Annotated in this window: 55 protein-coding genes, 1 tRNA gene and 3 pseudogenes (2 of these 59 cut by a window edge); 34 read left to right on the top strand and 25 right to left on the bottom strand. The window is 69.3% G+C overall.

Annotation, left to right across the window (positions count from 1 at the left end):
* The 5 genes from TthTMY_RS06140 to fbp all read right to left on the bottom strand — a co-directional run.
* A protein-coding gene (locus TthTMY_RS06140) for a TetR/AcrR family transcriptional regulator (protein ID WP_096412929.1) crosses the window boundary here: on the bottom strand, positions 1 to 23 show its 5' end (the start). 589 nt of this gene lie to the left of the window's left edge; only the first 23 of its 612 coding nucleotides appear in the window; its start codon is at positions 21 to 23; the stop codon falls past the left edge of the window.
* A gap of 87 nt (positions 24 to 110) precedes the next feature.
* Entirely contained in the window at positions 111 to 1052 is a 942-nt protein-coding gene (locus TthTMY_RS06135) for a tyrosine-type recombinase/integrase (RefSeq protein ID WP_096410643.1), read from the bottom strand.
* 103 nt (positions 1053 to 1155) lie between these two features.
* A complete protein-coding gene (locus tag TthTMY_RS06130) occupies positions 1156 to 1278 on the bottom strand; it encodes an ABC transporter permease subunit (protein ID WP_223903084.1) in 123 nt (40 codons plus the stop codon).
* A gap of 192 nt (positions 1279 to 1470) precedes the next feature.
* Positions 1471 to 2718 (bottom strand): MGH1-like glycoside hydrolase domain-containing protein, encoded by a 1248-nt coding sequence (locus TthTMY_RS06125; protein ID WP_223903083.1) that lies wholly within the window; start codon positions 2716 to 2718, stop codon positions 1471 to 1473.
* Between the two features lie 169 nt (positions 2719 to 2887).
* A complete protein-coding gene (gene fbp / locus TthTMY_RS06120) occupies positions 2888 to 3979 on the bottom strand; it encodes a fructose-1,6-bisphosphate aldolase/phosphatase (protein WP_096410642.1) in 1092 nt (363 codons plus the stop codon).
* Between the two features lie 110 nt (positions 3980 to 4089).
* On the opposite strand from fbp, the gene TthTMY_RS06115 reads away from it, so the two are divergent.
* On the top strand, positions 4090 to 4407 hold the full coding sequence (locus TthTMY_RS06115) for a winged helix-turn-helix transcriptional regulator (protein ID WP_096410641.1): 318 nt from the start codon (positions 4090 to 4092) through the stop codon (positions 4405 to 4407).
* Positions 4408 to 4425: 18 nt separating this feature from the next.
* Here the strand turns inward: TthTMY_RS06115 and bfr are convergent, their stop codons facing one another.
* From bfr to nadC, 6 genes and pseudogenes are all read right to left on the bottom strand, one after another.
* Positions 4426 to 4902 carry a bacterioferritin gene (bfr, locus tag TthTMY_RS06110; protein ID WP_093006827.1) on the bottom strand — a complete coding sequence of 159 codons (477 nt, stop codon included), beginning with the start codon at positions 4900 to 4902 and terminating at the stop codon, positions 4426 to 4428.
* A 14-nt stretch (positions 4903 to 4916) separates the two neighbouring features.
* A pseudogene (locus tag TthTMY_RS06105) lies at positions 4917 to 6397 on the bottom strand (L-aspartate oxidase).
* Positions 6397 to 7320 (bottom strand): quinolinate synthase NadA, encoded by a 924-nt coding sequence (gene nadA / locus TthTMY_RS06100; protein WP_418952555.1) that lies wholly within the window; start codon positions 7318 to 7320, stop codon positions 6397 to 6399. The pseudogene TthTMY_RS06105 and the gene nadA overlap by 1 nt, the downstream one beginning before the upstream one ends.
* A 1-nt stretch (position 7321) precedes the next feature.
* Entirely contained in the window at positions 7322 to 7738 is a 417-nt protein-coding gene (locus tag TthTMY_RS06095; RefSeq protein WP_096410639.1) for a type II toxin-antitoxin system VapC family toxin, read from the bottom strand.
* Complete coding sequence (locus TthTMY_RS06090) at positions 7722 to 7970, bottom strand: CopG family transcriptional regulator (protein WP_096410638.1); 249 nt, start codon at positions 7968 to 7970, stop codon at positions 7722 to 7724. Before TthTMY_RS06090 ends, TthTMY_RS06095 begins: the two co-directional genes overlap by 17 nt.
* Before the next feature lie 25 nt (positions 7971 to 7995).
* Positions 7996 to 8844 carry a carboxylating nicotinate-nucleotide diphosphorylase gene (gene nadC / locus TthTMY_RS06085; protein ID WP_096410637.1) on the bottom strand — a complete coding sequence of 283 codons (849 nt, stop codon included), beginning with the start codon at positions 8842 to 8844 and terminating at the stop codon, positions 7996 to 7998.
* Between the two features lie 61 nt (positions 8845 to 8905).
* On the opposite strand from nadC, the gene TthTMY_RS06080 reads away from it, so the two are divergent.
* The gene (locus TthTMY_RS06080) at positions 8906 to 10831 is read left to right on the top strand and encodes a thioredoxin domain-containing protein (protein ID WP_096410636.1); all 1926 of its coding nucleotides are present in this window, start codon (positions 8906 to 8908) and stop codon (positions 10829 to 10831) included.
* A gap of 111 nt (positions 10832 to 10942) precedes the next feature.
* Complete coding sequence (locus TthTMY_RS06075; RefSeq protein WP_096410635.1) at positions 10943 to 12148, top strand: thiolase family protein; 1206 nt, start codon at positions 10943 to 10945, stop codon at positions 12146 to 12148.
* A gap of 58 nt (positions 12149 to 12206) precedes the next feature.
* Here TthTMY_RS06075 and pxpB read toward each other — a convergent pair whose 3' ends face one another.
* Genes pxpB through TthTMY_RS06060 form a run of 3 tightly spaced genes read right to left on the bottom strand, consistent with a single transcriptional unit; the run spans position 12207 to position 15977 of the window.
* Positions 12207 to 13703 (bottom strand): 5-oxoprolinase subunit PxpB, encoded by a 1497-nt coding sequence (gene pxpB / locus TthTMY_RS06070; protein ID WP_223903082.1) that lies wholly within the window; start codon positions 13701 to 13703, stop codon positions 12207 to 12209.
* Positions 13704 to 13707: 4 nt separating this feature from the next.
* The gene (locus TthTMY_RS06065) at positions 13708 to 15573 is read right to left on the bottom strand and encodes a DHA2 family efflux MFS transporter permease subunit (protein ID WP_096410634.1); all 1866 of its coding nucleotides are present in this window, start codon (positions 15571 to 15573) and stop codon (positions 13708 to 13710) included.
* Positions 15570 to 15977 carry a MarR family winged helix-turn-helix transcriptional regulator gene (locus TthTMY_RS06060; RefSeq protein ID WP_096410633.1) on the bottom strand — a complete coding sequence of 136 codons (408 nt, stop codon included), beginning with the start codon at positions 15975 to 15977 and terminating at the stop codon, positions 15570 to 15572. Before TthTMY_RS06060 ends, TthTMY_RS06065 begins: the two co-directional genes overlap by 4 nt.
* An 87-nt stretch (positions 15978 to 16064) precedes the next feature.
* On the opposite strand from TthTMY_RS06060, the gene TthTMY_RS06055 reads away from it, so the two are divergent.
* From TthTMY_RS06055 to TthTMY_RS06025, 7 genes are all read left to right on the top strand, one after another.
* Complete coding sequence (locus TthTMY_RS06055) at positions 16065 to 18203, top strand: diguanylate cyclase domain-containing protein (protein ID WP_223903537.1); 2139 nt, start codon at positions 16065 to 16067, stop codon at positions 18201 to 18203.
* Between the two features lie 34 nt (positions 18204 to 18237).
* The gene (locus TthTMY_RS06050) at positions 18238 to 18690 is read left to right on the top strand and encodes a hypothetical protein (protein ID WP_096410632.1); all 453 of its coding nucleotides are present in this window, start codon (positions 18238 to 18240) and stop codon (positions 18688 to 18690) included.
* The gene (locus tag TthTMY_RS06045) at positions 18600 to 19079 is read left to right on the top strand and encodes a hypothetical protein (RefSeq protein WP_096410631.1); all 480 of its coding nucleotides are present in this window, start codon (positions 18600 to 18602) and stop codon (positions 19077 to 19079) included. The genes TthTMY_RS06050 and TthTMY_RS06045 overlap by 91 nt, the downstream gene beginning before the upstream one ends.
* A 96-nt stretch (positions 19080 to 19175) precedes the next feature.
* The gene (locus TthTMY_RS06040; RefSeq protein ID WP_157745769.1) at positions 19176 to 19667 is read left to right on the top strand and encodes a winged helix-turn-helix domain-containing protein; all 492 of its coding nucleotides are present in this window, start codon (positions 19176 to 19178) and stop codon (positions 19665 to 19667) included.
* Positions 19668 to 19735: 68 nt separating this feature from the next.
* Positions 19736 to 20212 (top strand): IS630 family transposase, encoded by a 477-nt coding sequence (locus TthTMY_RS06035; protein WP_229365135.1) that lies wholly within the window; start codon positions 19736 to 19738, stop codon positions 20210 to 20212.
* Positions 20213 to 20375: 163 nt separating this feature from the next.
* Positions 20376 to 21353 carry a PAS domain-containing protein gene (locus tag TthTMY_RS06030; protein ID WP_096410630.1) on the top strand — a complete coding sequence of 326 codons (978 nt, stop codon included), beginning with the start codon at positions 20376 to 20378 and terminating at the stop codon, positions 21351 to 21353.
* Positions 21317 to 21712 carry an HD-GYP domain-containing protein gene (locus TthTMY_RS06025; protein WP_229365134.1) on the top strand — a complete coding sequence of 132 codons (396 nt, stop codon included), beginning with the start codon at positions 21317 to 21319 and terminating at the stop codon, positions 21710 to 21712. The genes TthTMY_RS06030 and TthTMY_RS06025 overlap by 37 nt, the downstream gene beginning before the upstream one ends.
* Here the strand turns inward: TthTMY_RS06025 and TthTMY_RS06020 are convergent.
* Complete coding sequence (locus tag TthTMY_RS06020; protein ID WP_096410629.1) at positions 21709 to 22632, bottom strand: carbohydrate kinase family protein; 924 nt, start codon at positions 22630 to 22632, stop codon at positions 21709 to 21711. The two genes, TthTMY_RS06025 and TthTMY_RS06020, sit on opposite strands and share 4 nt — an antisense overlap.
* 19 nt (positions 22633 to 22651) lie before the next feature.
* Between TthTMY_RS06020 and TthTMY_RS06015 the strand changes: the two genes are divergently transcribed.
* Positions 22652 to 23638 carry a lipocalin family protein gene (locus tag TthTMY_RS06015; RefSeq protein ID WP_223903081.1) on the top strand — a complete coding sequence of 329 codons (987 nt, stop codon included), beginning with the start codon at positions 22652 to 22654 and terminating at the stop codon, positions 23636 to 23638.
* A gap of 332 nt (positions 23639 to 23970) precedes the next feature.
* Here TthTMY_RS06015 and TthTMY_RS06010 read toward each other — a convergent pair.
* Positions 23971 to 24477 (bottom strand): annotated as a pseudogene (locus tag TthTMY_RS06010) (aldehyde dehydrogenase family protein); the annotation flags it as partial.
* A gap of 168 nt (positions 24478 to 24645) precedes the next feature.
* Here TthTMY_RS06010 and TthTMY_RS06005 point away from each other — a divergent pair.
* Both TthTMY_RS06005 and TthTMY_RS06000 read left to right on the top strand, forming a co-directional pair.
* The gene (locus TthTMY_RS06005; protein ID WP_096410628.1) at positions 24646 to 24867 is read left to right on the top strand and encodes a DUF1902 domain-containing protein; all 222 of its coding nucleotides are present in this window, start codon (positions 24646 to 24648) and stop codon (positions 24865 to 24867) included.
* Entirely contained in the window at positions 24867 to 25061 is a 195-nt protein-coding gene (locus TthTMY_RS06000; protein WP_011174237.1) for a type II toxin-antitoxin system HicA family toxin, read from the top strand. The genes TthTMY_RS06005 and TthTMY_RS06000 overlap by 1 nt, the downstream gene beginning before the upstream one ends.
* Positions 25062 to 25401: 340 nt before the next feature.
* Here TthTMY_RS06000 and TthTMY_RS05995 read toward each other — a convergent pair whose 3' ends face one another.
* Genes TthTMY_RS05995 through TthTMY_RS05975 form a run of 5 tightly spaced genes read right to left on the bottom strand, consistent with a single transcriptional unit; the run spans position 25402 to position 32130 of the window.
* Entirely contained in the window at positions 25402 to 27975 is a 2574-nt protein-coding gene (locus TthTMY_RS05995) for a UvrD-helicase domain-containing protein (protein WP_223903079.1), read from the bottom strand.
* Positions 27972 to 30182: a hypothetical protein gene (locus TthTMY_RS05990; RefSeq protein ID WP_096410627.1), complete on the bottom strand. Its 2211-nt coding sequence runs from the start codon at positions 30180 to 30182 to the stop codon at positions 27972 to 27974. The genes TthTMY_RS05995 and TthTMY_RS05990 overlap by 4 nt, the downstream gene beginning before the upstream one ends.
* Before the next feature lie 47 nt (positions 30183 to 30229).
* The gene (locus tag TthTMY_RS05985) at positions 30230 to 30844 is read right to left on the bottom strand and encodes a PepSY-associated TM helix domain-containing protein (protein ID WP_096410626.1); all 615 of its coding nucleotides are present in this window, start codon (positions 30842 to 30844) and stop codon (positions 30230 to 30232) included.
* Positions 30822 to 31364: a DUF2271 domain-containing protein gene (locus tag TthTMY_RS05980; RefSeq protein WP_096410625.1), complete on the bottom strand. Its 543-nt coding sequence runs from the start codon at positions 31362 to 31364 to the stop codon at positions 30822 to 30824. Before TthTMY_RS05980 ends, TthTMY_RS05985 begins: the two co-directional genes overlap by 23 nt.
* Before the next feature lie 10 nt (positions 31365 to 31374).
* Entirely contained in the window at positions 31375 to 32130 is a 756-nt protein-coding gene (locus TthTMY_RS05975) for an FAD:protein FMN transferase (protein WP_096410624.1), read from the bottom strand.
* A 100-nt stretch (positions 32131 to 32230) separates the two neighbouring features.
* On the opposite strand from TthTMY_RS05975, the gene TthTMY_RS05970 reads away from it, so the two are divergent.
* The 14 genes and pseudogenes from TthTMY_RS05970 to TthTMY_RS05905 all read left to right on the top strand — a co-directional run bounded on the left by TthTMY_RS05970 (position 32231) and on the right by TthTMY_RS05905 (position 47762).
* Positions 32231 to 32890, top strand: coding sequence for a response regulator transcription factor (locus tag TthTMY_RS05970; protein ID WP_093007073.1), 660 nt, complete (start codon positions 32231 to 32233; stop codon positions 32888 to 32890).
* On the top strand, positions 32880 to 34073 hold the full coding sequence (locus TthTMY_RS05965; protein WP_096410623.1) for a sensor histidine kinase: 1194 nt from the start codon (positions 32880 to 32882) through the stop codon (positions 34071 to 34073). The genes TthTMY_RS05970 and TthTMY_RS05965 overlap by 11 nt, the downstream gene beginning before the upstream one ends.
* A gap of 35 nt (positions 34074 to 34108) precedes the next feature.
* Complete coding sequence (locus TthTMY_RS05960; protein WP_096410622.1) at positions 34109 to 35368, top strand: TolC family protein; 1260 nt, start codon at positions 34109 to 34111, stop codon at positions 35366 to 35368.
* Positions 35365 to 36396, top strand: coding sequence for a TolC family protein (locus TthTMY_RS05955; protein ID WP_096410621.1), 1032 nt, complete (start codon positions 35365 to 35367; stop codon positions 36394 to 36396). Before TthTMY_RS05960 ends, TthTMY_RS05955 begins: the two co-directional genes overlap by 4 nt.
* Complete coding sequence (locus tag TthTMY_RS05950; RefSeq protein WP_096410620.1) at positions 36393 to 37682, top strand: efflux RND transporter periplasmic adaptor subunit; 1290 nt, start codon at positions 36393 to 36395, stop codon at positions 37680 to 37682. The genes TthTMY_RS05955 and TthTMY_RS05950 overlap by 4 nt, the downstream gene beginning before the upstream one ends.
* A 3-nt stretch (positions 37683 to 37685) precedes the next feature.
* On the top strand, positions 37686 to 38366 hold the full coding sequence (locus TthTMY_RS05945) for an ABC transporter ATP-binding protein (RefSeq protein ID WP_096410619.1): 681 nt from the start codon (positions 37686 to 37688) through the stop codon (positions 38364 to 38366).
* 1 nt (position 38367) lies between these two features.
* A complete protein-coding gene (locus tag TthTMY_RS05940; RefSeq protein WP_223903078.1) occupies positions 38368 to 39645 on the top strand; it encodes an ABC transporter permease in 1278 nt (425 codons plus the stop codon).
* A gap of 100 nt (positions 39646 to 39745) precedes the next feature.
* On the top strand, positions 39746 to 40204 hold the full coding sequence (locus tag TthTMY_RS05935; protein WP_223903077.1) for a hypothetical protein: 459 nt from the start codon (positions 39746 to 39748) through the stop codon (positions 40202 to 40204).
* A gap of 282 nt (positions 40205 to 40486) precedes the next feature.
* Positions 40487 to 40594: pseudogene (locus tag TthTMY_RS11955) on the top strand (heme ABC transporter); the annotation flags it as partial.
* 47 nt (positions 40595 to 40641) lie between these two features.
* On the top strand, positions 40642 to 41436 hold the full coding sequence (locus TthTMY_RS05925) for a hypothetical protein (RefSeq protein WP_223903076.1): 795 nt from the start codon (positions 40642 to 40644) through the stop codon (positions 41434 to 41436).
* The gene (locus tag TthTMY_RS05920; protein WP_096410617.1) at positions 41433 to 42077 is read left to right on the top strand and encodes an outer membrane lipoprotein carrier protein LolA; all 645 of its coding nucleotides are present in this window, start codon (positions 41433 to 41435) and stop codon (positions 42075 to 42077) included. Before TthTMY_RS05925 ends, TthTMY_RS05920 begins: the two co-directional genes overlap by 4 nt.
* A 1273-nt stretch (positions 42078 to 43350) precedes the next feature.
* Positions 43351 to 43563, top strand: a complete 213-nt coding sequence (locus TthTMY_RS05915; RefSeq protein ID WP_096410616.1) for a hypothetical protein — start codon at positions 43351 to 43353, stop codon at positions 43561 to 43563.
* 166 nt (positions 43564 to 43729) lie between these two features.
* Positions 43730 to 45946 carry a DUF3987 domain-containing protein gene (locus tag TthTMY_RS05910; protein WP_096410615.1) on the top strand — a complete coding sequence of 739 codons (2217 nt, stop codon included), beginning with the start codon at positions 43730 to 43732 and terminating at the stop codon, positions 45944 to 45946.
* A 322-nt stretch (positions 45947 to 46268) separates the two neighbouring features.
* Complete coding sequence (locus TthTMY_RS05905) at positions 46269 to 47762, top strand: DNA polymerase (RefSeq protein WP_223903075.1); 1494 nt, start codon at positions 46269 to 46271, stop codon at positions 47760 to 47762.
* Positions 47763 to 47769: 7 nt separating this feature from the next.
* Here the strand turns inward: TthTMY_RS05905 and TthTMY_RS05900 are convergent, their stop codons facing one another.
* Entirely contained in the window at positions 47770 to 48867 is a 1098-nt protein-coding gene (locus TthTMY_RS05900; protein ID WP_096410480.1) for an IS4 family transposase, read from the bottom strand.
* A gap of 96 nt (positions 48868 to 48963) precedes the next feature.
* Between TthTMY_RS05900 and TthTMY_RS05895 the strand changes: the two genes are divergently transcribed.
* From TthTMY_RS05895 to TthTMY_RS05880, 5 genes are all read left to right on the top strand, one after another.
* The gene (locus tag TthTMY_RS05895) at positions 48964 to 49173 is read left to right on the top strand and encodes a hypothetical protein (protein WP_096410614.1); all 210 of its coding nucleotides are present in this window, start codon (positions 48964 to 48966) and stop codon (positions 49171 to 49173) included.
* The gene (locus tag TthTMY_RS05890) at positions 49170 to 49448 is read left to right on the top strand and encodes a hypothetical protein (protein WP_096410613.1); all 279 of its coding nucleotides are present in this window, start codon (positions 49170 to 49172) and stop codon (positions 49446 to 49448) included. Before TthTMY_RS05895 ends, TthTMY_RS05890 begins: the two co-directional genes overlap by 4 nt.
* A gap of 412 nt (positions 49449 to 49860) precedes the next feature.
* Entirely contained in the window at positions 49861 to 50040 is a 180-nt protein-coding gene (locus TthTMY_RS05885) for a helix-turn-helix domain-containing protein (protein WP_028494617.1), read from the top strand.
* Complete coding sequence (locus TthTMY_RS11865; RefSeq protein WP_015716574.1) at positions 50030 to 50161, top strand: hypothetical protein; 132 nt, start codon at positions 50030 to 50032, stop codon at positions 50159 to 50161. Before TthTMY_RS05885 ends, TthTMY_RS11865 begins: the two co-directional genes overlap by 11 nt.
* Positions 50161 to 51336, top strand: a complete 1176-nt coding sequence (locus tag TthTMY_RS05880; RefSeq protein ID WP_096410612.1) for a site-specific integrase — start codon at positions 50161 to 50163, stop codon at positions 51334 to 51336. Before TthTMY_RS11865 ends, TthTMY_RS05880 begins: the two co-directional genes overlap by 1 nt.
* A 77-nt stretch (positions 51337 to 51413) precedes the next feature.
* Here the strand turns inward: TthTMY_RS05880 and TthTMY_RS05875 are convergent.
* A tRNA-Val gene (locus tag TthTMY_RS05875) sits at positions 51414 to 51488 on the bottom strand.
* 141 nt (positions 51489 to 51629) lie between these two features.
* Here TthTMY_RS05875 and TthTMY_RS05870 point away from each other — a divergent pair.
* Positions 51630 to 52487, top strand: coding sequence for a sulfurtransferase (locus tag TthTMY_RS05870; RefSeq protein ID WP_096410611.1), 858 nt, complete (start codon positions 51630 to 51632; stop codon positions 52485 to 52487).
* 2 nt (positions 52488 to 52489) lie between these two features.
* Here TthTMY_RS05870 and sdaAA read toward each other — a convergent pair whose 3' ends face one another.
* A complete protein-coding gene (gene sdaAA / locus TthTMY_RS05865) occupies positions 52490 to 53344 on the bottom strand; it encodes an L-serine ammonia-lyase, iron-sulfur-dependent, subunit alpha (protein ID WP_096410610.1) in 855 nt (284 codons plus the stop codon).
* A gap of 34 nt (positions 53345 to 53378) precedes the next feature.
* Here sdaAA and TthTMY_RS05860 point away from each other — a divergent pair, with 34 nt between their 5' ends.
* The gene (locus tag TthTMY_RS05860) at positions 53379 to 53957 is read left to right on the top strand and encodes a response regulator transcription factor (protein ID WP_096410609.1); all 579 of its coding nucleotides are present in this window, start codon (positions 53379 to 53381) and stop codon (positions 53955 to 53957) included.
* A gap of 43 nt (positions 53958 to 54000) precedes the next feature.
* Here TthTMY_RS05860 and rplS read toward each other — a convergent pair whose 3' ends face one another.
* Positions 54001 to 54124: the end of a 50S ribosomal protein L19 gene (rplS, locus tag TthTMY_RS05855; RefSeq protein ID WP_096410608.1), read on the bottom strand. The gene runs 308 nt beyond the window's last position; the window shows 124 of its 432 coding nt (coding positions 309–432); its start codon lies beyond the right edge, outside the window; the stop codon is at positions 54001 to 54003.

The following is a 54124-nucleotide window of genomic DNA, read 5'->3' as shown; positions in this document are numbered from 1 at the left end:
AGGATCTGGCTCCGGCGGTCCATGGCTAACGATCGTTTGTTAGTTTCGCACAACCTGGGCGAAGGGTCAAGTGTCCCCGCCGCCCTGCCCGGGCCCGCTTGGGGCGGGGTTCAGAGCTCGGGGAGCCTCGAGGCCGCCTCCTTAAGGCGCTCCCGAGAGGCGTGGAGGTAGATCTGGGTGGTGGCGATGGACTCGTGCCCCAGGAGGTCCTTCACCGCGTCCAGCTCCACGCCCCGCTCCACGAGGAGGGTGGCGTAGGCGTGGCGGAGCTTGTGGGGGGTGAAGCGCCTGGGGTCCAGGCCCGCCCTAAGGGCGGCCTCCCGGAACTTGGCCTCCACCCAGCGGGCCGAGGGGACGTGGCCTTTGCGCCGCCCCTGCGAAAAAGTGAATATGTTCACATTTCCCTGCGGCCGCCCCAGGGCCTCCAGGACCTCCCGGGCCGTCTTGGAGAGCGGCACAAGCCTTTCCTTGTTCCCCTTGCCCACCACCCGCACCGCCACGGGGTGGCCCCCTTCCAGGACCACGTTCCGCCCCTTCAGGGAGAGGGCCTCGGAGATCCTTAGCCCCGTGCCGTAGAGGAAGCGGGCCAGGGCCTCGAGGAGGGCCGCCTCCTTCTCCTCGCGGAAGGCCTGAAGGAAGCGTTTAAGCTCCTCGGGGTTCGGGTGCAGGGGAAGCCTCCGGCCCGCCTTGGGCCGGCCGATCCCCTCCGTGGGGTCCGAGGCCGCCTCGCCCCTCACCTCCCGCAGGTAGCGGTAGTAGCTCCTCAGGGCGGCCAAGAACCCCTGGACGCGCCTTGGGGCCCAGCGCTCCCTAAGGAGAAGGGCCCGCACCGCCTCGGGGCTTGGGGGGAGGCCCTCCGCCTCGAGGAAGCGGAACCAGAAGGCGAGGTCCTGGAGGTAGCGGCGCACCCCCCTAGGGGAGTACCCCCGCTCCAGGAGGAGGTACTCGGCGTAGGGGGCGAGGGGCCAAAGGGCCTTCTCGGGCCGTTTAAGGCCGATGGTTTTCCAGATCACGTGGGCCGCGGGGGCTTCCGGCATGGGGGCATTATACATGCGCGAAATGTACCTTTCGCGAAGATAGGGAGCGGAGGGAAATCCGCCCTCAGGCGAGGGCCTTCCCCGTCTCCGGGTGGAACAGCGATGTGGTCGGCCAGGCTCACGGCCTCCACTGGAACCGGACCCAGGGCGTGGCCCCGAAGACCTCGGCCGCCTCGTGCAGCTCCCTGGGGATGAGCTGGAGGCCCGCCGCCAGGATGACGAGGACCAAGGGGGACCACAAGGGCGGTGAGGAGGGTGTTCCGCAGGGCGTCCCCGAAGTAGAGGTCCTGGGCCATTCTGCGGAAGTTGGCCAAGCCCACCCCCTCCCCTTCCCGGAAGGCGAGGACCAGGGCGCTGAGGAGGGGCCAGGCGAAGAAGGCCAGGAGGAAGAGGATGGAGGGAAGGATCAGAAGGTAGGGAAGGTACCGGTCCCTCATCGCGTCCAGAAGAGGGCCAAGGCGGCGCTCCAGGAGAAGCCCTCTCCCCCCCTCCCCTGCCCCGTCAGGGGGTCGTAGTACTCCCGGAAGCCCGCCCCCTCCATGAGGGCGAGGGCGTCCGCCTTGAGCCTTTCCGCCAGGGCGGCGAAACCGTAGTCCCTAAACCCTTCGGCCACCATCCAGTTGACGTTGATCCACACCGGGCCCCGCCAGTACCGCCCGGGTTCAAAGAAAGGGCTCGTGGGGTCCACGCTGGGGAGGAGGTAGCGCACCCTTTCCCCCCAGCGCTCCGCCTCTTGGGCGAGGAGGCCCGCCCGCCCCTGGTGGGGCGTTCCGGCGAAGAGGGGCAGGAAGCCCGCGGAGGTCTTCACCGCGATGGGCTCCCCGGCCACGAGGTCCCAGGAGAAGTAAAACCCCGCCTCCCGGTCCCAGAGGGCCTCGAGGCCCACCTCCCCCCGCACGATCCACTCCTCAATCTCGTAAGGGTCCTCCTGAAGGAGGACGGCGAGGGCGTAGAGGTCCCGGTTGGCCCGCTGGAGGATGGCGTTGAACCCCACGTCCACCACCTTGAAGGGGGACTGGCGGTAGATCTCCCGGGGGTCGTACTCCAGGCGGCGGAAGAAGTAGAGGAGGGAGAGGTAGCGGTCGTAATCCTCCTTCCTGGGCCGCTCCTCAGGGTTCACGTGCTTCACGTCCCGCCGCTCGTAGGGGGGAAGGTTCTCCACGGGCACCCGGCTTAGGGGCTTGTCCCAGGCGGGGCTGTTGTCCATGCCCGACTCCCAGGGGTGGACGATGACCACGAGGCCGGTGCGGTAGGGGTCGCGGGCGTGGTAGAGCCAGCGGTGGAAGGCGAGGAGCTTGGGAAAGAGGTACTGGGCCCGGGAGCGGGCCCGGTCCCGGTCCGGGTCCTTCTCGTAGAGATAGCGGACCACCGTGGCCACCACCGGGGGCTGGGTGATGCCGGAGGTGGCGGGCTGGGCCCGGGCCTCCCGGCCCCAGACCTCAGGGCCGGGGAAGTAGTCCCGGCTTTGCTCGTGGAAGACGATGTGGGGAAGCATCCCGTCCGGGCCCTGGCCGTAGTCAAAGAGGCAGAGGAGCTCCTGCCAAGCCCGCTCCCAGTCCACCTGGGTCCATCCCAGGGCGATGAAGGCCGAGTCCCAAAGCCACTGGTAAGGGTAGAGCCCGTGCGCGGGGACGGTGAAGGCCCCCCGGCTGTTGCGCTGGAGGACCTCCACCGCCTTCATCCTCAAAGGCGCCACGGGCTCAATCTATCACTCCACGGGGCAGGCGCCCGTGCTCGGGGCGTCGGGCGGCCAGCAGGGGGCGCCCGTCTCCCGGAGGATGCGGGCGAGGTTCTGGGCCTCGAGGTCCAGGGCGGGCCCGGGAACCTCCCGGGGGCCCCCCTTTTGGCCTTTAACTGAACTCCCGTTCCAAAGCCTTCAGCCGCTCGGCGATCCCCGTGTACTCCAGCTCCTCCATGGGAAGCATGGCGGGGCCGTAGAAGCCCTGGCGGCGCATCTCCTGGGCCTTCTCCACCACCTTGGCCCGCACCGCTTCCCACACGGGGTCGGCGAAGAGGTCCACGGGCTCGGAAAGCCGCCCCTCCCGCAAGGAGAAGGCCAGGCCGCACACCATGGGCACGCAGAAGAAGGTGGAGGCCGGGGTGTTGGCCCGCACGGGCATCAGGGGCATGTGGTGGCTTCCCCGGGTGTCCCCCGCCACGTAGGGGGCGAGGGCGAAGACGGGGCCGAACTCCTCCGTGGCGGGGAAGATCTTCTGGGTGCGGACGATGGCCACGGGGTCGTCCTTGCCCACGTAGCGCCCGGCGATGTTCCTCAGGCGCGTGGTGCTCACCACGGCGGCCTGCTCCCCGTGCTTCCGGGACCAGATGGACTCTATGGCGAAGCGGTGGGAGTCGCGAAGGAGGGTGGCGATGTCGTAGAGGCGCTCGGGGGCGTCCAGCTCAATGTAGCTGTCCCGCTCCGTCTGGGCCAGGTCCATGATGCGGAAGCGGAAGCCGGGCCTAAGCTCCGGGGAAAGGAGGAGGCCCGAGGAGTACATGGGGTCGGCGAAGGCCAGGTAGAGGGGGAGGTTGAAGGCCCCGGGCTCGGTCTTGTCGGCGGCGAGGACCATGAAGGGCTCCGAGGGGCGCTCGGTGAACTCCATCTCCGCCACCTGGGGCCCGAGGCCGTGGAGGTTCCCCGTGAAGGCGTCCTTGAGGAGGTCCTGGCCCGCCCCGTAGAGGCCTTCGGCCTTGGCCACCTCGGTGCCCTCACGGAAGGCCTTCCAGGCCAGGGCGTGCACCTCCTGGTTCCGCACCCCTCGGGTGTGGGATAGGAGGAGGACGATGTCGTCGCCGATGTGGAAGACGTAGGCGTCCAGGAGGAGGCGGCCCACCTCCTCCCGGACCACCTCCTCCACCCTGGCAAGGACCTTGCGGCTGGGCAGGGTGTGCCCGCCCACCGAGCCGATGTCCGCCTTGAGCACGCTCAAGGTGACCTTCATAGCCTCACCTCCTTCGTTTCCATGTTTCCACGCCCCGGGGTCCCGGCGCAAGGGTGCCCCCCTTTCGCTTTACCGGGCAAAGCGCTTACCCCCTGTGGTACCATGGGGGTATGGCCGAGGCCTTCTGCCCCGTCTACGCGGCCCTGAACCTCCTCCAGGAGAAGTGGACCCTGCACATCATCCGGGCCCTCCTGGAGGGGCCCAAGGGGTTCAACGAGCTTTCCCGGGCCGTGGGGGGCGTCAACCCCGCCACCCTCTCCCAGCGCTTAGACCAACTGGTCCGCCTGGGGGTGGTGGAGAAGCGGGTGGAGTCCTACATGCCGCCCCGTACCCGCTATAGCCTCACGGAGGCGGGGCGGGAGCTGGAGGCGGTCATCGCCGCCATTGACCGCTGGGCCCGCAAGCACCTAAAGGCCCCGGTGGCCTAAGGCCTCCACGGGGGGGCTCTACTCCGCTTCCCCGGCCAGGTACTGCAGGTAGTTGGCCAAGCCCATCTGCTGGAGAAGCTCCCGCTGGCTTTCCAGCCAGTCCACGTGGGCCTCCTCGTCCTTAAGGATCTCCGCGATCATCTCCCGGGTGCCGTTGTCCCCGAGGCGTTGGGCCAGGTTCATGGTCTCGTTGTAGCCCTTCACCGCCTGGACCTCCCCCTCGTAGTCCTTGAAGAGGATCTCCTCCACGCTTTGGCCGATCTTGATCTCCCCGATGCGGCTCACCTCGGGGAAGCCCTCGAGGAAGAGGATGCGCTCAATGTGCTTCTCGGCGTGGCGCATCTCGGTGATGGCGTGGGCCTTGAGGTGGCGGGCCAGGGCCTTGAAGCCCCAGTTCTCCGCCAGCTCCGCGTGGACCATGTACTGGAGGATGGCGGCGAGCTCCTCGGAAAGCCGTTCCTGCAGGCTCTGGATCACCTCGGGGTGCCCCTTCATAATCGCCTCCTCCCCTATCCTACACCCACGGGGAGGAAAGCGAGGCGCCACCCCTGGAAGAGGCTGTGCCTGGGGCGATCTTCCAGGGGGAAGTCCTCCCGGAAGTGGGCGCCCCGGCTCTCCTCCCGGGCCAAGGCCGCCCGGGCGAGGAGGCGCATGAGGAGGAGGAGGCTTCCCGCCTCGAGCCGGTCCCTGCCGGCTCTTTCCACCTCCTCCAGGGGCACGGCCTCCGCCCGGCGGAGGAAGGCGAGGAGGGCCTCTTTGCGCCGCACCACCCCAAGGGCCTCCCCCGCTTCCTCTCTTAGGGCCGCCACCGCCTCGGGCGGGGCGGCGAGGGCGGGGAGGGGGGCGGCTTTTGGGGGAAAGGCCAGGTCCTCCAGGGCCCTTAGGGCGGCCCGCCACCCCACCACCAGGCCCTCGAGGAGGCTGTTGGAGGCCAGGCGGTTCGCCCCGTGGAAGCCGGTGGAGGCCACCTCCCCCGCGGCGAAGAGCCCGGGGATCCCCGTGTGGCCGAAGGCGTCCGTCCTCACCCCGCCCATGGCGTAGTGGGCCGCCGGGGCCACGGGAAGGGGCGCCTTCAGGGGGTCCAGGCCCAGGGTGCGGGCCTGGGCCACCACCGTGGGGAAGCGCTCCTCCAGGCGGGGGATGGGCCTCAGGTCCAGGTAGACCCCGCCCGTGCGCTCCCTCTCCCGGAAGACGGCCCGGGCCACCACGTCCCGGGGGGCGAGCTCCGCCAGGGGGTCGTAGCGGGGCATGAACCGCTCCCCATGGGCGTTCAGGAGAATGGCCCCCTCCCCCCGGCAGGCCTCGGAGACCAGGGCCCCGTTGGGAAGGGCCGTGGGGTGGAACTGGACGAACTCTAGGTCCCTAAGCCCCGCCCCCGCCCGCCAGGCGAGGGCCATCCCGTCCCCCGTGGCCCCTTGGGGGTTGGTGGTCACGGGGAAGAGGCGGCCAAACCCTCCTGTGGCGAGGAGGACGGCCCCGGCCCGGACCTCCCAAAGCCCTTCCGGCCCCCAAAGGAGGGCCCCGGCCACCCGGTTCCCGGAGGCGAGGAGGCTTAGGGCCTGGGCGGGGACCACGGGGGTAGAAAGCCGCTTAAGGAGCCCCTCCAGGAGGAGAAGCCCGCTCCGGTCCCCGCCCAAGTGGAAGACCCTCGCGCGGGAGTGCCCCCCTTCCCGGGTGGGCTCGGGGTGGAAGGGGAGGCCGAAGGCGCGAAGCCTCTCCAGGTGGCGGGGGACCTCCTCCAGGATGGAGCGGGCCACCCCTTCCTCCACCAGGCCCCGGCCGGCCACGAGGGTGTCCCGGAGGTGGGCCTCGAGGTCCTCCTCCCCCACGGGGAAGGCCACCCCCCCTTGGGCCCAGGGGGTGGAGCCTGCAGGGAAAGGATCCTTGCTCACGAGGAGGACCCGGGCCCCCCTCTCCTCCGCGGCCAAGGCGGCGAGACCCCCGCCACCCCGGCGCCCAGGACGAGGAGGTCGGCGCTGCGGCGCTCCATCACCCCACGGCCACCATGGCCTCGAGGGCCCGGCGCGCCCTCCTCGCCACCTCCTCGGGCACCCGGACCACGTGGCGCATCTCCTTCAAGGAGAGGTAGACCTTCTCCAGGGTGATCCGCTTCATGTACTCGCACACGGCGTCGGGCTTCACCGGGAAGAAGGCTTTTTCCGGGGCCTCTTTCTTAAGGCGGTGGAGGATCCCCACCTCCGTGGCCACCACGAACTCCCGGGCCTCCGCCCCCTTGGCGTAGCGCACCATCCCCTCCGTGGAGAGCATCTTGGCGTCGGGCTTGAGGTAGAGGCATCCGCTGCCGCAGCCGCACTCCGGGTGGATGAGGAACTCCGCCCCCGGGTGGGCTTCCAGGAGGGCCTTCAGGTGCTCCTCCCGGATCCCCGCGTGCACATGGCACTCCCCGGGGAAGAGGTCCAGCCTCCTCCCCGTGACCCGGGCCACGTGGGCCCCCAGGAACATGTCGGGGACGAAGTAGATGGGCCGGTCCTGGGGAAGCCGGGAGACCACCTCCACGGCGTTCGCGCTCGTCACGCAGACGTCCGCCAGGGCCTTGACCTCAGCCTTGGTGTTCACGTAGGCCACCACGATCCCGTCGGGGTGCTTTGCCTTCCAGGCCAGGACGTCCTCGGGCCGGATGCTGTCGGCGAGGGAGCAGCCCGCCTCCAGGTCGGGCAGAAGCACCGTCTTCTCGGGGTTCAGGATGGCGGCGGTCTCCGCCATGAAATGGACGCCGCAGAAGACGATGACCTCGGCCCGCGTTCTTTGGGCCTCTCGGGCGAGGCCCAGGGAGTCCCCCACGAAGTCCGCCACCTCCTGCACCTCGGGGAGCTGGTAGGAGTGGGCCAGGATGACGGCGTTCCGCTCCCGCTTGAGCCTGAGGACCTCCTGCGCCAGGGCTTCCCCACGCATCCTATCCATTATGCAGGGCCTCCCCTACGGAGACGAAGCCCTGTTCCCAGAAGTGCTCGTCGTAGGCGAAGGCCTTTTCCAACCGCCTTTCCCGCATGAAGAGGAAGCTCGTCCAGTCCACCAGGCTCACCTCCCGCCTGCCCGAGGCGAGGAGGGCCGTGAGGGCGGCGCGGTGCAGGGCCTCGTCCACGGGCGCTACCTCCACCACCCCCATGAGGTCGTGGACCAGGGCCCGGACCGCCTCCACGCCGAGCCGCCTTTGGACCAGGGCCACGCTCTCCACCACCACGTAGGCGTGGGTTGTCAGCGGCCATCGGGCCTCGAGGAGCTCCCGGAAGGTCCGGGCGGCCTCCTGGTGGTGGGCGTCGTCCCGGTCCAGAAGGGCGTAGAGGGCCGAGGTGTCAAGGAAGACGGCCAAAAGCCTCCTCCAGATACCGGTCGTGGGCCTCGCTCACGTCCCCTTGGCCGGAGGCGAAGCGGCCCAGGGCGAGGAGGGCCCGCCTGGCCTTGTCCTCGTAGCCCTCCTCCTCCTCCAAAAACCGCTCCACTGCCCGGCGCACCAGCTCCGCCAGGGAAACCCCTTCCGCGCGGGCCTTGGCCTTGAGCCGTGACCACTGGGCCTCGGTGAGCTGCACCTGGGTGCGCACCATGCCATCATGATAGCACATATTGCCATCATGGACGCACTACCAGGAGGGAGAGGTCCAAGGCCTTGGCCGAGTGGGTGAGGGCCCCCACGGAGATGTAGTCCACCCCGGCCTCTGCCGCGGCCCTTGCCCGCTCCAGGGTCATGTTCCCGCTCGCCTCCAGCGCCACCCGCCCCCCCACGCGGCGCACCGCCTCCCTTAGGGCCTCGAGGGGGAAGTTGTCCAGGAGGATGAGGTCGGCCCCGGCTTCTAGGGCCTCCTCCAGCTCCTCCAGGCTTCGCACCTCCACCTCCACCTTGAGGTAGTGGGGGGCGCGGGCCTTGGCCCGCCGCACCGCCTCGCCCACGCCCCCCGCCGCCCGGACGTGGTTCTCCTTGAGGAGGATCCCGTCAAAGAGGCCATAGCGGTGGTTCCTCCCCCCGCCGACCCGCACGGCGTACTTCTCCAGGGCGCGAAGCCCCGGGGTGGTCTTGCGGGTGTCCAGGATCTGGGCTTTGGTGCCCGCGAGGGCCTCCACGTAGGCCCGGGTCAGGGTGGCGATCCCGGAGAGGCGTTGCAGGAGGTTGAGGGCGAGCCTCTCCCCGGCGAGGATGCCCCGCAAAGGCCCCCGGATCCGGGCCACCTCCGTCCCCTCCGCCACCCTCGCCCCCTCCGCCACCAGGGGGGTGAAGGCGGTGCGTGGGTCCGCGAGGGCGAAAACCCGCTCCGCCACCCCAAGCCCCGCGAGGATGCCCCCCTCCTTGGCGAGGATCACGGCCTCGCCCTCGAGGTCCTCCGGAACCACCAGGAGGCTCGTGAGGTCCCCCTGCCCCAGGTCCTCCTGGAGCCAGGCCTTTAGGGCTTCCTCCAAGCCGGTTTCCCAAAAGGCTTCGCCCATCACGCCCCCATTGTAAGAAAGGGGTCCTTCCCCTTCGCCCCCCCGCCTTAGCCTGAAGGGGATGGGAAACCGCCTAAAGGCCGCCCGCAGCCCCTACCTCCTCGCCCACGCGGAAGACCCCGTGGACTGGTACCCCTTCGGCGAGGAGGCCTTCCGCAAGGCCCAGGCCGAGGACAAACCCATCTTCCTCTCCGTGGGCTACGCCAGCTGCCACTGGTGCCACGTGATGCACCGGGAAAGCTTCCAGGACGAGGAGGTGGCCCGCCTCCTCAACGCCCACTTCGTCCCGGTGAAGGTGGACCGGGAGGAGCGCCCCGACGTGGACGCCGCCTACATGCGGGCCCTCGTGAGCCTCACCGGCCAGGGGGGCTGGCCCATGAGCCTCTTCCTCACCCCCGAGGGCAAGCCCTTCTTCGGGGGCACCTACTTCCCCAAGGAGGACCGGATGGGCCTTCCCGGCTTCAGGCGGGTCCTTTTGGCCGTGGCCGAGGCCTGGGCGGGGAAGCGGGAGGCCGTCCTGGAAGAGGCGGAGCGGCTGACCCGGGCCCTCTGGAAAAGCCTCACCCCGCCCCCCGGGCCCCTTCCCGAAGGCGCGGAGGAGGAGGCCTTGGACCACTTGGAGCAGGCCTTTGACCCCGAGTGGGGAGGGTTCCTCCCCGCCCCCAAGTTCCCCCAGGGGCCCCTCCTCCTCTACCTCCTCGCCCGGGCCTGGGAGGGGGAAGGGCGCGCCGCGCGCCTCCTCCGCCCCACCCTCAGGGCCATGGCCCTCGGAGGGGTGTACGACCAGGTGGGCGGGGGGTTCCACCGCTACAGCGTGGACCGCTTCTTCAGGGTCCCCCACTTTGAGAAGATGCTCTACGACAACGCCCTCCTCGTCCGGGTCTACCTTGGAGCCTACAAGCTCTTTGGCGAGGACCTCTTCCTGCGGGTGGCCCGGGAGACCCTGGACTGGCTCCTTTCCATGCAGCGCCGGGAGGGCGGCTTCCACACCGCCTTGGACGCGGAAAGCGAGGGGGAGGAGGGGCGCTACTACACCTGGACCGAAGCGGAGCTTAGGGAGGCCCTGGGGGAGGACTTCCCCCTGGCCCAGCGCTACTTCGCCCTGGGGGAGGACCTAGGGGAGAGGTCCGTCCTCACCGCCTGGGGCGAGGCCGAGGTGAGGAAGGCCCTGGGGGAGGGGTTTTTCGCCTGGCGGGAAGGGGTGCGGGCGAAGCTGCAAGGGGCCCGTAGGCGGCGCATGCCCCCCGCCTTGGACGACAAGGTCCTGGCGGACTGGTCCGCCTTGGCGATTAGGGCGCTGGCGGAGGCGGGGAGGCTTTTTGGGGAGGAACGCTACCTCGAGGCGGCCAAGAGGGGCGCCCGCTTCCTCCTCGCCCACATGTACCGGGGAGGCCTCCTGCGGCACACCTGGCGGGGGAGCCTGGGGGAGGAGGCCTACCTTTCGGACCAGGCCTTCGCCGCCCTGGCCTTTTTGGAGCTCTACGCCGCCACGGGGGAGTGGCCCTACCTGGACTGGGCGCAGAGGTTCGCGGAGGCGGGCTGGAGGCTCTTTAGGGAAGGCCCTTCCCTCCCCCTCCCCGCCAAGGAGGTGGAGGAGGGGGCCCTCCCCTCGGGGGAAAGCGCCCTGGCCGAGGCCTTGGTCCGGCTTGGGGCCGTTTTCGGCGGGGAGTACCGGGAGCGGGCGGAGGAGGTCTTGGCGGAGAAGGCCCTTTGGCTGGCCCGCTATCCCCACGCCCTCCCGGGGGCGCTCCTGGCCAAGGCGCTTTGGGAGAGGGGCACGGAACTCGCCCTGCCCCTGCCCTCCCCTCTCCTCGAGGCCGCAAGAGGGGCCTTCCTGCCCCTCACCCAGCTGGTCCTGGGGCCTGCCGGGGCGCTTCCCGCCCTCGAGGGCCGCGAGCCGGGGAAGGCCTACGTGTGCCGGAAGGGGGTTTGCTTTCTTCCGGTGGAGCGGTGGGAGGACGTGGAGGCTCTGGTACGGGGTGGTTAGTGAGGTTTTTCACGATTAAACCCGCTTGTGCTTTCTTTCTCCGTCTAGCCGCTTGACCCCGCCCCCGCCCCCCGGCTAAGCTACTACCGACCGTTCGGTAAGGAGGATCCCATGCCCGAAGCCTGGATCGTGGAAGCCGTCAGGACCCCCATCGGCAAGCACGGGGGGGCCCTGGCCTCCGTGCGCCCAGACGACCTCCTGGCCCATGCCCTCTCCGCCCTCATGGAGCGCGCCGGCGTCCCCAAGGAGGAGGTGGAGGACGTCTACGCGGGCTGCGCCAACCAGGCGGGCGAGGACAACCGCAACGTCGCCCGCATGGCCCTCCTCCTCGCCGGCTTCCCCGTGGAGGTGGCGGGTTGCACCGTAAACCGCCTCTGCGGCTCCGGCCTGGAGGCCGTGGCCCAGGCGGCAAGGGCCATCTGGGCCGGGGAGGGCAAGGTGTATATCGGAAGCGGGGTGGAGTCCATGTCCCGCGCCCCCTACGCCGTCCCCAAGCCCGAGCGGGGCTTTCCCACCGGCAACCTCGTCATGTACGACACCACCCTGGGCTGGCGCTTCGTCAACCCCAGGATGCAGGCCCTCTACGGCACGGAGAGCATGGGCGAGACCGCCGAGAACCTGGCGGAGATGTACAAGATCCCCCGGGAGGAGCAGGACCGCTTCGCCCTCCTCTCCCACCAAAAGGCGGTGCGGGCCTGGGACGAGGGGCGCTTCCGGGAGGAGGTGGTCCCGGTGCCGGTGAAGCGCGGCAAGGAAGAGGCCCTGGTGGAGGTGGACGAGGGCCCCAGGCGGGACACCTCCCTGGAGAAGCTCGCCGCTCTCCGGCCCGTCTTCCGCGAGGGGGGCACGGTGACCGCGGGGAACTCTAGCCCCCTAAACGACGGGGCGGCGGCCGTGCTTCTCGTCTCCGACGACTACGCCAAGGCCCACGGCCTGAGACCCCTCGCCCGCGTCCGCGCCATCGCCGTGGCCGGGGTCCCCCCAAGGATCATGGGCATCGGCCCCGTGCCCGCCACCAGAAAGGCCCTGGAGCGGGCAGGCCTTAGCCTCTCCGACCTCGGCCTCATTGAGCTCAACGAGGCCTTCGCCGCCCAAAGCCTCGCCGTCCTTCGGGAGTGGGGCCTAGACATGGAGGACCCCCGCCTCAACCCCAACGGCGGAGCCATCGCCCTGGGCCACCCCCTGGGGGCCTCCGGGGCCCGCATCCTCACCACCCTGGTCCACGAGATGAGGCGGCGAAAGGTCCAGTTCGGCCTCGCCACCATGTGCATCGGCGTGGGCCAGGGCATCGCCGTGGTGGTGGAGGGGGTGGGCTGAGTCCTGGGCCCCTCCCCTTCCCGGGGGCTGGAAGGGGGTCTTCGGCCATCTTGTGCTTTTATTCACGATTATATTCGCTTGTGAAGTATATCTCCACCCCAGGCCGGACCTGCCCCAGGAGCCAGAGGTCCCGGGGGTCCACCAGGGCGGGCTTGGCGTACCCCCCCAAGCTCCCCTTGTCGGCGAGGAGCACCAGGGGCCTCCCCGAGGGGGGCACCTGGACCCCGCCGAGGGGAGTGGGCTCGGAAAGCCCCTCTCCGCCAGGGACCTCCGGCCCCGAAAGCTCCACCCCCACCCGGTCCGCCCGCACCACCCGGAAGGGGCCGGAGCCAAGGGCCCTAAAGGCCTCCCCCGAAAACTGGGGCCCGGGGAGGAGGCGGAGGCGGAAGGCCTCGGGGAGCGGGCGCTGGGGGAAGGCCCTCCCGGGGCGGACCGGGCGAGGCGCCTCCAGGCCCAGGAGATCCCCTGCCCTCAAGGGCCTCCCGATCCTCCCCCGAAGGTCCGGGGAGGCAGAGCCGAGGAAGGGCCGGACCTCGAGGCCCCCCGCCACCGCCAGGTAGCCCCGCACCCCCGGGCCCCGGGGGCGGAAGCGGAGGGTCTTGCCCCGGGGCCAGAGGAAGCTTCGCCCCGGGGGGATCTCCTCCCCTTCCAGAAGGGCGACGAAGCCGTAGCCCGCGAAGGCCGCCACCAGGTCGCGGAGGGCGGTGAGGACGGGGCCTTTGTAGGCGAACTCCAAGAGGGGCGCCCCCTCCCCGTTTCCCACGAGCCGGTTGGCCAACCGGGCGGAAGGGGCGTCCAGGGGACCGGAGCGGGCAAGGCCGAGGTGCCCCCCGAGGAAGCGGCCCCCGTCCACCACCAGGTCCAGAAGCCCGGGCTCCTCCACGAGGAGGGCGGGAAGCCTGGGCTCCTCGGGGAGGAGCTCCAGGGGACGGGGCTCGGGCGGCGTGGGCCCCTCGGCCTCCAGGAAGCGCACCCGGTCCCCGGGGCGGAGGAGGAAGGGCGTCTCGCGGTGGGGGTCGTAGACGGCCACCAGGCTGGTCCCGAGCAGGTTCCAGCCCCCGGGAGAGGGAAGGGGGTAGATCCCCGTCTGCACCCCCGCCACGGCCACGGCGTGGGCGGGCACCCGGGGCCTCGGGTGGGGCTTCCGGGGAAGGCGCAGGGCGGGCTCCACCTCCGCCAGGAAGGGGAAACCCGGGGTAAACCCCAAGGCGTAGACGCGGTAGAGGGGCTTTTGGTGGAGGGCCTTCACCGCCTCGAGGGAGAGGCCAAGGCGGGAGGCCACCTCGGGGAGGTCCTCCCCGTCGTAGCGCACGGGGATCTCCACCACCCGCCCCTCCTCGGTCCGCTCCTGGGGAAGCCCCTTAAGAAGGCGCAAAAGCCACCCTCGGGAAAGCCGCCTGGGGTCGTACTCCAGGTAGAGGACGCCGTAGGCGGGCACGGCGTCCAGAAGCCCGGGAGGCGGGGCGCGGAGGAGGGCCTCGGCCAGAGCGAGGGCCCTGCGGTTCGCTTCCTCAACGACCCCCTCGCCGAAGCGCAGGTAAAAACCCCGGACCACCCCCTCACTCTACCGGAGCGGGCCTCCCCTTGAGCTCCCGGTCGGGAAGGAGGAGGACGAAGACCAAGGCCCCGAGGATGAAGAGGGCGCTATAGAGGAAAATCCGCCGCAGGGCCTCGGTGATGCCGAGGCTCAGGGCCTCCTTGAGCCGGGCCTTCGCCGCCTCGAGGCCCGCCACCGCTTGCCGCGTGGCCTCCTCCAGAGCCCGCGCCTCAGCCTGGGCCAAGGCGGCCTCCACCGCCCCGGGCCCCAAGGCGCCCTGGGGGGCGCGGAGGAAAGCCTTCAGGTCCTCGGGGAGGGCGGGGTCCTGAAGGAGGGCCCTCCGCGCGGCCTCGTCCCCGGAAAGGGCAGCCCGCACCTCTTCCTCCAGGGCGGCGAAGCGGGCGGGGATCCCCCCGGGGGGCAGGCCCTGGAGGTAGGCCTTGGGGACCATGGGGTCCTGAAGGAGGGCCCGGTAGGCCGCCTCGTCCCCACGGAGGGCGCGGGCGAGGAGGTCCTCGAGGCGGGCGAACTCCCGGTCCAGGTCCAGGGCCATCCCCTCCCCCACCCGGGCCATGGAAGGCGCGGAGGCCCCGGCGGGGAAGGCCTGGGCGAGGTGGGCGCTCAGGTTTCCCGAAAGCACCGTGCCGAGAAGGGCGATGCCCATGGTGGAGCCGATCTGGCGCATGAACTGCACGGCGCTGGTGGCGCTCCCGATGCGGCTCATTGGAACGTCGTTCTGGGCGGCGATGTTGAGGAGGCTTTGCGCAGGCCCTAAGCCCAGGCCCACCAGGAAGAAGAGGAGGACCGCCAGCCAAAGGGGGGTGTCCACCCGGAGGACGAAGTGGAAGGTGAGGAAGAGGAGGAGGAGGAAGAGGGCACTCCCGAGGAGGAGGGCCTTGTACCGCCCCAGGCGGGCGGAAAGCTGCCCGCCTCCCACGCTCCCCAGGACCACGCCCAAGGTCAGGGGCAGGACCGTGACGCCGCTTTGGCTGGCGGAAACCCCCTTCACCACCTGCAGGTAGAGGGGCAGGAAGGCCACGGCCCCCAAAAAGGCCGGGCCGTAGAAGAAGGAGGCCAAGGCGGCGAAGGTGAAGGTGGGGATGCGGAACACGGAGAGGTCAAAGAGGGGGTGCCTCACCCGAAGCTCCGCCCCCACCCAGAGGGAGAGGCCCAAGGCCGCCAGAGCGAAAAGGCCCAGGATCTCGGGGCTTCCCCAAGGGTAGGTGCTCCCGCCCCAGGAGAAGGCGAGCATCAAAGGCACCGCCCAGCCCGCAAGGAGCAAAGCCCCCAGGAAGTCAAAAGACTCCCGGTGGCTTGGGGAAAGCCTCGGCATGTAGCGGAGGATGAACCAAAGGGCCACGGCCCCCACGGGCATGTTGATGTAGAAGACCCACCGCCAGGAGAGGTGGTCCGTGAGAAGCCCCCCAAGCCAGGGCCCCACCGCGGAGGAGAGGCCGAACAGGGCCCCGAAGACCCCGGCGAGCCTGCCCCGCTCCCTGGGGGGAAAGAGCACGGCGATGGTGGTGAGGGCGAGGGCGAAGAGGGCCCCGCCCCCCAGCCCCTGGAGGCCGCGGAAGAGGATGAGCTCGGCCATGTTCTGGGAGAGGCCCGAAAGGGCCGAGCCCAGGAGGAAAAGGAGCACGGCCACAAGGAGGATGCTCTTGCGGGAGAAAAGCTCCGTGAGGCGGCCGAAGATGGGGGCGGACACGGTGGAGGCCAGGAGGTAGCTGGTGGTGACCCAGGCGTAGTACTCCGCCCCCTTAAGCTCGCCCACGATGCGGGGCATGGCCGTGGAGACGATGGTCTGGTCCAGGGCCGCCAGAAAAAGCCCCAGCAGGATGCCCACCATGGTGTAGCGCACCTCTTTGGCGTTCAGGGTAGGGTTCATTCCGCGTCCTCCTCCAGTTTGGCGAAAAGGCGCAAAAGCTCCGCCCGCTCCTCCTCTCGGAGGCGGGAGGCCCGCCGGGCGAAAGCCTCGGCCATGAGGGCCTCCGCCCGCCTCAAAGCCTTCGCGCCCTTGGGCGTGAGCCGGAGGCGGTGGCGGCGGAGGTCCTCCGGGTCCACCTCTCGGGCGAGAAAGCCCGCCTGCTCCAGCCGGCGCACCATATGGCTCACCGTGGGCGGGGGGAGGCCCATGGCCCGGGCCGCCTCCGAGGGGTAGGGGCGCTGGGAGAGCACCTTGAGGAGCCAGGCCTCGAGGCCCGAAAGCCCCAAAGGCCCAAGCCGCGCCTCCACCTCCTGGCGCAGAAGCCGCTGCAGGCGGAAGAAGCGGGCGAGGAGCTCCCAATCCACGGGCGGCACTTTATTTCATACGAAACTTTTTGAATGTGAACCACCGCACCCTCCCCCGCTCCCCAAGCCGAGGCCGTGGTAGCATGGGTGGCCGTGGGCCTCGTAGCGAGCGTCTTCGGGCTCGGAGCGGGGCTTGTCGCCGTGGGCCTCGCAGGCCTCCTCCTCGCGTTCCAAGGGGCCTTGGACCTCCCCTCCCTCGCCGCCCTCCTCCTCGCCGCCCTCCTCGCCGAGGAGGTGGGGAGAAGCCTGCGCCAGGCCCACCGCCGGGCCAAGCACCTGGCCCAGACCCACAGGCTCCTCGCCGAAGCCCTGGAGGCCCTCCCCAAGGCCCAGAACCGGGAAGAACTCCTGAAGAGCCTCCCCGAACGCCTCGCCCGCCTCGGGGAGCGGGGGCACGTAGGGGTGTGGGTGCCCGAGCGGCAAGCCCTCCGCCTCCTCGCCGCCCACCCCCCCCTTTCCGTACAGACCATCCCTTACGGGGGCGTGGTGGGCCGGGCCTTTCGGGAGGGGAGGCCCGCGTACGTGCCCGACGTGCGCCGGGACCCGGACTACATCGCCCCCCCGGACCACAAGGCCCTCGCCGAGCTCGCCCTGCCCCTTCGGGAAAGGGGGGAGGTGGTGGCCGTCCTCAACCTGGAGCGGGACCGGCCCTTTCCCGAGGAGCTCCGGGAGGGCCTGGAGCGCTTCGCCCAGGCGGTGAGCCTCCACCTGGACCGCCTGGCCGACCTGCGGGAAAGGAGGCTGCAGGCCGAGCTGGCGGAGAGGCTGCAAAGCGCCCCCACCCTGGCCCAAGCGGCGGAGAAGGCCCTGGCCCTCCTGGTGGAGGGGCTAGGCCTCGAGGCCGGCGCCTTCTTTGAGGTCCGGGGCGCCCGCATGGTGAGCCTCGCGGCCTACGGCGTGGAGGAACCCGCCCTCCGCAAGGTCCTGGAGGAGGGCCTCCCGTACGGGGTAGGCCTCGCCTGGAAGGTCTACGAGACGAGAAGCCCCCTTTTCACCGCCCGCTACGCCGAGGAGGCCCGGGTGGTGCCCGCCCTCAAGGCCCTGGACTGGCGCACCTTCGCCGCCCTCCCCGTCCCCACCCCGGGGGCGCCCCGGGCGAGGCAGGTCTTTGTGGTGGGCCAGAGGGCGGAGAGGCTTTGGCGGAGAAGCGAGGTGGACCTCCTCCTCCTCGCTTCCCGCACCCTGGGCCTTGGGCTGGAACGCCTCACGGAAAAGGCCCGGCACGAGGCGGTCAACCGGATCTTCCTGGAGCTTTTGGAAAAACCTCCGGAGGAGCTCTACCAGGCGGTCCTGGAAGAGGCCATCCGCCAGGTCCCGGGGGCGGAGGCGGGAAGCCTCTTGGTCTGGGAAGGCGGGGCCTACCGCTACAAGGCGGCCCACGGCTACGACCTGGAGGGCCTAAAGGCCCTGGCCTTCACCCGGGAGGCCCAGCTCAAATGGTACGGCCTGGGGGAGGAAAAGGCCCGCCAAGGGGAGCCCCGCCTCCTCAGCGTGGAGGAAAGGCCCATCGCCGAGATCAGCCACGAGACCGCCCCGCCCGAGGTCATAGACACCGCCGGGAAGGCCCAGGAGATCCAGGCCAACCTCTGCCTCCCCATCCCCTACAAGGGGGAGGTCCTGGCCTACCTCAACCTGGACAACCTCCACGACCCCAAAGCCTTCGGCGAGGACTCCCTGGAGGCCGCCCGCTTCTTCGCCGCACCCCTCGCCACCCTCTTCCACGAAAGCCGCACCCGGAAGCTCCTGGAGGAGGCCGCCCTCACCGACCCCCTCACGGGCCTGCCCAACCGGAGGGCCTTTGAGCGGGCCTTCCTGGAAGAGCTCAAGCGGGCGGAGCGCTACGGCTACCCCCTCGCCCTCGCGGTCATGGACCTGAGGGGCTTCAAGCAGGTGAACGACCGCCTGGGCCACGCGGTGGGCGACCTCGCCCTCATGAAGGTGGCGGAGGCCCTGGAGGGGCAAAGGCGGAACGGGGACCGGATCTTCCGCTGGGGCGGGGACGAGTTCGCGGCCCTCTTCCCCCACACCGGGAAGGAAGGGGCCCTAAGGGCCGCCCTCCGCTACGCCCGGGCCATAGAGGCCCTCTGCTTTAACGGGCTTTGCCTCGGGGTCAACATCGGCCTCGCCGCCTTCCCCGAGGACGGCAGGACCCCCGACGAGCTCCTCTCCGCCGCCGACACCCGCATGTACCAGGCCAAGGCCCAGGGGCTTTCCGTCCTCGCCTGACCCAGGCCCGGTGTGGACTATAGGCGGTCCGGTTATGGACGGGTTACAAGCCCACCGCTTAGCGGAAGCCCTCCTTCCCCTTCTCCGGGAGGGGCTTTCCGGGCTTCCCGAGGCGCTAAGGGCCCTTGGGGAAGGGCTTCGGGCCCACCGGGCCTACCTCTTCCGCCTGGAGGAGCGGGAGGGCCGATGGTACGCCTCCCAGCTCGCCGAGTGGGCGGGGGTAGTGGCCACACCGCAGATCCAAAACCCCGCCCTGCAGAGCCTGCCCATGGAAGAGGCGGGGTATGGCCGCTGGCTTCGGCTTTTCCGAGAGGACCGGGCGGTGGCCGGCCCCGTACGCGCCTTCCCCGAGTCCGAGCGGCCCCTCCTCGAGGCCCAGGAGATCCAAAGGTGCCCGTGCGGGTGGACGGGGCCCTTTGGGGCTTTCTGGGGGTGGACGACTGCCAGCGGGAACGGAGCTTCGGCCCGGAGGAAGAGGCCTTCTTGAGGACGGTGGCCGAGGCCCTGGCCCGGGTCCTGGACCTCTTCGCCCGCCATCACTCCCTGGAAAGGCTCCTCGCCCAGACCTCCTTCCACCTGGCCCGCTTTGACCGCAGGGGCAGGCTCCTCTGGGCCAACGCCCCCTTCCGGGAGGCCTTCCTCCAACCCCCACCCCTCCCCCTGGCCCAGGCCCTGGCCCACCCCGGCCACCCCCAGTCGGCCACCCTCCAGGGGTGGGAATGGACCCTCCTGGCCATCCCCGGGCCCGGGGGAGAGGTCCTCGAGGTCTTCGCCCTCGGCGTGGACGTGCGGGAGCGCCTCGAGGCCCAGGCGAGGGAGGCCCGCTGGAACGCCTTCCGCAAAAACCTCCTGCGAGGCCATCGCGGAGGGCATTGAGGACGAGGCCACCTTGGCCTACCTGAAGAACCTGGGCTTCCTCCCGGGGCAGGGCTAATAAGAACTCCCCCTGGGTTTTTCTCTTAGTATGGGGTCATGCAGCTGACCAAACACCAACGCCGCCCCCGGCTGGAACTCAAGCTGCGGCATCACCCGGACAACCTGCACGCCCTCTACCGGGAAAGCGAAGACCCCGTGGAACGCGCCCGCTGGCACGCCATCTGGCTCCTCGCCACAGGCCACTCCATCCCCCAGGTGGCCCAGACCCTGGGCTACTCCACCCGCTGGGTCCGCAACACCCTCCACCGCTACAACGAAGGCCAGCCCCCCTTGCTCTCCCCGGAGCTTCAGGAAGCCTTCCGCCAGGCCCTCCTCCAGCCCCATCCCCAGGACGGGATATGGACGATAAGGAACGCCGCCGAGTGGCTCTCGGAGAGGCTGGGCCGTCCCGTGGACCCCAGGCGGGCCTGGACCTGGATGAAGCGCCTGGGCTTCGCCCCCCTCCGCCCCCGTCCCCGGCACCGGGAGAGGGACGTGGAAGAGGGGGAGGCCTTCAAAAAAAACTCTTCTTCACCGTCGTCCTCCTGAAGTGCCTCTTCCCCTGGCTTGTCCTGGAGCTTTGGGCTTTTGACGAACACAGGTTGGGCCTGAAGCCCGTGTACCGGCGGGTGTGGGCGCCCCGGGGGAAGACGCCCCTGGCCTGGGTGCGGCCGCGGTACCGGTGGCTTTACGTGTACGGCTTCGTGCGCCCGGGTACGGGGGAGAGCGAGTTTTGGCTTTTGCCCACGGTGAACGCTGTGGTCTTCTCGGAGGTGCTAAGGCGCTTTGCCCGGTTGCGTGGGGCTGGGGAGGGGAAGCTTTTGCTTTTGGTCTTGGACCGGGCGGGGTGGCACGTGTCGGGGCGGGTGGAGGTGCCGGAGGGGGTGGGTTTGGTCTTCCTGCCGCCCTACTCTCCCGAGCTCCAACCCGTGGAGCGGGTGTGGCCTCTGGTGGACGCGGTGGTGGCCAACGGGCGGGTGGAGACGGAGGAGGAGCTTTGGGCGAGGGTAGAGGCCCGGTGCGCCTACCTGCAGACCCAGCCGGGCCTAATTCGGAGCCATACCCTCTTTCACTGGTGGCCGGGAGGATGCTGAGGGAATGGATCAGGGGGATTTCTTATAAGTGGCTGCACGTTGATTTCGCAACATGGGTCGCCCGAAATAAGGCTTGGGAAGGTCCTTTTGGGGCCCCCACCGCGGCGAAAGCCGCGGTGGGGTACTTACCTCTGGGGGCGCCTCGAGCCCCTAAAATAGGGGCGTGAGCCCAGGAAGCCCCCGGAAGATCGCGCTTTTCTACGCCCTCTTCTCTCTCGCCTGGATCCTGGGAAGCGACCGGCTCTTCCTCCTCCTCTTCCCCGAACCCCAGGAGCTCACCCGCTGGCAGACGGGGAAGGGGCTTACCTTCGTCTTCCTCTCCAGCCTCCTGATCTACCTCCTCAGCCGGAGGGAAGCGCTGGCCGAAAGCGCGCGAAGAAAGGCCTTGGAGGCCTCGCAAAGGCGCCTCCACGCCCTGGTGGAAAACGGCCGCGAACTCATCTACCTCATCGGCCCCCAGGGCCAGGTGCTCTACGCCTCCCCCAACGTGCGCCATGTCCTGGGCTACGACCCGGAAGGGCACACCCGCGAAACCTTGTTCATCCTGGACTTCGTCCACCCCGAGGACCGCCCCTACGCCGAGGCCGCCCTGGAGGACCTCCTCCGCCACCCCGGGGAAACCCGGGAGTACCGCTTGCGCCTCCTGGACGCCTGGGGACGGGTGCGGGCGGTGCGGGTCTGGGGGAAGAACCTCCTGGAAGACCCTGCGGTCAGAGGGATCGTCATCAATGTCCACGACGAAAGCGAGCTGGAAGAAGAGCGCGCCCGGCTAAAAGGTGTGCTGGAAGCCCTTCCGGGGGCAGTCTACCAGGTCCGGGTGGAGGAAGGCCAGGACCCCGCTTACGCCCCCTTGGTCTACGCCACCCCCAGGCAGGCATGGGAGGTTTTGGGCCACCCGGCGGAAGCCCTCCTAGAAGACCCCGCCTTTCTCTTCGCCAAGGTCCACCCGGAGGACCGGGCCAAGGTGGAGGAGGCTGTGCGCCGGGCCGTGGCCCACCCGGGAGAGGTCCAGATCGCCACCTACCGCTTCCTCCACGGGCAGAAGGGAACCTACGTCTGGCTCCGGGACACCCTGATTTACGGCGCGGGGCCATTCTCCACGACGTGGGCAAGATCGCCATCCCCGACAGCATCCTCTTAAAGCCCGGCCCTCTCACGGAGGAGGAGGAGGAGTGGCGGGTGATGAAGCTCCATCCCGTCTACGCCTACGAGTGGCTCTCCGGGATCCCCTTCCTCAAGAAGGCCCTGGAGATCCCCTACGCCCACCACGAGCGCTGGGACGGCTCCGGCTACCCGAGGGGGCTAAGGGGCCTGGAGATCCCCCTCTCCGCCCGCATCTTCGCCGTGGTGGACGTGTACGACGCCCTCACCTCGGACCGGCCCTACCGCAAGGCCTGGCCCAAGGCGAAGGCCCTGGCCTACCTCCGGGAGCAGGCGGGCAGGCAGTTTGACCCCGAGGTGGTGGAGGCCTTTCTGAGGCTCATGGCCGAGGAGGCCTAGCCCGCAAGCCACCGGGCCCGCCAGGCGGCAAGGCCCTCCTCGGGGAGGCCCGCCCCCCGGACGGTGCAGGCCAAGGCGGCGAGGGCTACGGCCCCTTCCAAAGCCTTCCGCAGGCCCTCGAGGTCCAGGCCCTCCAGAACCCCCCTCCCCCTGCCCCGCCTGAGGAGGAGGGCAAGGAGGCCTGCCGTGAAGGTGTCCCCCGCGCCCACGGTGTCCACCACCCGCACCCGCACCCCGGGAACCCGCACCTCCCCCTCCCCGAGGAAGGCCAAGGCCCCCTCGGGCCCGAGGGTAAGGACCTTGAGCCTGGGAGGGAGGCGGCGCACGGCCTCCAAAGGCGCCTCGGGGAAGAGAAGGCGGGCGTCCTCCAAGGAGAGCTTCAGGAGGTCCACCCGCCCGAGGTAGGCTTCCACCCGGGCCCTTTCCTCGGGCGAGGGGAGGCCCCTGAGGTTGGGGTCGTAGGAAAGGAGGGCCCCCGCCCTCCCGGCCTCCTCCAAAAGGGCGGCCACCCCTTCCGCGGTGCGGGCCTCGAGGGCGAAGAGGGAGCCGAAGTGGAAGGCCCCCACCCCACGAAAGGCGCCGGCCTCCGGCCGGAAGGGGGCCTGGAAGGGGCGGTGGAAGCTGTAGCGGGCGTTCCCCTCCGGGTCCAAACGGACGAGAGCCAAGGGCATGGGACCGGGGTGGCGCTGAAGCTTCGGGTTCAGGCCCCTACGGGCCATCTCCGCCTCGCTCCAGGCGGAAAGCCAGTCCTCCCCCACCTCGGAAAAGAAGCGAACGGGGTAGCCGAGCCGGGCGAGGACCGTGGCCGTGTTCAGGACCGAGCCGCCCAAGATCCCGGTGAAGGCAAGGGGGCTTTCCCCCTCCAAGACCAAGTCCACCAGGCTTTCCCCCACGAGGGCGATCGCGGGCTTCTCCCCCATGCGGCTATTATGGACGAAGATGCGCCCTCTCCGGACCGCCTGGCTTGCCCTCCTCCTCGCGGCCTGCGCCCCCGTCCTCCTCGCCGTGGACCCGGGCCGCCTCCCCGATCCCAAGGACTGGGACCCCAAGCCCGCCCAACTGGAGTGGTGGTACGCCTCGGGGTGGGTGGAGCCCTACGCCTTCCACTTCGCCTTCTTCAAGGCCTACGCCCCGCCCTCCTACCGCATCCTGGGCCTCCCCGGGAGCCTCTTCGGGCCCTTTCACGCCGCCCACCTCGCCCTCACCGACCTCCGCACCGGGAAGCGGCGCTTCTTGGAGGTGGCGGACCAAGACCTCTTCGCAAAGAGGGGCGAGGCCCTGCCCGGCCCGCAGCTGGACCTCATGGGGTGGCGGTTTTACCGGGAGGGGGAGGGGTTTCGCCTCGAGGCGCCGGGCGTGGACCTCCGCTTCCGTCCCCTGAAGCCTCCCGTGGTCCACCCCCCCTCGGGCACTGCGGAAACGGGGCGGATGCACTACCAGTCCTACACCCGGGTCGCCGCCTGGGGGGAGGTCCTGGGGGAGGAGGCGCGGGGGGAAGCCTGGCTGGACCACCAGTGGGGAGAACAGCTCTCCGGGCTTGCCGCCACCTGGGACTGGTTCGGCCTCCACCTCTCCGACGGCTCCGAGCTCATGGCCTACCGGGTCAAGGCGGCCTCGGGACGGGTGGTCCAGACCCTGGCGAGCCGGGTGGACCCCCTAGGCCACAGGGAGGACCTCGTCCTGGACTTCCTTCCCTTGGAGACCTGGACGAGCCCCTCGGGCCGCGCCTACACCCTGGCCTGGCGCCTGGAAGGGCCAGAACTCGCCTTGGTCCTGAGGCCCCTCTTCCCCGAGGGGGAGATCCTCTCCCGCACCACCCGGGTAGCCTACTGGGAAGGGCCCGTGGCGGGGGAGGGCCGCTTCAGGGGCTACCGCGTCCGCGCCCGCGGCATGGGCGAGTTCGTGGCCGGGACCTTCCGGCCGTGAGGTTTTTTACACGGTTTTCACACCCTCCCCCTACCTTGGAAGCAGAAAGGAGGTGGGTTGGGGGAAGCCCCTCCCCCCGGAGGCCGCCAAGGCGGTCCTTCTTACCCTGCTGGAAGCGCGGGAAGGAAGCTTTGAGTTCCTCCCCCAACTCCGTCCCCAGCACCGGGTACGCCTCAACTGGCCCACGGAAAAGGCCCTCCTTTCCCTCGGTCCCCCTTCACGACGAGCTTAACCGCTACCGAGACCAGCTTCCCGGTCCCCAGGCCCGCTTCCGTCTCCAAAGGAACCTCCCAGAAGACGCCCGGTACCGAGGCTTTCTGGAAAAGGCCGCCCCCCGCGGCCAGGGCCGGGGCCACCTTGCGGGTCACCATGGCCGCGGGGAAGTTCCAGGGGGTGATGCCGTAGACCGGCCCCACGGGCTCGTAGCGCACCAGGATCCGCTTGTGGGGAAACTGGGAGGGGACCGTCTCCCCGTAGACCCGCTTCGCCTCCTCGGCGTACCACTCCACGAACCCCGCGGCGTAGGCCACCTCGGCCCTCCCCTCCTTGAGGGGCTTCCCCATCTCCAGGGCCATGAGCCGGGCGAGGGGCTCCTTGTGTTCCAAGATGCCCTCGTACCAGCGCCTGAGGACCTGGGCCCGTTCGTAGGCCGTGGCCCGGCCCCAGGCGGGGAAGGCCAAAACCGCCTCCTCCAAGGCCTCCCGCGCCTCCGCCTCCCCGCAGTCCGCCACCTCGGCCAGCACCTCCCCCGTGGCCGGGGAGACCACGGGAAACCTCCGCTCCAAGCGCCGCCACGCCCCACCGATGAGGGCCTCCGTGGGTGCTTCCTTGACCTCCATACCCCAAGCCTACCCGAGAAGGGCGTCTCCCACCGTAAGACCGCGGCCCCTTAGATCCGGAAGACCTTAGGGGGGTAAGGGCTCTTGAGCTCCTCAATTCGGCCCTGGCAAGGCTAAGACTTAGGGCTTCAACTACAACAAGGGAAGCCTAGGTGTATCCTAAGAGCTATGCACACCCTGAGGGTGCGAGCTTTTTGGGACAGGGAGGCAGCGGTCTGGGTGGCGGAAAGTGAGGATGTACCTGGGCTCGCCACCGAAGCCGAAACCTTGGAGGACCTGATGGCCAAGCTTACGGTCATGGTACCGGAGCTTCTTGAGGAGAACGGTGTAGCCGTGGAGTTCCCGGTAGAACTTCACCTTGAAGCTACCCGGCCCCTAGTCTTCTCCTGATGGCCGACTACGCTCCAGAGGTCAAGCGCCTCCTTCGGGAGGCGGGATGCTACCCCGTGCGTCAGGGCAAAGGGGACCACGAGATCTGGTTCAGCCCCATCACGGGCCGCAAGTTCGTGGTGGACAGCAAGATAAAGTCTCGCCACACAGCCAACGCGGTCTTGAAGCAGGCTGGTTTACCGAAAAAGTTTTAGGGCTTTGCTGTCCATCGTAAGAAAGAACGGTTCTACCTCCAGCCGGTTTATCAGCCGGTCTATCCACCCGGAAATGACCGGCTATTGGAGAAAGTTCCAGGAAGACGCATCGGAGAAAGCCGCGTCTGGAAGGGACAAAACGGAAGATGACGGGGGTTCTGGGCGTGCCTGATAAGAAATCCTCCTGATCCTGTTCCCCAGCGCTCCCAGGCCACCCGTAGAAGAGGACACGGCCAGCGCGACGTTCTCGTGATAAGGGAAAAACCTACGGGGAGTTCTTATCACCCCCGAGGGAGAGGAGCGCCTCTGGGGAGGCCGCCACGACGCCCAGCGCCTGGAGCTATGAGGGGAGGGCCGCCAAGGCCTCCTCAAGCTCCGCCTCGCCGAAGGCGTGGACCCGCCCGGCGCGCAGGTAGACGAGCCGGGCCTCGGCCCTCACGCCCCAGGCCTCGAGGAGGGCCTGCCGGTAGAGGGCGAGCTGGAGGCGGTAGGCCTCGGGCCGGACCTCCCGGTCCGTCTTGTAGTCGTCCAGGTACCAGCGGTCCCCCACCCGGTAGACCCGGTCCAGCACCCCGTGCCAGACCGTGCCCTTGAGGGGGAGGACGAGGGGAAGCTCCCGGTAATCCTCCGCCCGCTCCTCCAAAGCGGGAAGCTCCCGCCCCAGCATCCCCCGGTAGCGCCGAAGCAGGGCCCGGACCTCGGCCAAAAGCCGTTCCTTCTCCCCCTCGGCGAAGGGAAAGGCCACCTCCTGGTGGAGGAGGGCCCGCATGGCCCTTTCGTCCTCCGGGTCCAGGTCCCGGGCGAGGGCGTAGTGAACCAGGGTACCGAGGGCGCGGGCGAACCCGGAAACGGCCTCCCCCTCCAAGGCCTCGGCGAGGGGCTTGGGCTCCGCCTTCAGGTGGGCGCTCGGGGAGTGGACGAGGGGGAGGGGCCTTGGGGGAAGGAGGTGCTCGGCGTAGGAGGCTGGAGGCCCCTCCCGCCTCGCGGCGGGCGCGGAGCGGGGCGGCCTCCAGCCCTGGGGCACAGGGTGGCGCGCCACCAGGGGGTCCTGGCTTTCCGGGCCCAGGCCGAGCCTTTCCAGGGCCTGGACCCAGGGGCTTTCCCGGCCCGAGCGGCTTCCGGTGACGAGGAGGACATCCCGGGCCCGGGAGAGGGCCACGTAGAGGAGGCGGACCGCCTCCTCCCTTTGGGCCTGAGCAAGCCTTTGGGCGAGGTCCCGGTAGGCCCGCGTCCCCGCCACGGCCACCTCCCCCTCAGGCCCCACGAGGACCGAGGAGGCCGGGCCTGGCTCCCCTCGGGCCACGTCGTAGACGGCCACCACCGGCCACTCCAGCCCCTTGGCGGCGTGGACCGTGAGGAGGCTTACCCCTTCCCCACCCTCGGGAAGCTCGCTCGCCTCCGGGTCCAGGGCCCGGAGCCTGAGCCATTCCAGGAGGGCCTCCAGGTCGGGGAAACGCTCCAGGCCCGCGAGGAGGAGGAGGGCGTCCAGGTTGGCCCGGGCCCGGGGGGAAAGCCGCGAAAGGAAGACCTCGTCCCGCACCAGGGCCTTGAGGGCCTCGAGGGGCCGCTTCCCGGCGAGGCCCTTCAGCCAGGCCACCCGGTCCCGCACCGCCTGGGGGAGGTGGGGAAGCGGGTCTTCCCGGAGGAGGGCCTCCTCCACCTCCCCGAGGTTGAGCCCCACAAAGGGGCTTCGCAGAAAGGCGAGGAGGGAGCGGCGCTCCTCAGGCCCCGGGGGCCCCTCGAGGAGGGCGAGCCGCAGGGCGTGGTAAAGGTCCCGGACCTCGAGGCGGTTGAAGAAGCTCTGCCCCCGGCGAAGGACGTAAGGCACCCCCCGGGCGCGGAAGGCCCACTCCAAAAGGGAAAGGCTCGCACGGCTCCGCACCAAGACGGCCATCTCCCCGAAGGCGTAACCCTCCGCCTTCAGGGCGAGGAGGCGGCGGGCGAGGAGATCGGCCTCAAACCGCCTCCGCTCCTCAAGCCCCGCCCCCCCCTCCACCCAGTGGACCTCCACCCGGCCCTCAGCTTCCCTGGTGGGGCGCACCGCCACCCGCTCCCCCTCGGGGAAGAGGGCCACGAAGCGGTTCAAAAAAGCGGCCACCCTCCGGGCGTGGCGGCGGGTCTTGTCCAGGACCAAGACCTCCTCCGCCCGCCCCAGGGCCTCGCGGAAGACCTCCAGCCGGGCGTTGCGGAAGAGGTAAATGGACTGCTTCGGGTCCCCCACGGCCACCACCCGGGCCCCCGCCTCCTCCAGGGCCTGGAAAAAGCGGCCCTGAAGGGGGCTTGTGTCCTGGTACTCGTCCACGAGGACGTAGGGGAAGCGCTCCACCACCCGGGCAAGGGCCTTGGGGTGGCGGAGGAGGCGGAGGGCGAGGGCCTCGAGGTCCCCCGGGCCCAGGACCTCTTGGGCGCGGCGGCGGTACCGGGCCAGGACCTCCATAAAGAGGCGCACAAGCCCCTCCGCCCCCTCCAGGGGCCTAAACGCCTCGGCCAGGGTCCGCCCCTGGTAGAGGCGGCGGAGGAGGGCCTCAAGCCCCGGGTCCTCCCCCAGGAGGTAGAGGAGGCTTCGCGCCTCCTCCAGGAAGAGGGCCTCGGCGAGGAGCTCGTCCACCACGGCGAAGTCCGGGTCCAGGGAGAGGAAGGGGGCCGCGTGGCGCAAGGCCTCCGCCATGAAGCCGTGGATGGTGCCGAAGACCGCCCCGTGGACCTCCCGGACCGCCCCGCTAAAGCCCGGCTCCTCCCGGGCCAGGGCCTCCACCCCCTTCCTCGCCCGGGCCCGAAGCTCCTCCGCCGCCTTGCGGGTGAAGGTGACGGCGGCGATGCGCCGCAGGGGCACGCCCTCCTTCACCAGGGCCAAAAGCTCCTCCACCAGGGTATGGGTCTTCCCCGTGCCCGCCGAGGCCACGTAGAGCTTCACTCCTCCTCCTTCCGGCAAAGGTCGGCGAGGCCGCAGGCGTGGCAGTGGGGCCCGGGCCTCGGGGGAAAGGCGCCCCAGGACTGGAGGGCCTTCTCCAGAAGGGGCTCCACCGCCTTGAGGGCGGGAAGCGCCTCTCCCTTGCGGTAAACCCCCTTCCCCACCGGTCTGGGCCTGCCCAGCCAAGGCCAGGCCCAAAGGTGAACGGCCTCCACGTCCTCCCGCTGGAGGAGGGCCTTGAGGGCGAGCCACTCCGTCCAGCGCCGCTTGGGGCTCAGGTCGGGCTCGGCCCCCTCGCCCAAGAGGCGGTAGAGGTGGACCGCCCGCCCCTCCCACCGCACCCCGTCCAGGCGGAGCCGGTAGCGCCGCCCGGGCCAGAGGACGTAAAGCCTCAGGCCCCGGAGGTGGGCCCCGTGGGCGCGAAGCCAGGACCCCACCCGTCCGTCGGCGAAAAGCTCCTCCAAGGCCCCCAGGTCCACGGGGGAAGGCAGGGCGCGCCAAGGGCTCTTCTCCCCATCCCGGAGGGGGTAGCGCTCCAGATAGGCCCTAAAGGGGCACTCCAAATAGCGGCGGAGGGCCTCCGCGTGGGGCGGGGAGGCGGGCGAGGTGGGGTGGGCGGGGCGGAAGGGGACCTGGGGCAGGGCCTCGAGGCGGCTCGCCGGGGGCAGGGCCTCGGGCCGCTCCCCCACCGCCAAGGGCTCCACAGGCCCCCCGGGCCCGGCCTCGGGGTAGAGGAGGACCACCTCCTCCCCCCGGGTGGAAAGCTCCTCCAAAAACAAAGGGTCAAGCCCGCGAAGCCGCCGGGGAAGGCCCTTCAGGAGGCCCTGCTCCCGCAGGTCCTCCAGGAGGAAGTAGTCCTCCCGCTCCCCCAGGGTGTACCGGCCCGCCACCCACTCCAGCACGTAGGCCCTCCGGGCCCTAACCCCCATGGCCCTCAAGGGGGGGAGGACGGCCACGCCCCGGCCCACCTCCGGGGGCAGAACCTCGTCCAGGAGGAGGCTCCGCCACCAGGCCAAAGGCTCGCCCCGGTCCACCCGGAGGGCCATGCGGAAGCGGGAGAGGAAGACCTCCTTGGCCTCCACCCCCAAGGCCTCCAAGGCCGCCTCGGCCCAGGCCTCGAGGTCGGGGCCCGGGGTGCGCAGGCGCAGGAAGGCCTCCCATTCCGCCTCCAAACCCTCCCGCTCCGCCAAGGCCCTTAGGGCCTCCTCCCCGGCAAGCCCGAGCCTCAGCGCCTTCCGCCCCAAAGCGGAAAAGCCCAGGGCAAGGAGGTCCCGCCCCGTGGGGAAGGGGTTGAGGAGGGCGAGGACCCGCTCCCCTTCCTCCGTCTCCGCGAGGGCGCGCTCCCGGCCGTCCTCGAGGGGAAGGCCGTACTCGTCCTTAAGGAGCATGAGCCCCCCGATGCGCTCCGGCGGGGCCACCACGAGGACGTCCTCGGGGGCAAGCCCCTCCCCCCCGAGCGCCTTGGGCGCCAGGGCCCGCTTCAGGGCCCGGAGGAGGTAGCGGGCCTCCTCCACGGGGTTGGCGAGGCGGAAGACCCGGCGGGCGACCGGGCGGGCCTCGAGGACGCGGTGGGGGGCGCACCCCTCGGGGAGCACCTCCAGGGTGAGGAGGACGGGAACCCGCTCGGAAAGCCGCCGGAGGAAGCGGAGGTCCAAAGGCCCCACCTCCCGGAACCCGTCCACCACCACGAGGTCGGGCCAGGGGAAGAGGCGCAAGGGGGCTTTTAGGGCCCGGTGCCGGAAGTCGTCGTAGTCTAGGCTTCCCGCCTTCAGGCGCTCGTAGAGGCGGTAGACCCGCCTAAGCCGTCCGGCCTCCCCCTCCTTGGGCAGGGCGAAGGGGGAGATCCCGTACCGCTTCAGCTCGGCGATGGCCCGGGCGAAGAGCCGCGCCTCCCCTGGGGCCACGGTCCCCCCCTCGGCCTGGCGTAAGGCCTCCCCCACCAAGGCCACCCGCCCCGCCCCGGGAAGGAGGGGCTTAAGCCACCCCGCCTCGGCCAAAACCCGGTAGTAGAGGGCCTGGAAGGAGAGGAACTCCAGGCCCAAAAAGGCCCCTTGCTGCGAAAGCAGCCGGTAGACGTAGGCCCGCTGGTGGGGAAGCCCCACCCAGAAGACGCGGCCCCGCCTCCTGAGGACCTCCAGGGCCCATGCCAGCGCCAGAGAAGTCTTCCCCGAGGCGGGCGGCCCCTGGACGATATGGAGGCCGGGCTTCATAGCGGCTCCATTCTACCCGGCCCCCGGCGGAAGCCGCGGTGGGGGATTTAGCGGGCGGCGTAGAGGGCGAAGGCAAAGAAGAGGAGGCCCCCTAGGCCGAGGACGAAGAGGGCCGCCCTGCGGCTTTTAGGAAGGAGGACGCCGAGGAGAAGCCCCGTGAGGCTGACCAGGGCGAGGAACAGGGCGGAGAGGTCCAGAAAGAGCTTCCACCCTCCGGGCGCGTCCCGCCCCTTGTGCAGGTCGTTGAGCAGGGCCACCAGGCCGTGGTCCGTGACCACCAGGCGGTAGGCCCCCGTCCTGGGGTCCACCTGGGCGTCGGCGGCGTAGCCGGGGGCGCGGAAGGAGACCCAGACCTCCTCCCCCGCCTCCCCGTGGTCCGCCACCCGCCCCCTAAGGCCCAAGGCCCTAAGGTCCTCCGCCAGGCGGAGCCAGTCCACGGCCTCCCCCTCGAGGTAAGGCGCCCCGGGGAGGGTCCCGGAAAGCTTCCTCGGGGCGCCCTCCCCGAACCACTCGGGGTGGTTCAGGGTGAGGCCGGTGACGGCGAAGAAGAGGAGGGTGAGGAAGGCGAGGAGGGAGAGGTAGAGGTGGAGGGTGCGGCTTAGGGTGTAGGCCCGGCTCCGCCAGGCGCCCGCTTTAGACCTAGGCCTTCTTGCGGTAGTCAAGGACCACCTCCTTAAGCTCCCCCTTCAGCGTGTAGGCCTTCTGGAAGGGCTTGTCCGAAAGCTCCACCTTCTCCCGGAAAAGCTCGTAGGGGCCGTGCTCGCGGGCGTACTCCACGCAGACGTAGTAGACGCCCTGGGTCACCGTCCTTCCCCGCTCGTCCTTGCCGTCCCAGGCCACGGCGTACCGCCCCGGGGGGCGGGTGGGGCCGGAGAGGGTGCGCATGGCGGCCACGTCCCCCAGGAGGTAGTAGCGCCTCAAGGCGTCCCACCAGCGCTCCCCCTTCCCCGGCATGAGGAAGAGGGCCAGGGTCCTCACCAGGTTCCCCTTCTCGTCCTCCACGTAGGCCGCCACATAGGGGGCCCGGTAGCGGAAGCCCCCGCCCTCGTAGGCGAAGGCGACCTCCAGGACGAACCCCTGGGGCCAGGGCTTCCCCGCCTGGGCCCGAGAAAGGCCCAGGGCGAGCGCCCCGCCCAGCACCCTGCGGAAAAAGCTCCTCCGGCTGTAGTAGCGCTTCAGCATCTTCGCCTCCTTAGGGGCCGGCCACGGGGCCTTCGGGAGTGAGGAGGAGGCCTTGGGCGCGGAAGGCCCGAAGCACGGGGAAAGCCTCCTCCTTAAGGACGAAGAGGGCCTTAGCGAGGCCGTCGGCGAGGAGGGCCGAGGGGGCGAGCACCGTGGCCTGAAGGCCAAGGGCGGGCCTTCCCGTCCTCGGGTCCAGGAGGTGGGCCCCCTTGTGCCGCACCCCGCTCGTGGCCACGCCCCCCTCCTCCAGGAGGAAGCGGTGGACGGGCGGGGCGTTGTCGGGGCCCGTGGGGGCTTCCACCAACACCTCGGCCCGCCCCGGGCCCCTTCGCGCCAGGTCCCCCCCCAGGTTCACCAAGGCGGCCCTGGCCCCGGCCTTCAGGGCGGCCTCCGCCCCTTTGTCGGCGATGTACCCCTTGGCCAGGCCGTCCAGGTCCAGGGGCGCCAGGACCTCCACCTCCTCGCCCACGAAGCGGAAGGCCTCCCCGCCGTGGGCGGGGGCCGGGTGGAAGGCCCCGCCCGTGGCCTCCTGGAGGTGGAGGGCGAGGGCCAGCACCTCCCGCATCTCCGGGCTCGGCCTCCCGCCCCCCTGGCGCACCAGGCGGGTGAGCTCGCTTTCCCGGTGGCGGCTGAAGACCCCTTCCAAACGCCTCACTTCCCGCAGCACCGCCCCAAAGGCCCTCCGGGCCCGCCAGGGAGGGGCGAGGAGCTGCACCTCCAGGAAGCTTCCCAAAACCCCTTCCCACCTGGCCCCGTACCGGCCCACGGAAGGGAGGGTAGGGCCGTCTGGTTAGACGGCCGTTAAGCGTCCGCAGCATGGGGTCCAGGGTAACCCCCGCCTAACCGGACCGGTCCATACTGGAGGGGTGCAGGTGCTTCTTCTGGAGGACGAGCCCCGCCTGGGGCAGGCGGTGGCCCGGGCCCTCGCCGCCCAGGGCTACGGGGTCCGCTGGGCCAAAAACTTGGAGGAAGCCCGGGAGGCCTTCCTGGAGCTGGAGCCCGACCTCATGGTCCTGGACGTGCGCCTTCCCGAGGACGAGGACGGCGGCTTCCGCTTCGCCGAGGAAGCGCGGGAGGCGGGCTACAAGGGGCCCATCCTCTTCCTCACCGCCCGGGACGCCCTCGAGGACCGCGTCCAGGGCCTGGACCTGGGCGGGGACGACTACCTGGTGAAGCCCTTCCACCTGGAGGAGCTTTTGGCCCGGGTGCGGGCCCTCCTCCGCCGGGCCTCGGAGGTGAAGGCCTCCCGGGTGCGGCTTGGCCCCTTGGAGGTGGACTTGGCGGGGCGGGGGGTCTACCTGGGGGGAAAGCGGGTGGACCTCTCCCTGAAGGAGTTCGCCCTCCTGGAGGCCTTCCTCCTCCACCCGGGCCGGGTCTTCGCCCCCGAGGAGCTCGCCGAGCGGGTCTTCGGCGACCCCGAGAAGGTGGGGGCGGTGAAGGTCTACGTCCACTACCTCCGGCAGAAGCTCTTCCCCGAGGTGGTGCGCACCGTGCCCGGGGGGTACCGGCTCGGCCATGAGCCTTAGGACGCGGCTTGCTCTCTTCTTCGCCCTTTCCATTGGGCTTGCCCTCTTCTTCCAGGGGGCCTTGAGCTACGTGGCCTTCAAAGGGCTCATAGAGGCCGACCTGGACCGCTCCCTCCTCTTCTACGCCCGCGCCCTCGCCGAGGGACGGCCTGGCCCTAGGGGCGAGTTCGCCTTCCGCCTGGTCCAAGGCGGGACAAGGACCCAAAGCCCCGGCTTCCCCGACCTACCCCCCCTTGCCCCGGGGCGGTACTGGAAGGAGGGGTGGCGGGTCTGGGTCATGGAGGCGCCTGGGGGCACCCTCACCCTGGCCCGGTACGAGCCTGAGGCCCTCCTGGCCCTTTCCCGCTTCCGCCTGGCCCTCTTCGCCTCGGGAGCGGCCCTCACCCTGGCCTTCGCCCTCCTCGCCACCCGCCTCGCCGGGGCCGCTCTACGGCCCCTCTCCCGCCTCACGGAGGTGGCGCGGCGGGTGGCGGACTCCCAGGACCTCTCCCACCGGGTGCCCCCGGAGGGGGGCGGGGAGCTCAAGGCCTTGGCCGAGGCCTTCAACCACATGCTGGAGCGCCTCGAGGCCTTCCTGGAGCGGGAGAAGCGCTTCACCCGGGACGCGGCCCACGAGCTCAGGACCCCGGTGGCCGCCGCTTTGGCCCAGCTGGAGGCGGCGGAGGCGGGCTACCTTCCTCCCCAGGAGGCCCAGGAGGCGGTGAAGGAGGAGCTTCTCCGCATGAAGCGCCTGGTGGAGGCCCTCCTCGTCCTGGCGCGGGAGGGGCGGGTGACGCCCGTGCCCTTGGACCTTGCCGCCCTCGCCCGGGAGGAGGCCAGGGCCTTCGGGGTGCCCTACCGGGGGCCCGAAACCCTCCCCTACGAAGGCGACCCCCTCCTCCTCGCCCAGGCCCTGCGGAACCTCCTCAGAAACGCCTTCCTCCACGGGGAGGGAAAGGGGGTGGAGGTGCGGCTTTTCCAGGAGGGGAAGGACCTCGTCCTGGAGGTGAAGGACGAAGGCCCGGGGATGCCCGAGGAGGCCCTGAAGGAGGCGGGCAGGGCCTTTTTCCGGGCCTCGGCGAAACCCGGGGAGGGGCTTGGGCTTTCCGTGGCGAAAAAGGTGGCCGAGGCCCACGGGGGGCGGCTTGAGCTTCTGCCCCACCCCCCCTCGGGTCTCAGGGCGCGCCTCCGGCTTCCTCGTTAACCCCAGGCTAACCTCCGAACCCTAGAGTGGGAGTGATGAGGAAAGCATGGCTCCCCTTTCTCCTCGCCGTGGCCTGGGCCCAAGGGGTTGACCTCAAGGCCCTGGTGCAAGGGAGTCCCGGCTTCCAGGACCTGGAGGCGGAACGGAACCAGGCCCGGCTTTCCTTGGAGGCCGCTCGGGCCGGGCTTCTTCCCACCTTAGCCCCCCAGGGGAGCTATTCCCGCGCTTCCACGGGGCAGGAGAGCCTTTCCCTGGGGGTGGGGGGCGGCTTCCCCCTCTTGCCCTGGGGCCCCGCCCAGGACGCCCTGCAAGCCGCGGAGCGGGCCTACCGCCAGGCCCTCCTGGACCTAAGGGCCCAGGAGAACGCCCTTTTCCTAAGGGTTCTCTCCCAGTACCTGGAGGCCTACCTGGCAGGGCTGGACCTGGCGGTGGCGCAAAAGGCCTTGGAACTAAGGGAAGCCCAACTCCAAGCGGTGGAGGCGCAGTATGCCCGGGGCCAGGCCACCTTTCAGGCCCTTTTGGAGGCCCAAACGAACCAGGCCCAGGCCCAGGCGGAGGTCCTGGGGGCGGAGTCGGCCTTGAGCTTGGCCCGGGCCCGGCTCCAGGCCACCCTGGGGACCCAGGTGGAGCCCCTGCCCTTGCCCCTGCCTCAGGTTCTGCCTTCCCTGGAGGAGGCTTTGGCCGCCCTGGAACGGCGTCCAGATGTGCAAAAGGCCCGGCTGGCCCTGGAGGAGGCGGAGGCCCTCCTTGCCCAGGCCCGCCGGGACCGGTACCTGCCCTCGGTGAACCTGGGCGTGAGCTTGGCGGAAGGGCAGGCGGGCCTCGAGGTGCGCCTGGACCTGAAGGCCGGGCAGCTAGGGTACAGCCTCTTGCTCTACCCGGGGAGGTCGCAAAGCCTCGCTAGCTTCCAGCTTCAAGCCAACCTTCCCCTCTTCCAGCCCTCCCAAGACGCCGCCCTTTCCCTAAGGGAGGAGGCGGTGGAGCGGGCCCGGCGGGCCCTCGCCAACGCCTTGGTGGCTGCCGAGCTGGACCTTAAGGCCAAGCACCAGGCCCTGCGGCAGGCCCAAAGCCGGCTGGAGGTGGCGGCGAGGGGCCTGAAGGCGGCGGAGAGCGCTTTGGATACCGCGAGGAAGCGCCTTGCGGCCGGTACGGGGACCCCGCTTGAGGTGAAGCAGGCGGAGTTCAACCTGCTCCAGGCCCAGCGCTCGTGGGAGGGGGCCAAGGCCGCCTTCCTGCAGGCCTACTACGCCCTTTTGGAAGCCATGGGGGAGTCTTTTCTGGGAGGTGAGAAATGAGGCGAACGCTGGCGGTTTTGTCCTTGGGGGCCATGGCCCTGGCCCAGCCGGCCCTGGACTGGCGGGGCGCGTGGGGGCTGGCTTTGCAGCACAACCCCGCTTACCAGAACGCGCTCCTTTCCCGGGAAGCGGCGAGGGCGGAGCTTAAGGCCCTGGAGGCGGATCCCACCACCTTGGTCCAGCCCCTCGCCCAGGCGCGGCAGGCTTTAGCCCTGGCGGAACTCCAGGTGGAGGCGAGCCGCCTCACCTTGCTTCAGAACCTCATGTCGGCTTACACCGCCCTCCTGGAGGCCCAGGAAAACGAACGGGTGCTGGAGGCTAACCGGGCCCTGGCGGAGAGGAACTTGGCGGTGGCCCGTGCCCGGCGCCAGGTGGGCAACGCCACCGACCTGGACGTGGCCAAGGCGGAGGCGGCCCTGCGCTCGGCGGAGCTGGCCCTTGAAAACGCCAAGGCCCAGCGGCCCGCCCTCTTGAAGGCCCTGGAGGGGGCCATGGGGATCTCCCTGGCCCAGGAGCCCAGGCTTTCCCCCTTGCCGGAGCCCAAGCCTTTGGAACCCGTCCTGGACGCCCTGAAGGAGGGTCTGGAGGAGCGGCTTCCCAGCCTGTTGCAGGCCCGGCAGGCCGTGGAGTTGGCGGAACTCCAAGTAAGCCTGGCCGACAACGACTACACCCCCCGCCTCACCTTGGAAAAGGCCCGGGCCAACCTGGAGACCGCCCGCAGGAGCCAAGCCAACGTTCGGGCCCAGGCCCTTGCCACCCTGGAGAGCGCTTATGCCCAGGCCCAAGCGGCTTGGAGCCAGGTGCTCACCGCCCGGGAAACCCTGGCCAACCAGGAGAGGACCCTGGAGGTGGCGCGGCGCTCCTTCCAGGCGGGGACCATCAGCCAGGTACAGCTCCAGCAGGAGGAGGTGGGCTACCTGCAGTCCCGGCAGGGCCTCCTGCAGGCGCAAAACGCCTACTGGCGGGCCCTGGCGGCTTTGAGCGTGGCGGCGGGGATGGACCTCACGGGGCTGGGGGTGGGGCCATGAGGCGTGGGTTCCTCCTCGCCTTACTTCTGCTTTTAGGCCTGGGGGGGTACTTCCTTCTCCGCCCCAAGGCGCCCTCCCAGGCCCAAGAGGTTCCCGAGGTCTACACCGTGGCGCGGGGGGACGTGCGGGTGGTGGTGGCGGGCTCGGGCCGGCTGGAGCCCTGGCGGACCCTCGAGGTGCGCCCGGAGGTCCAGGGAACCCTCCTCTCCCTGGTGGCCGAGGGGAAGGAGGTGCGGCAGGGGGAGGTGGTGGCGGAGCTGGATCCCGTTCCCTTCCGCCGGGCCCTGGAAAAGGCCCAGGCGGATCTGAAGAGGGCGGAGGCTAACCTGGCCAACACCCGCGCCCAAGGGGAAAACAGCTTGGCCTCCTTGCGGGCCGCCTTGAAGAACGCCGAAGTGGCCTACGCCAACGCCGAGGCCTCCCTGGAGACGGCCCGGCGCAACCTGGAGGCAACGCGCGCCCTCTACCAGGCGGGAGGGGCCAGCCGTCAGGCCCTCTTGGAGGCGGAGGTGGGTTACGCCAACGCCCAGAGGGCCCTGGAGAACGCCCGGGCTGGCCTAGAGGCGCAACGGGAAGCCCTGCGCCTGCGCCAGGTCCAGCTCCAGGAGGACCTGAAGGCGCAGGAAGCGGCTTTGGCCCAAGCCCACCTGGCCTTGGCGGAAGCCCGGGCCAATCTGGAGAAGACCCGGGTGCGGGCTCCCTTCGCGGGGGTGGTGCTTGCGGTCTTCCCCAGTCCGGGGGCCCAGGTGGGCCCGAACACCCCCCTTCTTACCCTTGGGGACCTCTCGGCCTACGCCTTGGCCTTGGAGGTGGACGAGACCGAGATCGCCAAGGTCCGGGTGGGCCAGGAGGTAAATGTGACCCTGGAAGGCCTTCCCGGAGAGGTGTTCCGGGGCCGGGTGGTGGCCGTGAGCCCCCAGGCTCAGGTGGTGAACAACATCCCCGTCTTCAAGGTGACGGTGCAGCTTCCCTATGATGCGCGCTTGCGCCCGGGCATGAGCGCCGACGGGGAGATCGTGGTGGAGGAGGCCCGGGACGTCTTGGTGGTGCCCAAGCGAGCGGTGGAGCGGGTGCGGGGCCGGGCTTACGTCACCGTGCTTCTCCCCGACGGCTCCACGGATAGCGTGCGGGTGGTGCTGGGCCCGGAGGACGCCCGAATGGTGGCGGTGCTGGAGGGCTTGAAGGAGGGGGACCAGGTGGTCCTGCCCAGGCCCAGCCCGGGATCGCCGACCCCCCGCACCCCTTCGGCCCCGGCGCCCGTGCCCTTTCCGGGGTTCGGGAGGTGAAGGGTGCTCCTGGAGCTTAAGGGGGTGAAAAAGGCCTACCAGAACGGGAGCGTGGTTTTCCCGGCCCTGAGGGGCGTTGACCTTCGGGTGGAGGAGGGGGAGATGCTTGCCATCATGGGGCCTTCGGGAAGCGGCAAGAGCACCCTCCTCCACATCCTGGGCCTGTTGGACCGGCCCACGGAGGGGGAGTATTTCCTCATGGGAAGGCCGACTTCCAGCCTCTCCGAGGAAGAGCGGGCGTACCTGAGAAACCGCTTCCTCGGTTTCGTCTTTCAGGCCTTTTTCCTCCTCCCGCGGTTGACGGCCGTGGAGAACGTGGAGGTGCCCCTGGCCTACGCGGGGGTACCTCCTAGGGAGCGGCGCCGCCGGGCCCTCGCCCTCCTGGAGCGGGTGGGGCTTTTGGAAAAGGCAGGGAGCCTTCCCAATCAACTTTCCGGGGGCCAGCGCCAGCGGGTGGCCATCGCCCGCGCCTTGGCCCTGGACCCACCCCTTCTCCTGGCCGACGAACCCACCGGGGCCTTGGACTCCAGGACGGGGGAGGAGATCATGGCCCTTTTTCAGGAACTCAACCGCGGGGGGACCACGGTCATCGTCGTCACCCACGAGCCCCTAGTGGCGGAAAAGATGCGGCGCATCGTCCGGGTGCGGGATGGGGAGATCGTGGGCGACGAAAGGAGGGGATAGCGTGGCGGAGTTTGGACAGGCGGCGGGTACCCCAAGGGTGGGCCTTTCCCCCGGGGAGGTGGTGCGCATCGCCCTGAGGGCCATCGCCGCCAACCCCTTGCGCTCCGCCCTCACCGCCTTGGGCGTCGTGATCGGGGTGGCGGCGGTGGTGGCCCTCACCATGGTGGGCCAGGGAACCACCCGGAGGATCACCTCCCTCCTGCAGGGCTTGGGCACCAACCTCCTCACCGTGGGCCCGGCCCAGGGGGGAAGGGGCTTCGGGGGTGGGCTGGTGCGCTTTGGCGGCCCGGCCACCCTCCCCCTAGCCGACGCCTACGCCATCCAGGAGGCCTTCCCTCAGGAGGTGGTGGGGGTCGCCCCGGTGGTCCAGGGGAACTTCCAGCTGAAGTACGGGGCCAACAACCTCAGGGCCACCGTGGTGGGCACCTGGCCCGATTTCGCCCAGGTGCGCACCGCCGTGCCGGAGAGGGGCAGTTTCCTCACCCAGGAGGATGTGGACCTGAGGAGGCGGGTGGCCGTCATCGGCTACGGCGTTGCCCAGGACCTCTTCGGGGGCGAGGACCCGCTGGGTCAGCGCTTGCGCATCGGGGGAATCCCCTTCACCGTGGTGGGGGTTTTGCCCGATAAGGGGGACCAGGGGTTTGCCAGCACCAACTACCAGGTATTTGTTCCCCTTTCTACCTACTTGCAGCGCCTGGCCCGCCTCGAGGCGGGGGAGCCCATGGTAAACGCCATCTACGTGCAGGGGAGGGACCATAACCGCCTGAAGGAGCTTCAGGAGGCGATAACCCGCCTCTTGGCGGAGCGCCGGGGCTTGGTGGACCCCAGCGCCTACGACTTTTCCATCACCAACCAACAGGACGCCCTTCAGAGCGTGAACCAGACCACCCTGGTCATGACCCTCTTCCTAGGGGGCGTGGCGGCCATCAGCCTCTTGGTGGGGGGGATTGGCATCATGAACATCATGCTGGTCTCCGTCACGGAGCGGACGCGGGAGATCGGGGTGCGCAAGGCCTTGGGGGCACGGCCCAGGGATATCCTGGCCCAGTTCTTGGCGGAGTCCGTGGTCCTCTCCGTGGGAGGCGGGGTTTTGGGGGTGGCGTTGGGGCTCTTGATGGCCAGGTTCGTGGGACAGGCCATCGGGGTAAGCCCGGTGTTCTCCCCTTGGAGCGTGGCCGTCGCCTTTCTCTTCGCGGTCTTCGTGGGCGTTTTCTTCGGCCTCTATCCGGCCTGGCGGGCGGCCCGCCTGGACCCGGTGGAGGCCTTGCGGTACGAGTAGGAGGGGGCACATGAGGTGGAGGAACCTTGCGGTGTTGGGATTGGTCCTGGTTGGCCAGGCCTTGGCCCAAGGCCAGGGTCTTGGACCCGGCGGTGCGCCCATGGACCCGGCGGTCCGGGAGAGGCTGCAGGCTTACCGGCCGGTTTTTGAACTGGTCGGCACCGTGCGCCTCCTTCTGGAGATGGACGGGCAAAGGGGCTTCACCCTCACCAAGGCCCAGGCGCAAAGGCTTCTCCCCCTCTTAAGGAGGCTGCAGAGCCTGCCCGACTTGAAACCCGTGGAGGCGGAAAGGATCCTGACGGAGATTGAGGAGAAGATCCTCACCCCGGCCCAGCTCAAGTGGCTGGACACCCGCAGGTTGGAGGTGCAAAGGGCGCGCCAGGCTCCGCCCGAGGGGCAGAGGCCGGGGAACGGCCAAGGCCAGCGAGGTGCGAACCCGGGTGGGCAGGGGCCAGGGGGTTTCCAGGCCCTCCTACGCGGGGAGCCTTTCAACCCCTTCCGCCAGGGGGGCGCCGCGGAGGACCTCAAGGCCCTCATCGCCCGGCTTGAGAAGCGCTAGCGGAGCCGCTTCAGGGCCTCCTTGATGGGCTCTTGGGCCTTGGCCTTGGGGTTTGAGAGGCTGTCGTAAAAGTGTGTTATGCCCAAAGGGTGGCTCCTCGTAGAGCATACCCCAACGATTTGACGGAAGGAGACCCGGGCGTATCTGGGCATGCTACGCTTATGGGTGAAGCGGCTGGCCAGGGCCGCCTAGCCCCTCGCGGAGGAGTTTTACGATAGCCTCTCAGGCCCAAGGCGGGGCGGGCCTGGGCGGCTGAGGATGGAGATGGGCCAAGAGGCCTTCCGGGTCAAGGCCAAAATCGGCTACGCCACCCAGGAGCAGAGCGTCTACCGGGACCTCACCGTGGAGGAGAACCTGCGCTTCCGCGCCCGGGAGGCCCAGGCCCTGGCCGGGGCCCTCTTCCTGGCCTCGGTCCGCTTCAGGAAGCAGGTGGCGGTATGAAGGGAAAAGCAGTTCTCCTCACGGTTCTTCTGGGTTTCGCCCTCGCCCAGGGCCGCCTCGAGGCCGGCCTCTACGCCGCCCCCCCGGGGCCCGCCCCGGCCCTCGAGGCCGGCCTCTCCCTGGAAGAGGGGGAGGTCTTCCTCCGCCTGGCCCCCTTCCGGGCCGCCTTGGGCTACGGGGAAAGCCTCGCCCTGGGGCCCTTAGGCTTCTTCGCCTTCGGCCTCCAAGGGGAGGTGGGGGAAGGGGGCCCCGGCGGGGTGGCCTACGGGGAAGGGGGTGCGGGGCCTTTCGCCCTGGAGGGGCGGATCGGCTACCGGCCCAAGCAGGCCCTTCCCCTCTTCCCGGAGGAGGGCCTTTTCGGCAGGCTCGTCCTGCGCTACCGCCCGGCCCCTAAGGAGGTCCTAAGCCTGGAGCTCGCCCGGGCCACCCCCCCCAGGCCCCTCTCCTTCGGGCTCCAGCCGGGCCTTTCCCCCTGGCGCCTGGAGGGAAGCTACGCCTTCCGGGAAGGGGCCACCTACACCTTGGGCGCGGGGCTCGCCCCGGGGCCCTACGCCCTTTTGGGTTGGAAGGGGGAGGTGGGGGAAGGGGGGGAGGTGCTGGAACTTTCCCTCCGCCTCGGAGGGACAAACCGCCTCGAGGGGGCCCTCTTCTTAGGGGAAGCTAGCCTCTTCCTCACCCTCTCCTACCCTTGGGCGGGTAGCGTGGTGGCGTGGCTCGGGGACCTGGGCCTGGAGGCGGGGCACAAAGGCGCCCCCTACGCCTGGGTCCGCTACGCCTGGAGGTGGCCATGAGAAAGCTGGCGGCGTTTTTGGGTTGGGTCGGGTTGCTCTCCCTAGGTCTGGCACAGTCGGCGCCGGACATCCTGGACCGGGTGGAGAAGAACCTCTCCACCCCCTGGCAGGCCACGGTCCAAGGCCGGATCCAAGGCCCGGGCGGAGAGGAGGAGCTCCTTGCCCGGGTGTACGCCCTGCCCCAGGCCCGGCTCTTCCGGGTGGAGTTCTTGAAGCCGGGCTCCCTGGAGGGGAACTTCACCGTAATCACCGAGAAGGAGGTGTGGAACTACCTCTACCTCACCAACCAGCTGGTCATCTCCCCCAGGGAGAAGGCCAAGATCCAAGGCCTGGGCTTCGCGCCCCAGGGCTTGGGCGACCTGAAGGCCCTCTCGGAGCAGGTGGACCTCCGCCTCGAGGGGGAGGTGCGCCTGCCGGAAGGGATGGCCTGGAAGCTTGTGGGCCGAAGCAAGGAAGGCCAGGGCTTCGCCGCAATGGAGTTGTACCTCCTCAAGGCCGACCCCAGGCCCCTTCGCTTCGTCTTCCTGGACGAGAAGGGAAAGGTCCTCGCCGACCTCAAGGTGGTGGAGTTCAAGCGGACCAACCTCACGGAGGCCCAGCTCAAGCGCTACCCCAAGGACGCCCAGGTGGTCCGCCGCTAAAAACCGGCTCCCCCCGCCCGAGGGCGGGGGGAGTTCCTTTGGTGGGCGGCGTAGGACTTGAACCTACGACCTCTCGCGTGTGAGGCAAGCCCAGAACCCCCGCAATCTTCCGTTTTTCCCCTTCCAGACGCGGTTTTCTCCGATGCGCTTTCCTGGAACTTTCTCCAATAGCCGGCCATTTCCGGGGTGATAGACCGGCTGATAAACCGGCTGGCCGTAGAGTCGTTCTAGGAAACATTGAGGAGGCCGAGGAGCCTCGAGGTGCGCCTTCATCAGGCAAGCTCAGATAGTCCCCACCTTTTTCTTGGCCCTATAGGCCGCCTGACGGCATGCGTTGGAGCAGTAGCGCTTGTCCCCCCGGCCCAAAATGCCCCCACCACACCAGACGCATAGACGCTCTTTCTTTCGCGCCTGAGCCAGTTGGAGGAGGGCGAGGTGGTAAACCCCGCCCGTAGCAACCCACTTAGGGGCCGCAAGAGGTAGCTCCGGCTCCTCGGGACGGTTAGAAAAGAAGGGCCAGAACTCACCCCGGCTGTCAAGAACCAGCCCACTAAGGGCGGCCTCTCTAAGCCAAGCCCGGACTACTTGAGTCTTGGGCTTCTTGCGCCAGAGGGCTTCCAGCACATCCAGGGCCCATAGGGGAATATCAGGTGAATCACCGGACTGGCTTCGCACTAGGTCATTGGACCCGGAAGCAAACTCTAACCCGAACCTGGAGAAGACTTCCTGACGGATTTCCTTGTACGAGTGCCCATCGCTGAGAAGGCGAAGGACGATGCGCCAAGTCCCTACGACATAGGCCGCGGCCAACCACGAAACCAAATCCTCCCCCGAAACCAGAGGAGGCCATGCGGCCCTTTCCACCTTGAAGGGGACGAGAAGGCCCGCGTTCTCTGCGGCCCAGAGAACGGCTTCCCGCGTAGGGCTTCCTTTGGCGTAGGGGTTTGAGTCTTTCAACGCCGTCCTGAATACCCGGGACAGGGCCTCAAGAGGCGAAACGGGTTTTCCTTGAGGCAAGTCCTGAGCCAGGAGGGACCTGCGCACGAGCCTGGGGAAGACGCTTCGGGCTGGCCGTTGAAGCACATGTTTCCTCCATGTGCCCCTCTCGGTTGAGAGAAAAGCGACCAAGGGGGAAACCCCCTCCCATTCGGGAAGCTCCTCGGGCCCATCGGCCCAGGCTACGGGCACCCTAACCGGGTGGGCGGTTAGCGTTACGGCTACCGTTACGGATACAGCCATTGCTATTCCCGTTTTACCACGAAAACATGGGGCCATGCACGAGAAGAGGTTGCTCACGCCGGAAGAACTGCGAGATTACCTGGGACGGGACAAAGTTGGGAGGGACCTAAGCTACGAACTTGCCCGGCGCTACGGGGTGCGCTTGGGACGGCGCTGGCTGGTGCCGCTTCGCGTGGCGGAGGCTATCGCTGAAGGCCGCATGGAGGAGTTGGAGAAGACCCCCGGGGTGGAGGCCCGGGGGCGGTAGGAGGTTGCCGTGGTAGCGGCTACGGAACCATTCTACACGGCAACCTGCCCGCATTGCGGTTGCCCCGTGCCAGAGAACTACGAGCGTTTTGACCTCGGGGGACGCGTCTTTTGCCCGCGCTGTGGGGCCGAGTGGCCCGTTGCAGAAGGCGAGGGGGAGGTGGACGATGCTTGACTTCTTCGCTTCCAAGCCCCAGCCCCGCACCCTTTTGGGAGTCATTGAGAACGGGACCAAGAAGGTTTGGTGGGAAAACCGGCCTCCCTCTGGTGATGACCTGAAAGCCCACCTTGAGGGCCGCCGGCTCCTCGGGCTGGTACCGGATAAGGCCATCAACCTGGACCTTGACCGCACGGACCTCCGGGACCTCCGTCCCCTCATTGAAGTCCTGAACGCCCTGGAAGTCCCGGCCTACGCTGGCCCGGGCAACACGCGGGGCTCCAAGGTATGGTTTTTCTTTGAGGAGCCCCTACCGGACCTGGAGGAGTTGGCCCGAGGACTGGCCGCCCTAGCCAAGCTCCTCCTCGGGGAGGGGCACAGCGTGGAGGGCTACCCTAACGGCCAGCACGGCCTTTTCCTCCCCCTTTTCGGAGCTTTGAACGGCCAGCCCCGGCCCCTCTACGGGGCTTGGAGCAAAAGCCCCGTTTCCCTTCCCTTCCGGCCCCGGTACGCCAGCCCGGAGGCCATACGCCGGTTGGTGCGGGCTGTGCCGTTCCTGGAGGTTGCTTTGCAACGCCGCCCCTCGGGGCCACGGCATGAAGCGGCCATGACCCTCCTCAACCTGGCTCACCGGGCCGGGGTGCTGGAAGAAGTGAAGGTGCTCCTCGGGACCTCCAAGGTCTACGAGGCATGGGAGCTTGCGGATACCCGCACCCTCGAGGATTGGAGGGAGGAACTAAGCCGGCTGGCCGAAGCCGCAAGCTCATCGGATTACCCGAATAAGCGCGGCATTCCCTTCCTCAAGGAGGTGGGGCTTGACCCCAGCCCCATCGCCAAGCTCCTCGGGGAGGAGCCCAGGGAGTGGCCCAAGCCCAAGCCCCTGGAGGAGCTGGAAGCCCCCTTGCCCCCCTGGAAGCGGGGGCTCCTCCCCCCGGCCATGGAGGACCTGGCCAACGCCCTAGCCGGCCAGCTTTTGGTGGAGCCCACCGCCCCCGCCGTGGCCATGCTGGCCGCCGTGAGCGCCGTCTTGGCCCACCGCAAGCTGGCGGTGGCCCCCGAGCCCGCGAACGCCGGTTGGGAGGAAACCCCCGTCCTTTGGGCGGTGCTGGTGGGGCCGCCGGGAAGCGGGAAGACCCCCATCATCCGGGAAGCCGCAAAGCCCCTTTGGGCCATTGAGCACTCCTTGGCCGAGGAAAACAAGGCTGCCCTAGAGGCGTACGAGCAGGAGCTTCTTGAGTGGCAAGCTGCCAAGAAGGGAGAGCGGGGTGAGAAGCCCAAGCCCCCCGTTCCCCGCCGGTTGGTGGTTGGCGACGCTACCCCGGAGAAGCTGGCCAGCATCCTGGAGGGCAACCCTGCCGTGCTGGCCGTGGTGGACGAGCTAAAGGGGCTTCTCCTCGCTTGGAGGCGGGAGGACCGGGCCCAAGGGCGGGCGTTCTTCCTTAGCGCCTACCACGGCACCCCCTTCGTGGTGGACCGGGTGAGCAGGGGCACCACATACCTGCCACGGCCGCAGGTGGCCCTTCTTGGCGGTATTCAAGCCGGGCCATGGCACCAGGTGGTGCGGGGCGGGCTTGGCAAAGGGGAGGACGCGGATGGGCTACTGCAGAGGTTTACCCCCGTGGTCCTTGACCCCCTTCCTCCGGTCAAGGAGCCCCCGCCGGTGCCGGAGGAAACGCTTTGGGGCTACCGGGACCTGGTGATGCGGCTTTGGGCTGAGGAAGTGCCCACGATGGTCAGCCCCTCCCCCGAGGCGTACCGGCTCTGGAAGGAGTGGCGCTTTGAAACCCTCCAGGAGCAACGCAACCCTGAGCTTCCCGAGGCGTGGCGCGGGTACCTGAGCAAGCGGATGGGGCTCACGGCCAGGATGGCGGGCATCCTTAGCGCCTTGTGGGGCGAACCGGGGGTGATAAGCGAGAGGACCATGGCCCGGGCCATCTTCCTGGTCAAGGCCATCCTTGAACCCCACGCCAAGCGGGCTTGGCGCGTGGGAGAGGTGGGGGACATCTCCCCGGCCATCCGGCTGGCCAAACGGCTCAGGGAGGGGAAGGTGGAGCGCTTCACCCGCCGGGAGGTCTACACCAAAGAGTGGGGCGGCATCACCACTTCCGAGGAAGCGGGCCGGGCTCTTTGGCTTCTGGAGAAGGCGGGGTGGGTGGCGTATGACCCCGAGGCCCGGGCCTACCTGGTCAACCCCCGCGTTCATGAGGAGGTGGGGCATGCCCATTGACCTCGAGGCCCTGGCTAGACTCATTGACTCGGGAACCCACCCGGCAAACCCGGCACCGGGGGAAAAAGAGGCCAAAAACTCCGTCCTGCACGATGAAACCCCCTGCCGGGTGGACTACCCGGCACCTACCCGGCAACCCCCTGCAGAACCTGGCAAGGGTGGGGGTGCCGGGGAAGTGCCGGGTGGTGCCGGGTGGGTGCCGGGAGAGGTACCCGGCAAGGATTTTTCCGATGAGGAAGGGCATAAACCCCTCCTTGAAGGGGGGTTGCCGGGTTTGCCGGGTGGGTTTGGAGGGGGGCGTGTAGCTACCCCCGAGGAGGGGGTGGTGGAGGTGGCCGGGTTGCCGGCGAAGGTGGAGGGGTTTGAACTCCACTACATCCCGGAAGTAGGCCCCGGCATGGGGGAGCTGGTGGACCTCCTCATGCGCCAGCCCGTCCTGGGGGTGGACCTGGAAACCACGGGGCTTGACCCCCACACGGCCAAGCCCCGGCTCCTCTCCCTGGCCACGCCGGGGGCGGTAGTCGTGCTTGACCTCTTCGGGGTGCCCCTGGAAGTCTTCCGCCCCCTCTTCTCCCGGGAGGAGGGGCCCCTTTTGGTGGGGCACAACCTGAAGTTTGACCTCCTCTTCCTCCTCAAGGCCGGGGTGTGGGGGGCTAGCGGCAAGCGGCTTTGGGACACCGGACTGGCCCACCAGGTGCTCCACGCCCAAGCCCGCATGCCCGCCTTAAAGGACCTGGTTTCGGGGCTGGACAAGTCCCTGCAGACCTCGGACTGGAGCGGCCCCCTCTCCCCGGAGCAACTGGCCTACGCCGCCACGGATGCCCTGGCCGGCCTAGCCCTCTACCGGGAGCAGAGGGAACGGGCCCGGGCCATGGGGCTTGAGAAGGTCCTTGAGGTGGAGCACCGCGCCCTCCCCGCCGTGGCGTGGATGGAGCTTCGGGGGGTGCCCTTCGCCCCGGACCTCTGGGAGGAGGCGGCCAGGGAAGCGGAACGGGAGGCGGAAGCCCTACGCGCGGAACTCCCCTTCGGGGTGAACTGGAACAGCCCCGCCCAGGCGCTGGCCTATCTGAAGAAGGAGGGGCTGGACCTCCCCGACACCCGGGAGGACACCTTGGCCGCCTACCGGGACCATCCCCTGGTGGCCAAGCTCCTCCGGTACCGGGAAGCGGCCAAGCGGGCGAGCACCTACGGGAAGGAGTGGGCCAAGCATCTGAACCCGGCCACGGGGCGCATCCATCCTTCCTGGCAACAGATAGGGGCGGAAACCGGCCGCATGGCGTGCCGCAAGCCCAACCTCCAGCAGGTGCCCCGGGACCCCGCCTTAAGGAGGGCCTTCCGGGCCCCCGAAGGTAGGGTGCTCCTCAAGGCCGACTTCTCCCAGATTGAACTGCGGATTGCCGCCGCCATAGCCCGGGAAGGGCGGATGCTTAGGGCGTTCCGGGAGGGGAAGGACCTTCACGCCCTCACCGCCAGCCTGGTCCTGGGGAAGCCCCTGGAAGAGGTGGGCAAGGAGGACCGGCAACTGGCCAAGGCGCTGAACTTCGGGCTTCTCTACGGGCTGGGGGCGGAAGGGCTCCGGAGGTACGCCCTCACCGCCTACGGGGTGAAGCTCACCCCCGAGGAGGCCCAGAAGCTTCGGGACGCGTTCTTCCGGGCTTACCCCGCCCTCAAGCGCTGGCACCGGTCCCAGCCCGAGGGGGAGGTGGTGGTGAGGACCCTCTTGGGCCGGAGGAGGACCACGGACCGCTACACGGAAAAGCTCAACACCCCGGTACAGGGAACCGGGGCGGACGGGCTCAAGATGGCCCTGGCCTGAGCTCTCATCACTTTCCTCCCCCCAGTTCCTGAAGCAACCTGACCAGCTCCTCCACCACTGCTTCCCTCCAAGGCGGGGGCCCCTGGGCCAGGGCGATCCGGCCCAGACGGAAGAGGCTTTGCCGCTCGGGATGGGCCAGAAGCCGGGGAAGCCATTCCCTGCCCTGCAAGCGCGCCCCCAGAAGGACCAAGAGCGCCATCCCCAAGGCCAGAAGCCATAACCACCCCCTGAGGCTCGCCCCCGTCCGCAGCCGATGGCGGTCCAGCCCAAACCCCTGCCCCTTCAGGTCCCTAAACCCCTCTTCAATCCACATCCGCCACCCATAGGGCGGCTCCCCCCCAAAAGGGCCCGAATAGGCCAGATACCAGGGATCCCGACCCCCTGGGTACACCAGGAGGGTGACTTCTACCCCCTCCCCACCGTGTCCGAAAAGGCGGACCTCCTCCCGCAGGGGGTGGACCACACGCCGGTAGCCCTCCTTCAGGGGAAGGCGCTTCCCCCCTTGGGGTTCCACCTCCCGGTTCTGCCGCAGGCGGATGAGGAAGCCCATGCCCCACCCCTGGAGCTTTCGCATCAGGGAGACCCGGTCAAAGCCGCGGTCCAGGAGGAAGAGGGGGGTATATCCCAGGTCCTGGACGGCGCGGCCCAGGCGGTGGAGGAACTCCTCCTCCACCCGGTTTTGACTGGGGAAAGGGGAGAGGGGGTGAAGAGCGAAGGCCACCACCAGGGCCCTTCCCTTGAGGGGAAGGGCGGCCACCAGGGCTTGGTGCCTACCGTCCTCTGTGAAGGTCCAGTCCACGATGAGGGGGAGGGGGCGGTCTTTGGGGAAACGAGGGACGAGGAGGGGGAGGAGGGCTTCGGTGAGGGCCCAGGGGTCTTGCAGGGTGGGGTGATGGAGGAAGCGCCAGAGGCGATTGAGGCGGCTTTGGGCCAGGGTGGGGAGGGGGGTTCTGCGGGCGAGGTCGGAGAGGGTGGGGTCCAGGGGGGTAGTGAGGAGGGTGGACAGGAAGAGGGCGAGGTTGGAGCGGATGGTTTTCCTGAGGGAGGCGAAGACCTTATGGACCCAGAGGGTGATAACTTGGGAAAGGGGGGTGGTGGGCGGCACACCTTACTTACCCCCCTCTTCTCTTCCCTTGTCAAGCCCCAGCCCTCAAAGTGATGAGAGCTCAGGGCCCTGGCCCTCCTCTGGGAGAACCGGGCGTTGCTCTGGAAAGCCTTCCCCGTCCTGGCCGTGCATGACGAGCTGGTATTGGAGTCCCCCGAGGAAGGGGCCAGGGAGAACCTGGAAGCCCTCACCGCCCTCATGCGCCAAGGGATGGAGGAGGTGCTTGGGAACGCGGTGCCCGTGGAGGTGGAAGGGGGCGTTTACCGGGACTGGGGGGCTACGCCGTGGGAGGAGGAGGAAGCATGACCGCGAAGAAGCCCTTGCTTGAGGACCTTGAGGGGGCGGCACCCCCGGAGGTCCCCGGCCTCGAGGCCAGCCCGGAAGACCCTTGCCCCCTCCACACCGTAGCCCGGTGGGTAGCGGCCATGTGGCCGTGGGCCAGGTTCGCGGGCATCACGGCCCGCATGTGGCCCTACCTCGGGGGGAAGTTTCTCAAGGAGGCGGTGGACCTTGGCCCCCTCGGTACGGTGTGGGTAGACCCGCCCAAGACCCTGTGGGCGTGGCAACCCCCCGGGGGGTGAGGGGTGAGGAGGTGAGAGAATGCCCACGCGCAAGAGGACTCTCGGGGATTTGGAAGGGGCCACGAGTTTGGCGTTTCGGCGCATAACGGCGCAAACCGGGGTTTTGGCCGAAACGGGACATAACGGGACACTTTGGCGTTTCGGAACATAGCGGAACACTAAGCGTTCCGTTCCGAAACGGAACACCGGGAAGAGGGGGGCTAGCCCTCGGGGTGGCCGATAACGGACCATAGCGGTCCAAAACCGGGGTTTTGCGGCCACCGGGAAACCTCTAACCTACCCCTCCTCCCCGTCAAGGGCTGACGGGTTGCCCCGGGGCCTCGAGGCCGCCCTGCCATCTTCGCGAAAGAAAGATTTCGCGAATGAACACCCCTCACTACCCTCCTCCGGGCTTCTGTGGTATCTTACAGGCATGCAAGGAGAAGTCTTGACCGTGGAGGAAGTGGCCAAGCTCCTCCGGGTTAGCCGCAAGACGGTGGAAAAGCTCATCTACGCCAAAAAGCTCCACGCGGTGAAGGTGGGCCGGGTTTGGCGCATCCCGAGGGCCGCCGTGGAGGCGTTCTTGGAGGGGAAGGAGTACCGTGAACCTTAGGAAGCTCTGGTCCTGGCTTCGCTTCGCCAAGATGCTGGCCCGGGGCCGGGTGGGCAAGCGGTGGGCCCTACGCCGGGCCCGGTGGCTTTGGCGCAAGGGAAGGAAGCGTAGGAGGTGGTGATGCGAAGGCGCGGCAAAGGGGGCGGAAGCGTCTTCTACCACGAGGGCAAGGGGAAGTGGATAGCCCAGCTCACCTGGGTAGACCCCGCCACGGGCCGGAAGGTCAAGCGGGAGAAGCATTGCGAAACCCGCAAGGAGGCCGAAAGGGCCCTGGCGGATATGGTGGCCGCCCAGGCCAAAGGGCTCCTCACCGACCCCTCCAGGCTCACCACGCGGGACTTCGCCCTGGAGTACCTGAAACGCCTGGAGCGGGAGGGGCTTAGGCCGAACTCCATCCGCCTGGCCTTGGACGAGCTGGCCCACGCCCTCCCCTCCCTCAAGGACCCCAAGGCCCACGACCCCCTGGGCCGCATGCGGCTCCAGGAGGTGAAGCCGGTCCATGTGCGGGCCGCCGTGGACCGGGTGGTGGAAGCAGGCTACGCCCCCCGCACCGTGGGCCGGGTGCTCATGCGGCTCAAGGCCCTCTTCCGGGAGGCCCTACGGCTGGAACTGGTGGCCAGAAACCCCGCCGAAGCCGTGAGGTTGCGCCTGCCCAAGGGGGAGAAGGCGGCCAGGGCCCTGGAGCCCCACGAGGTGGCCCGGCTTCTGGAGGCCGCCGAAGCCTCCCGGTCCAAGGACATGGCCCTGCTCCTCCGGCTCATGCTGGAAACCGGGCTCCGCCGGGGCGAGGCCCTGGCCCTGCAGTGGCGGGACATAGACCTGGAGGCCGGGGAGCTTACCGTGTGGCGGGCTTGGGTAAAGGTGGCCGGAAGGGGAGCCTTCTCCGAGCCCAAGACCCCCACGGCCAAGCGCAAGGTGCCCTTGCCCCGTGGCCTCCTCCTTCGCCTCAGGGCCCGGAGGGAGGAGCTTCTGGCGAGGCTCACCCCGGAGGAGGTGGACGGGCTCTTCCTGGTGGGCGGGGTAAAGCCCGTGGATCCGGACGCGTTCAACCACTACCTGCGCCGCCTGGCGGAAAGGGCGGGCTTGGGCCGGGTGAGGGTGCACGACCTCAGGCACACCTGGGCCACCCTGGCCCTCTCCCGGGGCGTGCCCCTGGAGGTGGTGAGCGAAAGGCTGGGCCACGCCAGCCCCACCATCACCCTGAATGTGTACCGCCACCTTCTGGAGGAGGAGCGCCGGGGGTGGGTGCTGGACCTGGAAGAACTTCTCTACCCCGCCCCCCGCGCCCAAGCCTGAACGGATAGACCGGCTGATAAACCGGCTAAAGGTTTTCCCCCCACGCTACCGTGGGGGGAAGCTTTGTGTCCTGGAGCTGGTGGGCGGCGTAGGACTTGAACCTACGACCTCTCGCGTGTGAGGCGAGCGCTCTTCCACTGAGCTAGCCGCCCGCAACCGCTAGATAGCCTAGCATGCCCCCTTCCCCCTGTCAAGCAAACCGGCGTGGCCAGGCGCCTTTCCAAAGGGCACATTGTGTCCTCCGCCCTTTAATATCCACAGGCTCAAGGGTATAGTATCCCCGGAAGGTGGTTATGGGATACGCCCACCCCGAGGTTCTGGTGAGCACCGACTGGGTCCAGGAGCACCTGGAGGACCCCAAGGTACGGGTCCTCGAGGTGGACGAGGACATCCTCCTCTACGACACCGGGCACATCCCGGGGGCCCAGAAGATTGACTGGCAGCGGGACTTCTGGGACCCGGTGGTCCGGGACTTCATCAGCGAGGAGGAGTTCGCCAAGCTCATGGAAAGGCTCGGCATCTCCAACGACACCACCGTGGTCCTCTACGGGGACAAGAACAACTGGTGGGCCGCCTACGCCTTCTGGTTCTTCAAGTACAACGGCCACAAGGACGTGCGGCTCATGAACGGGGGACGGCAGAAGTGGGTGGAAGAAGGCCGCCCCCTCACCACCGAGATCCCCTCCTATCCCCCGGGGCGCTACGAGGTCCCCTACCGGGACGAGTCCATCCGGGCCTACCGGGACGACGTCCTGGAGCACATCATCAAGGTGAAAGAAGGCAAGGGCGCCCTGGTGGACGTGCGTAGCCCCCAGGAGTACCGCGGGGAGCTCACCCACATGCCCGACTACCCCCAGGAGGGGGCCCTCCGCGCCGGCCACATCCCCGGGGCGAAGAACATCCCCTGGGCCAAGGCGGTGAACCCCGACGGCACCTTCAAAAGCGCCGAGGAACTCCGGGCCCTCTACGAGCCCCTTGGGATCACCAAAGACAAGGACATCGTCGTCTACTGCCGCATCGCCGAGCGGTCCAGCCACTCCTGGTTCGTCCTCAAGTACCTCCTGGGCTACCCCCACGTGAAGAACTACGACGGCTCCTGGACCGAGTGGGGCAACCTGGTGGGGGTGCCCATCGCTAAAGGCGAGGAGTAGGGCTACGTCTTCTTCAGCGCCTCTTCCGCCAGCCTCCGGCCTGTGGGGGTGTCCGCCAAGCCCCCCAGGCCGGTTTCCTTGAGCTCCAGGGGGAGGAGGCGGCCGATGCCCGCCATAGCCAGGACCACCTCGTCGGGCGGGATCACGCTCCGGATCCCCGCAAGGGCCATGGAGGCGGCGCTCACCGCGTGGACGGCGTAGAAGCCGTTCCGCATCACGCAGGGCACCTCCACGAACCCCCCCACGGGGTCGCAGACCAGGCCCAGGGTGTTCTGCAGGGCCAAAGCCGCCGCGTGGGCCGAGGCCTCCGGGGTGCCGCCTAAAAGCTCGGTGACGGCCGCCGCGGCCATGGCGGCGCTGGAGCCGATCTCGGCCTGGCATCCCCCGCTTGCCCCGGCGATGTGGATCACCCGGCCGATCATCTTCGCTACCCCCCCGGCGAGGACCAGGGGCATGAGGAGCTCTTCGTCGGGGATCCCCAGGTGGTCCGCCACGCCCAAAAGGGCCCCGGGAAGCGTCCCGGCGCTTCCTGCCGTGGGGGCGGCCACGATCCGCCCCATGCGGGCGTTCTCCTCGTTCACGGCCATGGCGTAGGCCTGTACCCGCTTGAGAAGGGGGTCCCGCAAGGGGTCAGGGGCCTCCCAGAGGGTTTTGGCGTTCTTCCCCACCAGGCCCGCCACGCTGGGGGCATCGGAAGCGAGGCCCCGCCGCACCGAGTCCCGCATCACGGCGAGGCGCTCCCTTAGGCGCGCCAGGATCTCCTCCGCAGGCGTCCCCGTCTCCTCCACCTCCTCGGCGAGCACGTGCTCCGAGGCCCGGCCGGAAAGCTCGGCCAGCTGGTTCAGGGTAAGGGGCATGCCCTAAGTATACGCCGGGGCTTAGGATGGAGGCGTGCGCCTCCTTGTGGCGGACGACCACCCCCTCTTCCGCCTGGGGCTCAAGGTGGCCCTCGAGGCGGAGGGCCTCGAGGTGGTGGCGGAGGCGGGCACCGGGGAGGAGGCCCTGGCCCAGGCCCTGGAGAAGGCTCCCGATGCCGTCCTCCTGGACCTGCGCATGCCGGGGATGGACGGCCTCACCTGCGCCCGGCGCCTGCGGGAGATGGGCTACCGCGGCCTCGTCATCCTCCTCACCACCTACCAGGAGCCCGCCCTGCTCCTGGAGGCCCACAAGGCGGGGGCCGACGCCTATCTCTCCAAGGAGCTCTCGGCCCCGGAGCTCAAGCGGCGGCTTCTCCGGATCCGGCAGGGCGAGGAGCGGTTCACCCCCCCCGACATCCCGGCCCTCACCCCGCGGGAAGAGGAGGTGCTCCGCCTCCTGGCCGAGGGCCTTTCCACCAAGGAGATCGCCCGGGCCCTCCGCCTCTCTCCGGAGACGGTGCGGAGCCACCTGGAAAGCCTCTACGCCAAGCTGGAAGCCCGCAACCGGGTGGAGGCCCTCTCCCGGGCCCGGTCTTTGGGCTTCCTTTCCTAAGCCGAAGGAGGGCGGCCAGGCCGCCCCCCTTCCCGCGCTCCCTTTACTCCTGGGAAGCCTCGGGCTTCTGGGCCTCCTCCTTGGCGGCCCGCTCGGCGGCCCGGTCCTGGTCAATCCGCTTCCGGTCGGCCCGGAGCTTGCGGCGGATCTCCCGGTCGGAGAGGTTG

It is taken from the genome of Thermus thermophilus, assembly GCF_019974155.1.
In the GTDB taxonomy this organism is placed as follows: domain Bacteria; phylum Deinococcota; class Deinococci; order Deinococcales; family Thermaceae; genus Thermus; species Thermus thermophilus_C.
The sequence above is the reverse complement of the archived record's forward strand: the minus strand, read 5'-3'. Positions and strand labels throughout refer to the sequence as shown.

Bases quoted from the DNA above. Each gene is read 5' to 3' on its own strand.
- TthTMY_RS06135 (WP_096410643.1), bottom strand. From the start codon at position 1,052: ATGTATAATGCCCCCATGCCGGAAGCCCCCGCGGCCCACGTGATCTGG.
- TthTMY_RS06125 (WP_223903083.1), bottom strand. From the start codon at position 2,718: ATGAAGGCGGTGGAGGTCCTCCAGCGCAACAGCCGGGGGGCCTTCACC.
- fbp (WP_096410642.1), bottom strand. From the start codon at position 3,979: ATGAAGGTCACCTTGAGCGTGCTCAAGGCGGACATCGGCTCGGTGGGC.
- TthTMY_RS06115 (WP_096410641.1), top strand. From the start codon at position 4,090: ATGGCCGAGGCCTTCTGCCCCGTCTACGCGGCCCTGAACCTCCTCCAG.
- bfr (WP_093006827.1), bottom strand. From the start codon at position 4,902: ATGAAGGGGCACCCCGAGGTGATCCAGAGCCTGCAGGAACGGCTTTCC.
- nadA (WP_418952555.1), bottom strand. From the start codon at position 7,320: ATGCGTGGGGAAGCCCTGGCGCAGGAGGTCCTCAGGCTCAAGCGGGAG.
- TthTMY_RS06090 (WP_096410638.1), bottom strand. From the start codon at position 7,970: ATGGTGCGCACCCAGGTGCAGCTCACCGAGGCCCAGTGGTCACGGCTC.
- nadC (WP_096410637.1), bottom strand. From the start codon at position 8,844: ATGGGCGAAGCCTTTTGGGAAACCGGCTTGGAGGAAGCCCTAAAGGCC.
- TthTMY_RS06080 (WP_096410636.1), top strand. From the start codon at position 8,906: ATGGGAAACCGCCTAAAGGCCGCCCGCAGCCCCTACCTCCTCGCCCAC.
- TthTMY_RS06075 (WP_096410635.1), top strand. From the start codon at position 10,943: ATGCCCGAAGCCTGGATCGTGGAAGCCGTCAGGACCCCCATCGGCAAG.
- TthTMY_RS06065 (WP_096410634.1), bottom strand. From the start codon at position 15,573: ATGAACCCTACCCTGAACGCCAAAGAGGTGCGCTACACCATGGTGGGC.
- TthTMY_RS06050 (WP_096410632.1), top strand. From the start codon at position 18,238: ATGGACGGGTTACAAGCCCACCGCTTAGCGGAAGCCCTCCTTCCCCTT.
- TthTMY_RS06040 (WP_157745769.1), top strand. From the start codon at position 19,176: ATGCAGCTGACCAAACACCAACGCCGCCCCCGGCTGGAACTCAAGCTG.
- TthTMY_RS06020 (WP_096410629.1), bottom strand. From the start codon at position 22,632: ATGGGGGAGAAGCCCGCGATCGCCCTCGTGGGGGAAAGCCTGGTGGAC.
- TthTMY_RS06015 (WP_223903081.1), top strand. From the start codon at position 22,652: ATGCGCCCTCTCCGGACCGCCTGGCTTGCCCTCCTCCTCGCGGCCTGC.
- TthTMY_RS06005 (WP_096410628.1), top strand. From the start codon at position 24,646: ATGCACACCCTGAGGGTGCGAGCTTTTTGGGACAGGGAGGCAGCGGTC.
- TthTMY_RS06000 (WP_011174237.1), top strand. From the start codon at position 24,867: ATGGCCGACTACGCTCCAGAGGTCAAGCGCCTCCTTCGGGAGGCGGGA.
- TthTMY_RS05990 (WP_096410627.1), bottom strand. From the start codon at position 30,182: ATGAAGCCCGGCCTCCATATCGTCCAGGGGCCGCCCGCCTCGGGGAAG.
- TthTMY_RS05980 (WP_096410625.1), bottom strand. From the start codon at position 31,364: ATGCTGAAGCGCTACTACAGCCGGAGGAGCTTTTTCCGCAGGGTGCTG.
- TthTMY_RS05965 (WP_096410623.1), top strand. From the start codon at position 32,880: ATGAGCCTTAGGACGCGGCTTGCTCTCTTCTTCGCCCTTTCCATTGGG.
- TthTMY_RS05960 (WP_096410622.1), top strand. From the start codon at position 34,109: ATGAGGAAAGCATGGCTCCCCTTTCTCCTCGCCGTGGCCTGGGCCCAA.
- TthTMY_RS05955 (WP_096410621.1), top strand. From the start codon at position 35,365: ATGAGGCGAACGCTGGCGGTTTTGTCCTTGGGGGCCATGGCCCTGGCC.
- TthTMY_RS05950 (WP_096410620.1), top strand. From the start codon at position 36,393: ATGAGGCGTGGGTTCCTCCTCGCCTTACTTCTGCTTTTAGGCCTGGGG.
- TthTMY_RS05935 (WP_223903077.1), top strand. From the start codon at position 39,746: ATGGACCCGGCGGTCCGGGAGAGGCTGCAGGCTTACCGGCCGGTTTTT.
- TthTMY_RS05925 (WP_223903076.1), top strand. From the start codon at position 40,642: ATGAAGGGAAAAGCAGTTCTCCTCACGGTTCTTCTGGGTTTCGCCCTC.
- TthTMY_RS05920 (WP_096410617.1), top strand. From the start codon at position 41,433: ATGAGAAAGCTGGCGGCGTTTTTGGGTTGGGTCGGGTTGCTCTCCCTA.
- TthTMY_RS05915 (WP_096410616.1), top strand. From the start codon at position 43,351: ATGCACGAGAAGAGGTTGCTCACGCCGGAAGAACTGCGAGATTACCTG.
- TthTMY_RS05910 (WP_096410615.1), top strand. From the start codon at position 43,730: ATGCTTGACTTCTTCGCTTCCAAGCCCCAGCCCCGCACCCTTTTGGGA.
- TthTMY_RS05890 (WP_096410613.1), top strand. From the start codon at position 49,170: ATGACCGCGAAGAAGCCCTTGCTTGAGGACCTTGAGGGGGCGGCACCC.
- TthTMY_RS05885 (WP_028494617.1), top strand. From the start codon at position 49,861: ATGCAAGGAGAAGTCTTGACCGTGGAGGAAGTGGCCAAGCTCCTCCGG.
- TthTMY_RS05880 (WP_096410612.1), top strand. From the start codon at position 50,161: ATGCGAAGGCGCGGCAAAGGGGGCGGAAGCGTCTTCTACCACGAGGGC.
- TthTMY_RS05870 (WP_096410611.1), top strand. From the start codon at position 51,630: ATGGGATACGCCCACCCCGAGGTTCTGGTGAGCACCGACTGGGTCCAG.
- sdaAA (WP_096410610.1), bottom strand. From the start codon at position 53,344: ATGCCCCTTACCCTGAACCAGCTGGCCGAGCTTTCCGGCCGGGCCTCG.